Here is a 55,394-nt window from a genome sequence, read left to right as displayed (position 1 = left end):
CATCTCGCCGCAGGACCTGACGACCATCGTGGTGCTCGGCGCGGCGATCCTGGTCACGATGCTGACCCTGCGGCCGGCGCTGTTCGCCGTGTGCCACGACGAGGAGTACGCCCGGGTCGCCGGCCTGCCGGTGCGGGCGCTCAACCTGCTGCTCGCCGTCGGCACCGCGGTGACCGTCACGATCGCCATGCGGGCCGTCGGGGTGCTGCTGATCAGCGCGCTGATGGTGGTCCCGGTGGCCACGGCCCAGCAGGTCACCCGCGGCTTCCGCGCCACGATGACCGCCGCGATGGCGCTCGGCCTGTTCGCCGCCGGCTCGGGGGTCTGGGTGGCCGCCAACGCCGACACCGCCCCGGGCGCGTCCGTGGTGCTGCTCGCGATCGCCTCGTTCCTCGTCGTCGCGGTCGCCGCCGCCGGGTGGCGGGCGCTGCGGCGGCGCCGCACCCGGGCCGGCGCGCCGACCCCCGAGCCGCACGAGCACGAGGTGGTGCTGAGTTGAGCCTGCGCCAGGACATGTCCGCGGTATTGGTTACCGTTACGAGGTGACCGGCGCATCAGGCTACGAGGCGTACGAGGGCGCGGGCGAGCTGCTGCGGGCCCTCGCGGCCCCCATCCGGCTGGCGATCGTGAGCGAGCTGGCGCAGGGCGAGCGGTGCGTGCACGAGCTGGTGGAGAAGCTCGGAGCCGCGCAGCCACTGGTGTCGCAGCATCTGCGGGTGCTGCGCGGGGCCGGCGTGGTCCGTGGCTCCCGGCGCGGGCGCGAGATCGCGTACGCGCTGGTCGACGAGCACGTCGCGCACATCGTCGCCGACGCGGTAAGCCATGCCGGGGAGACGTCATGAACGCAGGGGGCGTCGTGAGCGAGGGCGGCGCCGTCCGCAACACCCGGCAGCGCTCGGCGGTGAGCGCCCTGCTCGCCGAGCTGGACGGATTCCACAGCGCGCAGGACCTGTACGCCATGCTCCGCGAGCGCGGCGAGCGGGTGGGGCTGACCACCGTCTACCGGACGCTGCAGGGGCTGGCCGACGCGGGTGAGGTCGACGTCATGCGCCCGCCGGGCGGCGAGCACCTCTACCGGCGGTGCAGCGAGGGTCACCACCACCACCTGGTGTGCCGGGCCTGCGGCCGCACGGTGGAGGTGGCCGGGCCGACCGTGGAGACCTGGGCGGAGCGGGTCGCCGCCCAGAACGGCTACACCGACGTCAGCCACACCCTGGAGATCTTCGGCACCTGCCCGTCCTGCGCCGGCTGACGTCGGCCGGTTTCCGGGCCGTGCCCGGCCGCCGCGGGCATGGCAGGCTGTCCGGCGTGAAGATCTACGCCGATCGTTTCCCGACCGCCGCCCGCCAGTTCCTCACCGACCTACTCGTCGTCGTCTGGGTGTACGCCGCCGTCCGGTTCGCGCTGTGGGTGCACGACCTGGTGCAGAAGCTCGCCGTACCCGGGCGGAAGCTGGAGGGGGCCGGCGGCGGTCTGGCCGACAACCTCGCCGAGGCGGGCGGCAAGGTGCGCCGCGTGCCGCTGGTGGGCGACGAGCTGACCGCCCCCTTCAGCAAGGCGGCCGACGCCGCGCGGGCGGTTGCCGACGCGGGCCGGGACCAGCAGGAGCTGGTCGGCCAACTCGCCCTGGCGCTCAGCATCGCCGTCCTGGTCTTCCCGCTCGGCGTGGTGCTGCTCGGCTGGCTGCCGCTGCGGCTGCGCTGGATGCGCCGGGCCGCCTCTGCGAAGGCGCTGGCCGCGGCCCCGGCCGGGCGGGACCTGTTGGCCCTGCGGGCGCTGGCCGGGCAGCCGCTGGGCCGGCTGACCCGGATCGCCCCGGACGTGGCCGAGGCGTGGCGCCGCGGCGACGACGCCACCGTCGACGCGCTCGCCGCGCTGGAGCTGCGCCGACTCGGCCTCCGGGCAGACCGTTAGGGTGGGGCGTGTTCTACTTCCTGATCGTCATCGCCGTGCTGCTGCTGGCGTACGCCGGCGTCCTGGTCAGCTTCGTCCGCCGGGGCCGCAAGGTCCCACCGGCGGCCTACCTGGTGCTGGCGGTGCTCAACGGGCTGATCCTGGCCGGCGTGCTGGCCTGGGGGATCTCCCGCTGAGCCCTCCCGAGGCGCGGGCGTGAGCGGGTCCCCTGCTGCGCCACAGGCGTCGACAGGGGCCCTTCCTTTCACTCCGGGCGGGGGATGCGGCGGCGAACGTCAGGGGCAGTCGACGGGCCGGGGGTCCAGCGGGCCACCCAGGGCCGATCGGCCGGCGGGGTGACCACCCCGTCCTCCAGCGCGGCGTACCGGCCGTCGAGGATGTGCCTCGCCGCCGCCACGTCGACCGGGTCGGTGTTGTCCCACAGGGCGGTGAACAGCGCGTCGACCCGCAGCCGGGCCTGCCGGCAGAACAGGTCGGCCAGCTCGACGTTCTCGGGGCGCGAGTCCTTCTCCGCGTACGCGCGGACGCAGACGGCGGACATCGCGAACAGCTCCGCGCCGATGTCCACCACCCGGCCGAGGAACGCCTGCTTGCGCTCCATCTTCCCCTGCCACCGGGACATCGCGTAGAACGTCGACCGGGCCAGCTTGCGGCAGGCCCGCTCGACGTGCCGCAGGTGCCCGGCCAACGGCCCGAACCTGCCGTACGCCGTCGGGGACTGGCCCCGGCCGACCGCGAGGGCCGGCAGCCACCGCGCGTAGAAGGCCCCGGCCCGCGCGCCGGCCCGCGCCTTGCGGCCGAGCCCGGCGTCCGGGTCGATGATGTCCCCGGCGACGGAGAGGTGGGCGTCCACCGCCTCGCGGGCGATGAGCAGATGCATGATCTCGGTGGAGCCCTCGAAGATCCGGTTGATCCGCAGGTCCCGCAGCAACTGCTCCACGGCGATCGGGCGCTCGCCCCGGGCGGCCAGCGAGTCGGCCGTCTCGTAGCCGCGTCCGCCCCGGATCTGGACCAGCTCGTCGCCGATCTTCCACGCCATCTCGCTCGCGTAGAGCTTGACCAGCGCCGCCTCGATCCGGATGTCGTTGCGGTCGTCGTCGGCGAGCAGGCAGCACAGGTCCAGCATGGTCTCCATGCCGTACGTCGTCGCGGCGATGAAGGCCAGCTTCTGGGCGACGGCCTCGTGCTCGCCGACCGGCCGGCCCCACTGGACCCGCTCGGCGGCCCACTCCCGGGACACGTTCAGCGACCACTTGCCCGCGCCGACGCACATCGCCGGCAGCGAGAGCCGGCCGGTGTTCAGGGTGCTCAGGGCGATCTTCAGCCCCTTGCCCTCGCCGCCGATGACGTTCTCCTTCGGCACGAAGACGTCGTGGAACCGGGTGAGGCTGTTCTCCAGCCCGCGCAGCCCGACGAAGGCGTTGCGCCGCTCCACGGTGATGCCCTCGGCGTCGCCGTCGACCACGAACGCCGTGATCCCGCCCCGCCGGCCCGCGCCGGCCGGCACCCGGGCCATCACCACCAGCAGCGTGGCGACCGTGCCGTTGGTGGCCCAGAGCTTCACGCCGTTGAGCCGGTACCCGGTGCCGTCCGCGGTGGGCTCGGCGGTGGTGGCCAGCCGCGCCGGGTCGGAACCGACGTCCGGCTCGGTGAGCAGGAACGCCGACACCTCGCCAGCGGCGAGCCGGGGCAGGAAGCGGCGTTTCTGCTCGGCGGTGCCGAACATCTTCAGCGGCTGCGGCACGCCGATCGACTGGTGGGCCGACAGCAGCGCGCTGATCGCCGGGCTGACCGAGCCGGCCAGCATCAGCGCCCGGCAGTAGTGCAGGTTGCTCAGCCCGAGGCCGCCGTACGAGCGGTCGATCTTCATGCCGAACGCGCCGAGCCGGGCGAGCCCGTGGAACACCTCGTCGGGGATCCGCGCGTCCCGCTCGATCGCCGCGCCGTCCACCTCGGACTCCAGGTACGCCCGCAGTTCGGCCAGGAACTCCTCGGCCCGGGCGTCCTCGGCCGGGTCGCTGCGCGGCCACGGGTCGATCAGGTCGAGCCGGAACCGGCCGAGGAACAGCTCCTTGCCGAAGCTGGGCCGGTCCCAGGTGGACTCGCGGGCCGCCTCGGCGACCTGCCGGGCCTCCTTCTCCGACACCTGTCCCGCCTCGGCGGGCAGGGGGCCGACCCCGTCGCCGCCCGCCGCGACCGGGCCCGCGGCGCCACGGCCGTCGGGGTCACCGGCCGGCGCGGCCCGCCCGACGGGTTTCGTGTCGTCGGCGGGGGCGACCCGCCCGGTGGGTTTCGTGTCGTCGGCGGGGGCGACCCGGCCGGTGGGACCCGCCGCCGCACCGGGGCCCGTCGCGCCCCCGCCCGTCGGGTCGGGCGCGGGTCGGTTGTTCTGCGTCGTGGTCACGGCTGCCCCCTCGAACCTCGGGCCCGGATGACGTCGACATGCTCGACACGAGCCACGCTACTCCCGGGTGTTACCCAGGGGTAGGGCTTCGGCAACGTCCGATTTTCAGGGGCGTTTCCGCTGATCCCGACCGGTTCCACGGACGCGTCGGCCCGCCCGGCGGGTCAGTTCCCGGGAAGCGTGTGCGGGTCGTCGTCCTCGTCGTCGATGTCGTCGTCGCCCCAGTTGCGCCGGGCGAACGGCAGGAACACCCAGAAGACCAGGAACCACACCCCGGTGAGCACGGTCAGCACGACGGCGATCGGCCGGGACAGGACGAAGTCGGTGATCAGCAGGACGGCGCTGACCATCGAGAGCAGCATGAACGCCAGGCCGCCGCTGGCCATCCGGTGGGCGAAGCGCACCAGCTCCGGCTTTCGTCCCTGCCGGAACAGCGCCCGGTGGAAGGCGACCGGGGAAATGATCATGGCAGTAGCGGCGGCGGCCGACAGCAGCGAGACGATGTAGACGTCCTTCTGGAACGCCGTGGCCCGAGGGAACCCGTTGCTGAACGGCAGGGTCAGCAGGAACGCGAAGAGGATCTGCACGCCGGTCTGGGCGACCCGCAATTCCTGGAGCAGGTCGGCGAAGTTGCGCTCCCAGCGCTGCTTCTCGGTCTCCTTCGACACGTGCCATACCTTTCGCAAGACGTACTGCCGGCGAGGCCAACCCCGCCGGCAGCAACGCATTGCCCCGCCAGGCCCCCGACGAAACCGGACCGGAGTGGGGCCCGCCGTGACCGGCGCAGGGATCAAGCCTGACCGCCCGGAGCCGGGCACGGCGGGCCCCACTCCCCGCCGCGCCTTTAGGAACCACGGCGAACACGCCCGACGGGCCCCACCACGAACAAGCGCCTCAGGAACCACGGTGAAAACCCCGGCGGCCCCCACCCCGGACACGCGCCTCAGGAACCGCGGCGAATACGCCCGGCGTACCGGTCCTCCAGGGCCTTGTTGTGCTCGTCCCCGCCGGCGATGTTGGCCGACAGGTAGACCGGGGGTTGCTCCCCCGCCGCCAGCAGCCGGGCCACCACCTCGACGGTGATCTGCTGGGCGAGCAGGGCGGCGGTGATGGACGAGATCGCGCCGACGGCACCGCCGCCGGGCAGGGGCAGGGTCGCGTCGCCATACGGGGCGCCGTTGTCCAGCACCACGTCGGCGAAGTCGGCCAGCTTCCGCCCCGAGGGGTGGCGGGAGGTCATCCGCGCCGAGTGCGCCGCGGAGGTGATCGCCACCAGCCCGTGGCCGCGTTCCTTCACCAGCCCGGCGAACTCGACGATGGCGCCGTTGACCCCCGAGTTCGAGGCGACCACGAAGACGTCCGACGGGTGGACCGGGGCCAGCTCGTACAGCCGGTGGGCCACCGAGGGGTCCCGCTCCAGCAGCGGGCCGAGGATGTCGGCCGGCGCCCCGCCGAGCAGCACCAGGTCGCGCAGCGCGATCCGGTTGGTCGGCACCAGCCCGCCGGCCCGACCGGCGATCTCCATCGCCAGCGCCTCGGAGTGCCCGGTGCCGAACGCGTGGACCACGCCGTCGGCCCGCAGCGCGTCGGCGATGAGATCGGCCGCCCGGCACACCGCCTCCCGCTGGCTGGCGGACACCCGCCCGATCGTCTCCGTCACCACCGCGAGATAGTCGTCAGCGTTCACCGTCATACGTCCTGCTTCCTACTAGTTGCTCATCGCCGCCGCGCCGTTGCTCACCGAGTCCCGCCCACCCGGGCGAGGATCGCCTCGGCCAGTGGGCCGGGCGCGACGTCGGGGATCCAGTGCGACACCCCGGGCAGCTCGACGAGGCGGTAGTCCCCCGTGACGTAGGCGGCGCACGCCTCCGCCGCAGCCCGGCCGATCGCGAAGTCCCGGTCGCTCCAGACGAACGCCGTCGGCACCCGAACCGACGCCACGGCCGCGAGGTCCGCGCGGGACATCGCCCGGTACCAGTTCAGGGCGGCGGTCAACGCTCCCGGCTCGCGCATCGGCTCGGCGTACCGGGCGACCCGGTCGGACCCGCCGACCCCGCCGAGCATCCGGCGCAGGGCGGCGGCGTCGAGCGCCAGCAGCGTCTTCTCCGCCGTGCCGGGCTGGCGGAACAGCGCGACGTACGACGAGCGGGCCTTCTGCTCCGCGCTCGTGGCCAGCGCGTGGGCCATCGCGGCCGGGTGCGGCACCGACACGGCGGTCAGCGTGCGCACCCGGTCGGGGTGGCCGGCCGCGAGGGCCCAGGCCACGATCGCGCCCCAGTCGTGCCCGACGACGTGCGCCGCGTCGACGCCCAGCGCGTCGAGCAGGGCCACGGCGTCGGCGACGAGTTCCGGGAGGCGGTACGCCGCCACCTCCGCCGGGCGGGCGCCGGCCGAGTATCCCCGCTGGTCCGGCGCGTACGTGCGCAGGCCCGCCGCGTGCAGCGCCGGCACCACCTCGTCCCACTCGCCGCCGTGCTGTGGGAAGCCGTGCAGCAGGAGGACCGCCTCGCCGTCGGCCGGCCCGCCCGCGCGCACCTCGAACGTCAACCCTCGCGCATCGATCCGCATGATCGGCAGCCTACCGAGGTCGCTCACTCGTACGGGTTCCGCGGAGCGGGCACCCGCCGCCACGACTCCACGGCCAGGTACGGGATCTCGGCGTCGTCGACCGGGTCCCGGCCGACCCGGTCGGTGTACCGGCCGATCACCTCGACCCAGGTGTCGTCCGCGAGGCCCACCGGCACGTCGCCGGTGAGCCCGAGCTTGACGGGACGGCCGTCGGCGGCGCAGCAGGAGAGCACCATCCGGGCCAGGATCGGCCGGCCGTCGGGGCCCGGGGCGATGAAGCCGGTGAGCCGGACCCGCCGGTCGCCGATCGAGACGCCCTTCTCGAACAGGGCCCGGGAGGCGTAGTCGAGCACGGTGACCGGGGCCGGGTCGCCGGGCGGCAGCGGCGGATAGTCCGACTGGCGAGAACCGGCGAGGGCGCTGCCCGCCTGGCCCACGGAGTACGAGCCCAGGGCCGGCGGTGCGACCAGCAGCAGGCCGAGCACCGGCAGCAGGAGCAGCCAGCCGATCCGCGGCCCGTGGTGGTCGTGGTCGTGGTCGTGCCCGTCCCCGCCCTCGGCGTGCTCTGCGGTCGGGCCGGCGTGCTCCCCGGTCGGGCCGGCGTGCTCCCCGGTCGGGCCGGCGAGGTCCCCGGTCGGGCCGGTGTGCTCCGTCGAGGGGCGGGCGGGGCGCAGCTCGTGCCAGAGGGTCAGAACCGCGGCGGCGATCAGCACCAGCCCGGCGGCGATCAGGAAGGGGCGCAGCCCCTCCTTGACGTAGCGCAGGTAGAGATCCGTGACGCTCGCCCGGACGACCGCCCCGCCGAGCAGCAGCAGCACGACCGCCTGCGCCTGCCGGTTCACCTGATCCTCCTAAGGATGCCCCGACCTTCAGGCGGGGGAGGAATCTGGGCTCCGTCAGGAGCCGCCCGGTGGATCCAGGACGGCTCCAAGAACGAAGCTCGCTGACCCACACGGCCCGCCTTCTTACCCGGCTTAGTCCACTGTGTAAGGTCGCTTTTGTGCGGACGGCGTACAAGTGTCGGGCGTACCCGACGCCCGAACAGGCGGCAGTGTTCAACCGCACGTTCGGTTGCGTACGCCTGGTCTGGAACCGGACTCTCGCCGAACGTCACGCCGCCTATTACGAGCGGGGCGAGAGAACCTCGTACCGGCAGACCGACGCCGCGCTCACCGCGTGGAAGAAGACCACCGAACTGGCGTTCCTGTCGGAGGTGTCGTCGGTGCCGTTGCAGCAGGCCCTGCGGCACCAGCACACCGCGTTCGCGAACTTCTTCGCCGGTCGCGCCCGATACCCGCGCTACAAGAGCCGCAACGGTCGCCAGTCGGCGCACTACACCCGCTCGGCGTTCCGCATGAGAAACGGTGTCCTGCACGTGGCGAAGACGCACGCGCCACTGGCGTTCGTGTGGTCGTTCGACGACGTCGACCTCACCACACTCGACCCGACCATGCTCGTGATCTCCCGGGAGCCGGACGGCCGCTGGTACGTGACGTTCGCCGTCGACACCGACGACCTTGAACCGCGCGAGCCGACCGGGCACGAGATCGGCGTTGACCTCGGCATCACCGATTTCGCCGTAACCAGCGACGGGCAGCGCATCGCCAACCCCCGCCATCTGGAACGCAGGGCCCGCAACCTTGCCCGCTACCAGCGGCGCATGGTGCGATGCCAGCGCGGCAGCGCCAACCGGCGCAAAGCCAAGGCCAAGATCGCCCGCGCACATCGCAAAGTCCGCAACGCTCGTGCGGACTTCCTCCACCGCACCAGCACCCACCTGGTCCGGGCTGCGGACACGATCGTGATCGAAGACCTCGCGGTCGCCAACATGGTCCGTAACCGCAGCCTCGCCAAGGCGATTTCCGACTGCGGCTGGGCTGAATTCCGCCGCCAACTGGAGTACAAGGCCGCACGCGCCGGCCGTACCCTCGTGGTGATCGGCCGCTGGTACCCCAGCAGCAAGACCTGCTCGGCGTGCGGGCATCTGCTCGCCGCCCTCAGTCTTTCCACCCGGCACTGGACGTGCCCGACCTGCCGCACCCGCCATGACCGGGACGTGAACGCGGCGAAGAACATCCTTGCGGCTGGTCGAGCCGTAGCCAGGCACACCCCTGGCGATGCCTGTGGAGCTGATGTCAGACGGCAAGGGTCCTCCCTTCCGCAATCGGCCGTGAAACAGGAACCCCGCGCCGCGAGGCGCCCGGCTTAAACCGGACCGGCCGCAAGGCCGATGGGAATTTTCCCTCCTCCAGGAAGAGGAAGGAAGTCAAAGCAGCACCGCCCCGACTCCGACGGCCACCGCGACGGCGACCACGAACGTCGCCGGGGCGAACCGGACCGCGAAGCGTCGACCGAAGACGCCGGCCTGCATGGAGATCAGTTTGAGGTCGACCATCGGCCCGACCACCAGGAAGACGAGGCGGGAGGTGAGGGAGAACTGCGACAGCGAGGCGGCGACGAAGGCGTCCGCCTCGGAGCAGATGGACAGCAGCACGGCCAGCCCGGCCAGGGCGAGCACGGAGAGCACCGGCTCGTCGGCGAGGGCCCGCAGCCACCGCTCCGGGACCAGCACGTTGATGCTGGCGGCAGCCAGCGCGCCGACGACGAGGAAACCGCCGGCGTGGACCACGTCGTGCCGGACCGCCGCCCAGAACGCCACGCCCCGCGACGCGCCGTCCAGCTCCGGTCGGCGCGGCAGCCGGATCCAGTCGGCGCGCCCGAGCCGCAGCCACAGCCACCCCATCACCGCGGCGACGACCAGGCTGGCGACCGCCCGCCCGAGGACCATCTCCGGCCGGCCGGGGAAGGCGACCGCGGTGGCCGCGAGCACGATCGGGTTGACCGCCGGGGCTGCGAGCAGGAACGCCAGGGCCGCCGCCGGGGTGACGCCGCGCCGGATCAGCGAGCCGGCGATCGGCACCGAGCCGCACTCGCAGCCCGGCAGGACCACCCCGGCAACGCTCGCGACCGGCACGGCGAGGGCCGGGTGCCGGGGTAACGCGCGGGCCCAGAACGAGCGTGGCACGAACACCGCAATCACCGCCGAGAGCAGCACCCCGAACACCAGGAACGGCACGGCCTGGACCAGCACCGACACGAAGACCGTGGTCCAGGTCTGCAACCGGGGTGCGGACAACGCGCGGGCCAGCGGCTCGCGGAAGACCACCAGCAGGACCAGCAGGGCGGCCAGCACCTCGACCGAGCCGACCCGCGGTGCCCGTCGCGGCCCGCGCCCGGCCGGCTCCCCCGCCGGTGCGTCCGGCGCGGCCACGCCGACCGCCCCCGCCCCCGGGACCCCACGGTCGGGCCCGGCGGGCGGCTCGGCGCTGCCGGTCGGTGACGTCACGGGCTCGCCTCCTTCGGCGCTCGACGATCTACGGCGCGACACTATCGTTCCCCGCGGACCGCGTCGACGGACTCCGGCCAGATGGCGGTAACGACCGGCGCGGAGTCGTTTCACCCACCTGGCGCACGTCACTTTGCCACGTGATCTTCGGAGGTGTTAGCGTCGGCGGGACAACTTCATTTCCGACAGGGGAGCGCACAGCGCTGAGAGTGCGGGCAAACCGTCCGCAGACCCTCGAACCTGATCTGGGTAATGCCAGCGCAGGGAGTTCGGTCATTCTCCAGCCGCGCCGCCGTCCGGTCCCACCGGACGCGGCGTGCGTCTTCTCCTGGTTCTTCCACTGAACTGGGAGCCATCGCATGAACCACACGGACAGCCACCGCTGGCGCACGATCGACATCGTGGTCGCCTCGGTGATCGCGGTCGCCTTCGGCGTCATCTTCTGGGCCTGGGGCCTGGTCTGGAGCGCCACCGAGGGGGCCTTCGCGTTCTTCCCGCCCGCGCAGACCCTGCTGTACGGCGTCTGGCTGATGCCGGCCGTGCTCGGCGGCCTCGTCATCCGCAAGCCCGGCGCCGCGCTGTACTGCGAGACGGTCGCGGCGGTCCTCTCCGCCCTGCTCGGCAGCCAGTGGGCCGGCACCGTGATCCCGCAGGGCATGGTCCAGGGCGCGGGCGCCGAGCTGGTCTTCGCGGCGTTCCGCTACCGCTCGTTCCGGCTGCCGACCGCCCTGCTCGCCGGGGCGCTCACCGGCGTCGGCGCCGCCCTGTTCGACTTCCTCGTGTGGAACGTCAAGTACGACCTGACGAGCTACAGCATCCCGTACGCGCTGCTCACGATCGTCAGCGCCGCGCTCGTCGCCGGCGCCGGCGGCTGGTCCCTGACCCGCGCCCTGGCGACCACGGGCGCCCTGGACCGCTTCCCCGCGGCCCGCGACCGCGCCCCGATCTGACCCCCACCGAACTCGTGTCGATCATGGAGTTGACGGCTGTGTCGATCTCCGGAAACGCCGTCAACTCCATGATCACCGGGGCGGGGCCGGGCCTGGCCGGCGGGAGGGGGTGACGGGCGTGGGGGGCGTCAGGCTGCGGGGGTTCGGGTGGCGGCACGCCGGGCGGAAGGCCTGGGCGGTGCGCGGGCTGGACCTGGACGTCGAGGCGGGCGAGCGGGTGCTGCTGCTCGGCCCCTCGGGCGCCGGGAAGAGCACCCTGCTCGCCGCGCTCGCCGGGCTGCTGCCGGCGGACTCCGGCGAGCAGGAGGGGACCGTCGAGATCGACGGGGTCGACCCCCGGCAGGCCCGTGAGCGGGTCGGGATCGTCTTCCAGGACCCGGAGACCCAGTTGGTCATGGCCCGCTGCGCCGACGACGTCGCGTTCGGGCTGGAGAACCGGGGCGTACCGGCCGGCGAGATCTGGCCCCGGGTCGACGAGGCGCTGCGGCGGGTCGGCTTCCCGTACCACCGGGACCGGCCCACGGCCGCGCTCTCCGGCGGCGAGCAGCAGCGCCTGGCGCTGGCCGGCGCGCTCGCCCTGCGGCCCCGGCTGCTGCTGCTCGACGAGCCGACCGCGAACCTCGACCCCGCCGGCGCGACGCTGGTCCGGCAGGCGGTGGCCGACGCCCTGGACGCCGGCACCACCATGATCCTCGTCGAGCACCGGGTCGCCGAGGCGCTGCCGCTGGTCGACCGGGTGGTGGTACCGGAGCCGGGCGGCGGGGTCCGCGCCGACGGGCCGCCCGGGGCGGTCTTCGCCGCGCACGGCGACGCGCTCGCCGCCGAGGGGGTCTGGGTGCCCGGCCGGACCGTGCCGCCCCGGCGCGCCGCCGCGCCCGCCGGCGACCTGCTGCTCACCGCCGACCGGGTCGGCCTGCCGCCGCGCCTCGCCGCCACCGATGTTCGGGTACGCGCCGGCGAGGCGCTCGCCGTGCTCGGCCCGAACGGGGCGGGCAAGTCCACCCTGGCGCTGCTGCTCGGCGGCCTGCTGCGGCCCGGTACGGGTCGGGTGGCCGCGACCGGCGAGCTGGCCGGCCCGGACGCGGGCACTCCCCCGCACCGCTGGCGCGCCCCTGCCCTGGCCCGCCGGATCGGCTCGGTGTTCCAGGACCCGGAGCACCAGTTCGTCACCGGCACCGTCTTCGACGAGCTGGCCCTCGGCCCACGCCGCACCGGCCAGCCCGAGGCGGCGGTACGGGCCACCGTGGACGGGCTGCTCGACCGGCTGCGGCTGACGGCGCTCGCGCGCGCCAACCCGTACACCCTCTCCGGTGGCGAGGCGCGGCGGCTGAGCGTGGCGACGGCCCTGGCCACCGCGCCCCGGCTGCTGATCTGCGACGAACCCACCTTCGGCCAGGACCGGCGCACCTGGCGGGAGCTGGTCGACCTGCTCGCCGAGCTGCGCGACGCCGGGCACGGCGTCGTCGCCGTCACCCACGACACGGACTTCGTCGCCGCGCTCGCCGACCGCACCGTCACCCTGGACCGCCCATGACCCACGCGGACCTTGCCGGCCGCGCCGCCACGCCGCAGCGGCCAGGAACCACTGCGGGGCGGCCGTGATCAGCATCGAGCCCGTCGCGGCGCCCGGGGCACCGCTGGCGCGGCGGAACCCGGTGGCGAAGGTCGCCGCGGCGCTGCTCTTCTCGTTCACCCTGCTCGCCACCCTGGACCCGGTCGCCCCGGCGCTCGCCCTCGCCGTCGAGCTGGCCGTGCTGCCGCTGTTCGGCATCCGCTACCGGGTGCTCGCCCGGCGGGCCGCGCCGCTGCTGGCCAGCGCCGTCGGGATCGTGGTCACCCTGGTCCTGTTCGCCGCCGACCGCTCGGGCCGGGTGCTGGTGGAGGCGGGGCCGCTGCTGGTCACGACCGGGGTGCTGGCGACCGCGCTCGGCCTGGCGCTGCGGATGCTGGCGGTCGCGCTGCCCGGCATCATCGTCTTCGCCACGACCGACCCGACCGATTTGGCCGACGCGCTGATCCAGAACGCGAAGGCCCCGGCCCGTTTCGCGATCGGCGCGCTGGCCGCGTTCCGGCTGGTGCCGCTGCTCGGGCAGGAGTGGCAGATGATCAGCATGGCGCGGCGGGCGCGCGGCGTCGACGCCGGGCGCAACCCGGTGGCGAAGCTGCGGCTGTTCGTCTCCACCGCCTTCGCGCTGCTGGTGGGCGCGATCCGGCGGGGCACCCGGCTGGCCGTCGCGATGGACGCGCGGGGGTTCGACGCCGGCACCCCGCGCACCGTCGCGCGGCGGCAGCGCTTCGGCGCCGCCGACACCGTGCTGGTCGCGGGCGCCGCGGCCCTGGCGGGGGCGGCGCTGGCGGTCAGCGTCGCGCTCGGTACGTTCCGCCCGCTGATCGGCTGACCCGGCGAGGCTTTTACGGCGGTACGGGGTGCCCCGGCGGGCCCGACCACGAAGGACGCCGCGCGACGGCGGCGGTGTGGGAATGCGGACGCCCGGGACGCGGTCCGCGTCGACAACGGCGGACCGGCTTCGGATGAAGGGGCGTCAGTTACGCATGACCTCACCGTAGCCGCGCGGCCGGAACGGCGCAGCCGAATTTGCGGCACGTGCCGCCGAAGGCCGACGTACGGCTCGGGCGGCACAGACCCGCTCGCCGGGGAGGTCGCGCGCGTCGAGGCCCGCCTCGCCGAGGGTTGACGCCATTGCGGCGAGGCGGGCGGGGAAGCCTGCTATACCGAAGGCGTCGACAGGAGGCGTCGACAGGGACCCTCGAGAGGCGGGGTACGCATGGCGCAGCGCGCGACGGCGCAGATCGGCGTGACCGGACTGGCGGTGATGGGCCGGAACCTGGCCCGCAACCTGGCCCGCAACGGGTTCGCCGTGGCGGTGCACAACCGGTCGCCGGAGCGCACCCGCAGCCTGGTGGCCGAGCACGGCGGCGAGGGTACGTTCGTGCCCTCCGAGTCCATGCGGGATTTCGTCGCCTCTCTGGAGCGGCCCCGCGCGATCGTCGTCATGGTGAAGGCGGGCGGCCCCACCGACGCGGTGATCGGGGAGCTGGTGCCGCTGCTGGAGCCGGGCGACATCGTCGTCGACTGCGGCAACGCGCACTTCGCCGACACCCGGCGGCGGGAGGAGGCGCTGCGCGGGCACGGGCTGCACTTCGTGGGCACCGGCGTATCCGGCGGCGAGGAGGGCGCGCTGCACGGGCCGAGCATCATGCCCGGCGGCTCGGCCGAGTCGTACCGGAAGCTCGGCCCGATCTTCGAGCGGATCGCCGCCCAGGTGGACGGCGTCCCGTGCTGCCGGCACATCGGCCCGGACGGCGCCGGGCACTTCGTGAAGATGGTCCACAACGGCATCGAGTACGCCGACATGCAGCTCATCGCCGAGGCGTACGACCTGCTGCGGGCCGGTCTGTCGGCGGGCCCGGCGGAGATCGCGGAGATCTTCCGGGGATGGAACACGGGCGACCTGGAGTCGTTCCTGATCGAGATCACCGCCGACGTGCTCACGCATCCCGACGCGGCCACCGGCCGCCCGTTCGTCGACGTGGTGCGCGACGAGGCGGAGCAGAAGGGCACCGGCCGGTGGACGGTGCAGAACGCCCTCGACCTGGGCATCCCGATCACCGGCATCGCCGAGGCGACGTTCGCCCGGTCGCTGTCCGGGCACGCCGAGCAGCGCGCCGCGGCCCGCCATGCCTTCGCCGACGCCGGGCAGCCGTGGTGGGTGGAGAACGGGAGCACCTTCGTCGAGGACGTCCGGCGCGCGCTGCGGGCCAGCAAGATCATCGCGTACGCGCAGGGCTTCGACCACATCCGCGCCGGCAGCCGGGAGTACGACTGGGGCATCGACCTCGGCGGCACCGCCACGATCTGGCGGGGCGGCTGTATCATCCGCGCCCGCTTCCTCGACCGCATCCGCCAGGCGTACGACGAGCGGCCGGACCTGCCGACGCTGCTGGTGGCGCCGTGGTTCGCCGACCGGGTCTCCGACGGGGTGCCGAGCTGGCGGCGGGTGGTGGCGGACGCGGCCCGGGCCGGGGTGCCGGCGCCGGCGTTCGCCTCGTCGCTGGCGTACTTCGACGCGCTGCGCGCCGAGCGGCTGCCCGCCGCGCTGATCCAGGGCCTGCGGGACAACTTCGGCGCGCACACCTACCACCGGGTCGACCGGGAGGGCACGTTCCACACGCTCTGGGCCGGCGACCGGTCCGAGGTGTCGGCGTAGCCGCCCGGCCAGCGGCCGTGCCGGCGTAGCCGCCCGGTCAGCCGGCCCGCGGGCTGCGCTGCGGCTCGGTCGGGGACCAGGTCATGGCCGGTTCGCCGGTGGACAGCTCGGCGATCTCGCCGGAGCGGACCGCGGGGACGTGCCCCGCCTCGGCGCAGTGCCGCTCGGCGACGCCGGCGCACAGCTCCACCACGCGCTCGCGCAGCGGACCGTCCAGGTCGGTCGCCGCCAGGGCCACCGTCATCTCGTACCGGAGATCCCGCATCCCCACCCCCGTGGCGGACGCGACCGGGCGGCGCGCCCGCGCCGATCGTACGTCCGTAGGGGACGGCGACCGGCCGGAACGGGTCAGCGCCGCCCCCCGGAGGGAACGGCGCTGACCGGCGTCACCAGAACCGGCGACGCTTCGCCTTGCGCGGGCGCAGCATGTCCGCGCCCCTGGCGAGCAGGCGGCTCACCCCGGTCGGACCGCGGCGGGCCTCCAGCGTGTGGCTGAGCCGGCGCGCGCCGGCCGCCGCCAGCGGCACCGCGACCGCCATGGCCGCCCACTGGGCAATGCGCTTCTGGATCATCGTGGCTCACCTCCGTAGCTGGCTGCCACAGGTGGTACCCAGAGTGACGAGGCGCTAAGCGCGGGCGTCAGCTCGACGGGGCCACCGGGTTGGGCAACGCGCCGCCGAACCGGCGGTCCCGCTGGGCGTACAGCTCGCAGGCGTACCAGAGGTGGCGGCGGTCGAAGTCCGGCCAGAGGGTGTCGAGGTACACCAGCTCCGCGTACGCGCTCTGCCAGAGCAGGAAGTTGGAGGTGCGCTGCTCGCCGGAGGGACGCAGGAAGAGGTCCACCTCGGGGACCTCCGGGTGGTAGAGGTACTTCGCCACCGTCTTCTCGGTGACCTTGGCCGGGTCGAGTTTGCCGGCGGCGACGTCCCGGGCGATCGCGGCGGCGGCGTCGGCGATCTCGGCCTGGCCGCCGTAGTTCACGCAGAACTGCAGCGTCAGCGTCGAGTTGCCCCGGGACATCTCCTCGGCCGTCTGCAGCTCGGAGATGACGCTCTTCCACAGCCGCCCGGCCCGCCCGGACCAGACGACGCGCACACCGAGGTCGACGAGCTGGTCGCGGCGGCGGCGGATGACGTCCCGGTTGAAGCCCATCAGGAAGCGGACCTCCTCCGGCGAGCGCCGCCAGTTCTCCGTGGAGAACGCGTACGCCGACAGGTAGGGGATGCCCAGCTCGATGGCGCCCTCGATGGTGTCGAAGAGGCTGTGCTCCCCCGCCTCGTGGCCCTTGGTCCGGGGCAGCCCCCGCGCCTTGGCCCACCGGCCGTTGCCGTCCATGACCACGGCGACGTGCCGGGGCACCGCCGCGGGGGGCAGGGCGGGCGGACGGGCGCCCGACGGGTGCGGCGTCGGCGGCACCGGCTCGCGGCGGCCGCCCCTCATCGATCGGATCACTCGGGTCTCTCTCCGTTCAGATCGGTGCCGCGCCCCGCGGCGGCGCCCTGCGGCGGCGGGGCCGGAACGGCGCCGGGGGCGCCCCGGTCGACCAGCGGCAGCGAGCGTAGCGCGCGCTCCAGGTGCCACTGCAGGTGCGCCGCGACCAGGCCGCTGCACTCCCGCCGTACGCCGGTCTCGGTGGCGTCGGCGAGCACCCAGTCGCCGGTGGTGAGGGCGGACATCAGGTCGATGGTGGCCGGCGCGGGGTGGGCGGCGCCGGGCGGGCGGCAGTCCGGGCAGACGGCGCCGCCGGCGGGCACCGAGAACGCCCGGTGCCGGCCGGGCGTGCCGCAGACGGCGCAGGCGGTCAGCGCCGGGGCCCAGCCGGCCAGGACCATGCCGCGCAGCAGGTACGCGTCGAGCACCAGCGTGGTGGCGTGCTCGCCCCGCGCGAGGGACTTCAGCGCGCCGAGGGTGAGCTGGAACAGCCGCAGCGCGGGCTCCCGCTCGACCGGGGTGAGCCGCTCGGCGGTCTCGGCGATCGCGCTGGCCGCCGTGTAGCGGGGATAGTCGCCGAGGAACCGCTTGCCGTACAGGTCGATGCCCTCGACCTGGCTGACGGTGTGCAGCGAACTGCCCTGGTTGCCCTTCGGGTCGCCGGCGAGCTGGAGGTCGACGTGGCCGAACGGCTCCAGCCGGGCGCCGAACCTGCTGCTGGTGCGGCGCACCCCCCGGGCCACCGCGCGGATCCGGCCGTGCCGGCGGGTCAGCAGGGTGATGATCCGGTCGGACTCGCCGAGCTTCTGCACACGAAGCACCACCGCGTCGTCGCGGTAGAGCTGTCGGCGGTACCCGGCCACCCGCCCATTCTCTCTCGGGGTGGGAAATCAGGGTCGGCTCGGGGTGGACCGGCGGCGATCCCCGATGCGCGCCGGGTCGGGCCGGCCGTAGCGTGCTCGCCATGGCCCCGCACCGCACCCTGCCCGCCGGCCCCCTCGCCGCCGGAGTCGCCGTCCTGATGCTGCTCTCCGGGTGCGGCACCCTGTCGTTCCGGCGGCTCGACTTCAACGACACCGAGTCGGCGACGATCAGGCGGGTCACCCTGCTGCCCGGCGGCGCCGGGGACGTGACGGTCCACGGCATCGGCCCGGCCGGCGAGGTACGGATCAGGCGGGTGGTGCGGTACCAGGGCAACCAGCCTCCCGCCCGGTACGAGATCCGCGGCGACGAGCTGGTGCTGGACAGCGACTGCGGCCCCCGCTGCACCGTCTCGTACGACGTGACCGTCCCCGAGGGGGTGACGGTGCGGGGCGAGAGCGGCTCGGGGAACGTGAACCTGAGCCGCGTCGGGACGGTGGACGTCCGCCTCGGGTCCGGCGACGTCCGGCTCACCGGTGCCACCGGCGCGGTCCGCGTCGAGACGGGCTCCGGCAACATGGAGGTGGACGACCTGCGCGGTGCGGCCACCCTGCGGACCGGCTCCGGCGACGTCACCGGCCGGCGGCTCGCCGGCCAGGTCGACGCCGAGGCGCGCTCAGGCAACGTCACCGTCGAACTGTCCGCCCCCGCCTCGGCCCGCGCGCACGCGTCCAGCGGGGACGTGCGGCTCACCGTGCCGGCCGGCCGGTACCGGGTACGGGCCGACAGCGGCTCCGGCCACACGCAGTTGGGGATCCCCGACGACCCGACGGCGACGTTGGTGATCGACGTGGGCGCGGGCAGCGGCAACGTGACCGTCACCGCGCGCTGAGCTTCAGGGCCAGCTCCTCCGAGGCGCGCGGCGGGGGCACGGTGGCGTAACCGGCCGGGGCGGGGCTCACCGGCACGCCGGGGTCGCCCGGAGCAGGGCTGACCGGTGCCGCCGAGGCCACGCCGGCCGGGACGGGCCCGCCGGTCGTCGTCCGGCGCCGGCCGCCCGGCAGCAGCCGCGGAGGCCGGCGGGCGGCCAGGTCCTCCACCCAGCCGAGCAGCGCGGTGACCACCCCGACCAGGGCGAAGACCAGCACGACCCGGATCGCCAGGCCGACCGGGTCCTGGTGGGACCAGCCGACCACGTCGACCATCGGGGTGAGCGCCACCACGAACGGCATGTGCCAGAGATAGACGGTCAGCGCCCGCCGGTTCAGCACGGTCACCGCCCGGCCGAACAGGGCGCTGCGGTCCACCCAGGCGGCGCTCGTCGGGGCCCGTCCGAGCACCACCAGGATGAACGCGGCCGACCAGAGCGCGTTGCCGAGGTGGTTGTCGTTCAGGTCGTACCCGCGCGGGCCGGGGTGGGCGGCGATCCAGGCCCCGCCGGCGGCACCGAGGACGAGCGCGACCGGGACCAGCACCCGGTTCGCCAGCCGCCGCAGCAGGCCGTCGTGGTGGGCGAAGCCGAGCAGCCAGGCGCCGAAGTAGAGGCCGAACTCGCGCAGCGCCACCGGCGCGGCGGGCAGCAGGCCGGACTCGATCGCGGCGAGCAGCGCGTACGGGGCGAGCAGGGTCGGCACGGGCGCGCGGCGGAACAGCCACAGGGCGACCGGCGAGGCGAACACGAACCACAGGTAGTCGCGCAGGTACCAGATCACGCTGAGCGCAAGCGCGCCCCAGTGGTTGGCCGGCGGATCGGCGACCGGAAACGCCCAGAGCAGCACCTTCGGCGTGAGCGGCAACCCGGTGAGCAGCATGGCCGGGACGAACACCGCGGCCAGCACCCACAGCGACGGCAGCAGCCGACGCAGCCGACGGCCCACCGCCGCCGCCCCACCCCGGTCCAGCGACGCGGCCATGAGCGAACCGGCGAGGGCGAACATCACCGACATGGCCGGGAAGAGCACGGTGAGCGCCGCCCAACCGGTGACGTGGTAGACGACGACTCGGACGATCGCGAGGAAGCGGAGTAGGTCCAGGTATCGGTTTCGCATCAGCCTACATCTATGTCTGGGGCGGAGGGGTCAACCGCTCCCTACCCTCCGACCCGACGCCGGCAAACAACCAGAGCCCTCAGCGAAAAGTGAAAGATGCCATAAATGCGCCCGCTCCGGGACAAGGCTCGTCCCCCAACCGCCGATCACATCGCGTGACGGCCGCGTGGCGGGGCGGCCCGGCGACCAGGGGTGTGGCCACTGTGGAGCTGCCCCACCCGTGCTACCGGCGGCCGGATCGGGCCGGGCGAAAGCGGACGGAACGGGCCGGTGACCGGAACGGCACGGTGCAGGACGGGATGGGACGGGAGCGGAACGGCACGACACCGAACGAGGCGGGCGGAAGCGGAACGGCACGACACCGAACGAGGCGGGCGGAAGCGGAACCGCACGACACCGAACGGGACACGCGGGGGGCGGAGGCGGGACGGAAACGGGAGCACGGACGGGGCAGCTCCACAGCGGCGGAGAACAAACCCAGTCACCCTCGGGACCCCAGCTCCGCGCGTGAGGCGACCGCACTTGAGGCGCCGCGCTTGACGCACTTGGCGCCCCGCGCTTGGGGCGCCGCGCCGACCCGCCGTCGGGCAGGCCGGCGCGGCGCTCAGAAGCCCAGCTTGCGCAACTGCTTCGGGTCGCGCTGCCAGTCCTTCGCCACCCGCACGTGCAGGTCCAGGTAGACGCGGGTGCCGAGCAGTTCCTCGATCTGCCGGCGGGCCGTGGTGCCGACCGCCTTGAGCCGGCTGCCTCGGTGACCGATCATGATCGCCTTCTGGCTGGGCCGCTCGACGTACACGTCGGCGTAGATCTTGGTGACCTGGCCCTCGGGGATCATCTCCTCCACCACCACGGCGATCGAGTGCGGCAGCTCGTCGCGGACCCCCTCCAGCGCCGCCTCGCGGACCAGCTCGGCGACCAGCACCTGCTCGGGGTCGTCGGTGAGCATGTCGTCCGGGTAGAGCTGCGGCGACTCGGGCAGGTAGCCGGTCATCACGTCGACCAGCGTGTCGACCTGGTGCCCGGAGACCGCGCTGACCGGGACCACCTCGGCGAACTCGCCCAGCTCGCCGACCGCGAGCAGCTGCTCGGCCAGCCGCGCCCGGTCCACCAGGTCGGTCTTGGTCACCACGGCGATGACGGTGGCCTTGAGCCCCGACAGTTCCCCGGTGATGAACCGGTCGCCCCGGCCGACCGGCTCGTCCGCCGGGATGCAGAGGCCGATCACGTCGACCTCGCTCCAGGTCTGCCGGACGAGGTCGTTGAGGCGCTCGCCGAGCAGCGTACGGGGGCGGTGCAGGCCCGGGGTGTCGACGAGGACGAGCTGCGAGTCGGGCCGGTGCAGCACCGCCCGGATCACGTGCCGGGTGGTCTGCGGCTTGTTCGAGGTGATCGCGATCTTCTGGCCGACGATGGCGTTGGTCAGCGTCGACTTGCCGGCGTTCGGCCGGCCCACGAAGCAGGCGAACCCGGCCCGGTAGGGGCGCTCCCCCGGATCGACCGGCCCGCCCGCGCGACCGCCGCCCGCGGGGCGGCCGGTCACTCGACCACCGTGCCCAGCACCGTGCCGTCCGGAGCCGCCAGGTGGATCGGCGCGTCCGCGGTGAGGTCGCGGACGACGGCGTACCCGGCCCCGTCCAGCGTGGAGGCCTCGGTCACCACGACCGCCGCCTCCAGCTTGGTGGCGCCGGCCGCCACGGCGGAGGCGACCGCGAGCTGGAGGGCCGTCAGGGCCAGCGAGGGCAGCGCGACGCTCGCCGCCGCGTACGTGCGGCCGTCCTGGTCGCGTACCGCCGCTCCCTCCACGGCGCCCACCCGGCCGCGGGCCCCGCGGGCCAGGATGACCAGCTTGTTGTCCTCGGCGCTCAGCTCGGCCGGCGCGGACGGGGTGGGGCGGGCGGCGGCGGGGGCGGGTGACTCAGGCATCGGCGGGCTGCCTCTCCTCGGATCGGTTCTGGGCGCCCCGGGCCTCGGCGGGCTCGCCGCGCCCCGGGGTGGTGTCACTGGTGTCCGTCGGCTCGACCCGGCTGACCAGCACCGTGTCGATCCGGTTGCGTCGGCCGGTGGTGCCCTCGGCGACCAGCCGGAGCCCGGCCAGCCCGGCCTCGGCGCCCGGGATCGGCACCCGGCCCAGGGCCTGGGCGAGCAGACCGCCGACCGTCTCCACCTCGTCGGCGGGCAGCTCGACGTCGAACAGCTCGCCCAGGGTCTCGACCGGCAGCCGGGCGGTGACCCGCACCGAACCGTCCTCCAGCCGCTCCACCGGCGGGCGCTCGACATCGTACTCGTCGGTGATCTCCCCGACGATCTCCTCCAGGATGTCCTCGATGGTGACCAGGCCGCCCGTGCCGCCGTACTCGTCCACGACGATCACCAGGTGGTTGCGGGCCGCCTGCATCTCCGACAGCAGGTCGTCCACCGGCTTCGACTCGGGGACGAAGGTGGCCGGGCGCATCAGCTCCGCCACCGGGAGCTGGGCCGCGGCGAGGTCGCCGCCGCGGGTGTGCCGGATGAGGTCCTTGAGATAGAGCACGCCGAGCACGTCGTCGACGTTCTCCCCGATCACCGGAATGCGGGAGAAGCCGGAGCGCAGGAACAGGGCCAGGGCCTGGGCGAGCGTCTTGTGCTCCTCGATCCACACCATCTCGGTGCGGGGCACCATCACCTCCCGGGCGATGGTGTCGCCGAGCGCGAAAACCGAGTGGATCATCTGCCGCTCGCCGTGCTCGACCACGCCCCGCTGCTCGGCGAGGTCGACCAGCTCGCGCAGCTCCACCTGGGTGGCGAACGGGCCCTCCCGGAAGCCGCGCCCCGGGGTGACCGCGTTGCCGATCAGGATCAGCAGCGACGCGAGGGGGTTGAGCGCCCGCCCCAGCCAGCGCACCAGCGGCGCGACCGCCCGGCCCACCGCGTACGCGTGCTGCCGGCCCAGCGTGCGCGGGCCGACCCCGACGACCACGAAGCTGACCACGGTCATCGCGCCGGCGGTGACCAGCGCCGCCCGCCAGCCCGCGCCGAACGTGTCGACGGCGACCAGGGCGACCAGCGTGGTGGCCGTCAGCTCGGCCAGCAGCCGCAGCAGCAGCAGCAGGTTGAGGTGCCGGACCACGTCGCCGGCGACCGCCTGGAGGGTACGCGCGCCCCGGACGCCGTCGCGCGCCAGCTCGGCGGCCCGGGCCGGGGAGACCGCGGCGAGCGCGGCCTCGGTCATCGCGATCAGGCCGGCCAGCACCACCAGCCCGGCGGCGAAGACGATCAGTTGGAGGTCGGGCAGGCCGGCCGTGGTGGCACCGGCCGCCGACACCGGGCCAGCCATGATCGGGGCGGACATCACCGGGACCGGGTCGACCGCCAGCCGGCGAGCAGCCGGGCCTGGAGCTCGAACATCTCCCGTTCCTCCTCCGGCTCGGCGTGGTCGTACCCGAGCAGGTGCAGCACGCCGTGCACGGTGAGCAGGTGCAGCTCGTCCGCGGCCGAGTGGCCTGCGGTGGCGGCCTGTTTGGCGGCCACCTCCGGGCAGAGCACGATGTCGCCGAGCAGGGCCGGCTCGCCGCCGGCCGCGCTGGACTCACCCGGCCCGTGGTCGACGCTGCCCTCGTCCATGGGGAAGGCGAGCACGTCGGTCGGGCCGTCACCGCCCATCCAGCGGTGGTTCAGCTCGCTCATGTAGTCGATGTCGACCAGCAGCACGGACAGCTCGGCGAGTGGGTTGACCCCCATCTCGTCGAGGGCGTAGCGGGCGACGGCGAGCACGGCGTCGGTGTCGACGGTGACACCCGACTCGTTGGCGATCTCGATGGACAAGTGGTTTCCCTAGGTCTGGCGGCGCCGGCCGGCCCGGCCGCCCTGGGCGGTCCGCCCCGGCACGGCGTGCACGCCCTGCGCCTGCTGGTTCTCCCGCTCGGCGTCCCAGCGGGCGTACGCGTCGACGATCTCCCCGACCAGCCGGTGGCGCACCACGTCGGAGCTGGACAGCTGCGCGAAGTGGACGTCCTCGACGCTCTCCAGGATCTCCCGGACCACCCGCAGGCCGCTGGTCGTCCCGCCGGGAAGGTCCACCTGGGTGACGTCGCCGGTCACCACGATCTTGGAGCCGAAGCCCAGCCGGGTGAGGAACATCTTCATCTGCTCGGGCGTGGTGTTCTGGGCCTCGTCGAGGATGATGAACGCGTCGTTGAGGGTGTTGTGCGTCACCAGGAAGTGATCGGTGACATACAGCGAGTCCTCTGCCGCCACCTGGATGCACATCGTCTCCTGCACACCGGCGGGGAGGATCGAGTCGATGAAACGCATCGGTCGGCCACCGCCGTGCTCCTCGTACCGCTGGCGCTTGCGTGACAGGCGGAACGGCGGGACACTCTCGGGCAGCCGGATGTCCAGGACATAGGCGTCGGCACGGTAGGGAACCGGACGACCGTTCGCCCAGCCGGGCTCCCGCCCCTCGGCCTCCCGAACCCGCCACGACGCGACGCCACCGAGCGACTGGACCAGGTAGACGACGTCGTCCCGCAGGCGAGCGGACGTGGTCGTGAACTGCACCCGGCAGGTGCGTCCTGCCTGGACGACCGGCCCCCCGTCGGTGTCCAGCAACCCTTGCAGGAGGGCCAGCCGGGCGTCGATGCTGTTCTGCTTGTAGACGTCGGGCACGAACTTGGTCCCCGATGTGGCCCCGGCCAGACCCAGCGCGCGGATTGCGACCGTCACCGGGTTCGCGACGATCACCCCGCCCCGGTGCCCGTTGACGTGCCGGAGGACAAAGTCGTAGTCACTCTTGCGGACGAGCTCGATGTCGGCGAGCGCGTCCTCGATCGCGCGAGCGAGTTCCGGGTCCGCCGTGCTGAATCCTGGCGTCGTCTGACACGAGATCGAGCCGTCCCCGAGCAGCAGACCGAGCACGTACGGATCGAGCGGAACGTCCTTCGACTCCATCTGGACGGGCGCCACGACCGGGAGCTCGTACCGGCGGATGTGGCCTCGCCGCTCCTGGCCGATCATCTCCCGCGTCTCGAGAGTGCGCCGACGTCCGTGCCGCTTGTCCTCCGGCGTCGCGACCGTCCAGAGGTGCTCACCGCAGCAGACGGTGGACGCGCCGTCCTGGGTCGTGACCCGGTAGACCTGCTTGGGCCCTTGCGGGTAGATGCCGATCACCGGCGTAGGCTTCCCGTCCGAGCCGATAACCAGGTCGCCGACCTGGAGCGACCCGAATGGCTTGAATCCCTCCGGCGTCAGGACCCGAGCGTCGTAGGGCTGCGCACGCCCCCGCATGTACGCCAGCGGCGCGACCTCGATCGTCCCGGCGGCCATCAGCTTGGGGATCGTCTCCGGGTCGAGCATGTCGTGCAGCGCGTCGTAGAGCGGGCGCAGGTAGGGGTCGATCTTCTCGTTCAGCGTGCCGGGCAGGAAGCCCAGCCGCTCGCCCGCCTCGACCGCCGGCCGGGTGAGGATGATCCGGTTGACCTGCTTGGCCTGGAGCGCCTGGACGGCCTTGGCCATCGCCAGGTAGGTCTTGCCGGTGCCGGCGGGGCCGATGCCGAAGACGATCGTGTTGGCGTCGATCGCGTCGACGTAGCGCTTCTGCCCAAGGGTCTTGGGGCGGATGGTGCGCCCGCGCCGGGAAAGGATGTTGAGGGTCAGGACCTCGGCGGGCCGCTCGGTGCCACCCTGCTCGAGCATGCCGACGGTACGCCGGACGGCGTCAGTGGTCAGGGTCTCACCTTTCTCGATGAGTTCGAGCAGTTCGGTGAACAGGCGCTCGGCGAGGGCGTTGTCCGCAGGCGCGCCGGTGATGGTGATCTCGTTGCCGCGAACGTGCACGTCGCTGTTGACCGAACGCTCGACGAGTCGCAGGATCTCGTCGCCCGCGCCGAGCAGGTTGACCATGATCTTCGAGTCCGGGACCGTGATCCTGGTCTGCACCCGGGGCGGGCCGGGAGGTGGGGTGCCGGTCATAGGTCGGGCCGCGGGCCCTGAGCCACCTGCTCTCGATCTCGGCGCCGCGCCCTGCTGGCACGGCGGTCGGTTGCCCCATTCTATCGCTACCCCCGCCGCCGCACCTCGCCCATTTCCCGCCGCCGACCTGCCCGCCAGGGGAGCCCATCCCGGGGGGTCAGCGGCGGAAGTCGTAGCCGTCGAAGGTCTCCTGGGTACGGGTGAAGCGGTACGTCGCCCAGTGCAGGCGGGTCACCGTGCCGTGCTCGTCGCGGGTGAGTCGGAGCAGCTCGCCGGCCTCCCGCCCCGAGACGGTCCGGAACACGTCCGGCCGGTCCGGCAGCGGGGCGAACACCGCCGGCGGCTTCCCCGCCGGGTCGTCGGCGCCCCGGGCCCGCAGCGTCCCGTCGTGCCAGCTGAAGACGTACTCGAAGCCCTCGCCCCACCAGCGGCCCAGCATGCCCCGCAGGTGCGCCGGGGCCGGCTCCCCCGGCCGCCACGGCGCGATGTCGGCCGGGTCGTGCTCGGCGGACGCGGCCAGCAGTTCGTGCGTCAGCTCCAGCACCCGCACCCCGGTCCCCGACGAGCCGAGCACGGCGCAGCCCATCGCCCCGGGGGTGCCGGGGCCGCCGCGCCGGCCGTAGACGGCGGCCAGGAAGCCGGGCATCGCCCCGTCGTGCCCGACGTGCATCACCCGGTCCCCCTGCGGCACCAGGATCAGGCCCAGCCCGAACCCCGCCCCCCAGGACGTCTCGTCGGTGACGGTCAGCGGCCAGCGCATCTCGTCGAGCGTGGCCGGGGCGAGCACCGCACCGGACGGGTCCAGCGCGGCCGGGTCGGCCAGGAACGCCGCCCAGCGGGCCATGTCCGAGGCGGTGCTCCACAGCTGGCCGGCCGGCCCGACCGCGCCGAAGTCGGTCGGCGGCTCCGGGTGCGCCTCGTCGGAGTACGCGTCGACCAGGAACCCGGTGGCCGCCGTCGGGCCCGGCCGGTCGCTCGTGTCGGTCAGGCCGAGCGGGGCGAGCACCCGCTCGGCGAGCACCTCGGCCCAGGTGCCGCCGCGCAGCCGGGCCACCAGCTGCCCGAGCAGCGCCAGGCCGAGGTTCGAGTAGTGGTAGCGGCGGGCCGGGGGCAGCACCCGCTCGGCCCTGGCCAGGTCGGCCAGGAGCCGCTCGACGTCGGGGGCGACCAGGGTGTCCCAGACGTCGCCGTACGGCTCCCGCTGCAGGCCCGCGGTGTGGGACAGCAGCCGGCGCACGGTCAGCTCGCCGTGCGCCGGGACGTCGAGGTGCCGGGCGACCGGGTCGTCCAGGTCGAGCAGGCCGGCGTCGCGGCACTGCATGACCAGTACGGCGGTGAAGGTCTTGGTGACCGAGCCGATCCGGAACCGCGTCCGCGGCCCGAGTGGGTGGTCGTTGCCCGTGCCGCCGACCGTGCAGGTCCACAGCGGCCGGTCGGCCCGGTGCAGGGCGGCCGACACGGCCGGCACCCGCCCCTCGGCCTGGGCACGCCGCACCGTCCGCTCCAGGCGCCCGTCGATCGCAGTCATGGGCGTGGAGTCTAGGCAGGAGCCCGTGCCTCCGGCCCGCGAGGTACGGACGGTGAGGCGAGCGCGGCGCGGGTCGTCGGACGCCGTCGGGACGCTCAGCGGCAGACCATCGGCCCGAGCGGCGCGCCGCCGAGCACGTGCGCGTGGACGTGGAAGACCTCCTGGCCGCCGTACTCGCCCGTGTTGAACATCAGCCGGAAGCCGTCGCCGAGCAGCCCCTCGTCCTCGGCCACGGTGGCGGCCGCCGCCAGCAGCTCGCCGGCCAGCGCCGGGTTGCCCTGGCTCAGGGTGGCCACGTCGGCGTAGTGCTCCTTGGGGACGACGAGCACGTGCACCGGGGCCTTCGGGTCGATGTCCCGGAACGCCAGGGTGGTGTCGGTCTCCCGGACGACGGTCGCCGGGATCTCCCCGGCGACGATGCGGCAGAACAGGCAGTCGGATCCCATCGGGGCATGGTAAGCGCTGGCGAGCGGCGGGGGCATGATGTGCCCCGTGAAGTCACGGGCGGTACTGGTGACGGGGCCTCGCGCGGCATCGGACGCGAGGTGGCGCGGCGGTTCGCGGAGGCCGGGGACCGGGTGGCGATCCACCACCGGGACTCGGCGGAGTGGGCCTCCGGCACGATCGTCGACCTCAACGGGGCGTCCTACCTGCGTACGTGAGAATCGGCGGCAGCAGAACTCACCAGCGGGCGAGGCGGGTTGCCAGGACGCTGAGCGCGGCGACGCCCGCCGTGGACGTGCGCAGGACCGCGGGGCCGAGGCGGACGGTGCGGGCGCCGGCGGCGCGGAACGCGTCCAGCTCGGCCGGGGCGATGCCGCCCTCCGGGCCGACCACAAGCACGATCTCGCCGACGGCGGGCAGCTCGGCGGTGGTGAGCCGCTCGTCGGCCTCCTCGTGCAGGACGAACGCGGCGGCGGCCCCGCCGATGCGGCGGGCCACGGTCGCGGTCGACTCGTCGGGGGCGCCGGCCACCACGGGCAGCCACGGGCGGCGGGCCTGCTTCGCCGCCTCCCGGGCGGTCGCCACCCACTTCTCCCGGGCCCGGACGCCCCGCTCCCCCCGCCACAGCGTGACCGAGCGGGACGCCGCCCACGGGACGATCTCGTCCACCCCGACCTCGGTCATCGCCTGCACGGCCAGCTCGCCCCGGTCGCCCTTGGCGATGCCCTGTACCACGGCGACCCGGGGTACGGGCGCGTCGACGTACCCCCGGGAGGTGACGTCGAGCTCCAGGCTGCCGCGGCCGACGGCCCGGACCACGGCGGCGGCGGTGCCGCCACGGCCGTCGGCCAGCAGCAGCTCCTCGCCCACGCGCAGCCGCTGCACGGTGGCGGCGTGGTGCCCCTCGGGGCCGTCGAGCGTCAGCTGGTCGGCGGTGGGCAGGGACTCGACCAGGAACAGCGGCGCGGACACGAGCAAAGGCTAACCGCCCCGGCCGGTGCCGGGGCGGCTGGCCGCCACGACTCAGGCGTGGCCGTTGAAGGCGTCGCGCATCCGGGAGAAGAAGCCGCCCTGCTTGGTCAGCTCGGCGACCTCCTCGCCCCGGGTCTTGGCGAAATCGCGCAGCATCCGCTCCTGGTCGGCGTCGAGCTTCGTCGGGGTCCGCACGTCGAGGTGGACGTACAGGTCGCCCCGGCCGGTGCCGCGCAGGTGCGGCACGCCCCGGGCGCGCAGCCGCAGCGTGCTGCCCGGCTGGGTGCCCGCCTTGACGTCGACCGTCTCCTCGCTGTCCAGCGTCTTGATGGTCAGCCGGGTGCCGAGGGCGGCGGCCGTCATCGGGACGGTGACCCGGCAGTGCAGGTCGTCGCCCTTGCGCGAGTACACGTCGTGCGGCCGCTCGTGGATCTCCACGTACAGGTCGCCGGCCGTGCCGCCGCCCGGACCGACCTCGCCCTGCTGGGCCAGCCGGATCCGCATGCCGTCCTCGACGCCGGCCGGGATCTTGACGGTCAGCGAGCGGCGGGTGCGCACCCGGCCGTCGCCGGCGCAGGTCGGGCAGGGGTGCGGGATCGTGGTGCCGTAGCCCTGGCAGACGGTGCACGGCCGGGCCGAGACCACCTGGCCGAGGAAGGTGCGCTGCACCGACTGCACCTCGCCTCGGCCGCCGCACGCCTCACAGGTGGCGAGGTGGGTGCCGGCGGCGGTGCCGGCGCCGGAGCAGGTGGTGCAGAGCACGGCCGTGTCGACGGTGATCGGCGCCTCGACGCCGAACGCCGTCTCGTGCAGGTCGAGCTCCAGCCGCAGGATCGCGTCCGCCCCCGGCCGGGTACGCGGCCGCGGGCCGCGGGAGGCGCCGGCCGCGCCGCCGAAGAAGGCGTCCATGATGTCCTGGAAGCCCACGAACGGGCCGGCCCCGCCGGGGCCACCCGGACCCGCGCCCCCGCCGCCGGGCGCGAGCGGGTCGCCACCCAGGTCGACGATCTGCCGTTTCCGGTCGTCCGAGAGGACCTCGTACGCGGCGTTGATGTCCTTGAACTTCTCCTGGGCCTCCGGGTCCGGATTCACGTCCGGGTGGAACTGCCGCGCCAGCTTTCGGTAGGCGCGCTTGATTTCGTCGTCGGAGGCGTCCCGGCTCACGCCGAGGATGCCGTAGTAGTCCCTGGCCACTGCGTTCGGTGTCCTCATGTTCGTCTCGCGTTGCGCCCGGTCGTCGGTCGGAATCCGGCCGTGTCGGCCCTGACTGGTCAGTTCTGGGCCAGCAGCTCGCCCACGTAGCGTGCCACGGCCCTCACGGTGGCGATGGTGCCGGGGTAGTCCATCCGGGTGGGGCCCAGCACTCCCAGGCCGCCCACGATGGTCGCGCCGGGGCCGTACCCGGTGCTGACCACGGAGGCGGCGCGCAGGTTGTCGATCTCGTTCTCGTCGCCGATGCGGATCCGCGTCGTGCTCGGCTCCGCCTCGCCGATGAGCTTGAGCAGGACGACCTCCTCCTCCAGCGCCTCCAGGATCGGCCGCAGCGAGCCCTGGAAGTCGAGCAGGCCGCCCCGGGTCAGGTTGGCGGTGCCGGCCAGCGCGATCCGCTCCTCGTGCCGCTCCACCAGCGTCTCCAGCAGCACGCTGGAGAGGGTGGTCATGGCCGGGCGCAGGTGCGACGGCGACTCCTCGACCACCGCCTGCACCAGCGGCGGGGTGTCGGACAGCCGGGTGCCGACCAGCTTCTCGTTGAGCAGCCGGCGCATGTCGGTGACGTCGTCGGCGGGGGTCGGCGCGGGCAGCTCGACCAGCCGCTGCTCGACCCGGCCGGTGTCGGCGATCATCACGAGCATCAGCCGGGTGGTGGAGATCGGCACCAGCTCCAGGTGGCGTACGGAGGAGCGGGCCAGGCTCGGGTACTGCACCACGGCGACCTGCCGGGTCAGCTGGGCGAGCAGCCGGACGGTGCGGTGCACCACGTCGTCGAGGTCGACCGCGCCGACCAGGAAGCGCTCGATCGCCCGGCGCTCGGCCGGGCTCAGCGGCTTGACCCGGGAGAGCCGGTCGACGAAGAGACGGTAGCCACGGTCGGTGGGGACCCGGCCGGCGCTGGTGTGCGGCTGCCGGATGTAGCCCTCCTCCTCCAGCACCGCCATGTCGTTGCGGACGGTCGCCGGGGAGACCCCGAGCTGGTGCCGCTCGACCAGGGCCTTGCTGCCGACCGGCTCCTGCGTGGCGACGTAGTCCTCGACGATGGCGCGGAGCACGGCGAGCTTACGGTCGTCGAGACCCACTTCTCCCCACCTCCTGTCGCACGTCGGCGCCGGCGCCGCGCGTCCGCTCGCCCGACCGGCACCCGGGCCGGAGGGCGCGCCTGGCACTCGACTGTAACGAGTGCCAGTCTACGTCGGCGGGGCCGCCAGCGAGAAGATCAACGACGGACCCCGTGTGCGCCGGCCGCACCGCCCGCGGGCTGCGCCGGTGCGTTCCTGCCCGATCGTCCGGCCGGACCCGACCAGTGTCGCTCTGGTGTCCCCTTGCCGGCAGCCCCTACCGTGATGTACATGACTGAACCACCTCGCCCTCCCGGAGCGGGCGACCCCGGCGGCTGGCCGCCGGAGCCGACCCCGCCGTCGGCGCCGTACGGCTCGTCGGACGAGCCCCCCACCGCACCACTGTCCGGGGCGCCGGGCGGGGCCGGCCATCCCCCGCCCGGTGGCTATCCGCCGCCGCAGGGCGGCCAGCCGCCGTCGGGTGGCTACCCTCCGCCGGGTGGCTACCCGCCGGGTGGCGGATATCCGACGGGCGGCGCGTACGGCGCGCCGTCCGGCGGCTACGCGAACAACGAGGACAAGACGTGGGTGCTGGTCGCCCACTTCGGCGGCGCCGCGGGGATGTTCCTCGGCGGGGGCGTGCTCGGCTGGCTCGCGCCGCTGATCGCGCTGCTGGCCCGGGGCAACCAGTCGCCGACCGTCCGCGCGCACGCGGTCGCCGCGCTGAACTTCCAGCTCCTCTGGTCGGTCATCGCGCTGGTGGGCTGGATCCTCACCTGCATCCTGATCGGCGTCCTGATCGGCCTCGCCGCCATGGCCGTCGGCATCATCTTCGGCATCGTCGCCGGGCTGCGGGCCAACGAGGGGCAGCTGTACCGCTACCCGATGTCCGTCAGCTTCATCAAGTGACCCCGGCCGGCCGCTCCCCCGGCCGGTCGGGCACCACGGTCAGGGCAGCAGGTCGCGCACGACCGCGTCGGCCAGCAGCCGCCCGCGCAGGGTCAGCACGGCCCGGCCCGCCGCGTACCGGGCCGGGTCGAGCAGGCCGCCGTCGAGGGCCCGCCGCGCGCCGGCCCGCCCGGCGTCGTCCAGCACCTCCAGCGGCAGCCCCGAGGCCAGGCGCAGCCGCAGCATGACGTCCTCCATGTGCGCCTCGCCGGGCGTGAGCACCTCCCGGGCCAGGCCGGGCGACTCCCCCGCGGCGAGGCGCTTCGCGTACGCGCTCGGGTGCTTGACGTTCCACCAGCGCACCCCGCCGACGTGGCTGTGCGCCCCCGGACCGAGGCCCCACCAGTCCGCCCCGCTCCAGTAGAGCAGGTTGTGCCGGCACCGGCCGGCCGGCGTCCGGGCCCAGTTCGACACCTCGTACCAGGAGAAACCGGCCGCGCCGAGGGCGGCCTCCGCGGCCAGGTAGCGGTCCGCCGCCACGTCGTCCGACGGGTACGGCAGCTCGCCGCGCCGCATCCGCGCGGCCAGCCGGGTGCCGTCCTCCACGATCAGGGCGTACGCGCTGACGTGGTCCACCCCCGCGGCCACCACCTGCTCCAGCGAGCCGGCGAAGTCCTCGGCGCTCTCCCCCGGCGTGCCGTAGATCAGGTCGAGGTTGACGTGGTCGAAGCCGGCGTCGCGGGCCTCGGCGGCGGCGACCGTGGCCCGGCCGGCGGTGTGCCGGCGGTCGAGGATCGCCAGCACGCCCGGCGCGGCGGACTGCATGCCCAGCGAGATCCGGGTGTACCCGGCCGCGCGCAGGGTCTTCAGCGACTCCGGCGTCACCGACTCGGGGTTGGCCTCGGTGGTCACCTCGACGTCGGCGGCCAGGCTCCAGGTGCGGTCGATGCCGTCCAGGATGCGGGCCAGGTCGTCGGCGGCGAGCAGGGTGGGGGTGCCGCCGCCGACGAAGACGGTGTCGACCCGCGGCGGCGGGGCGTCGGCCAGCACCCGACGGGCGAGCGCCAGCTCCGCCAGCACCGTGTCGGCGTACGACTCGCGGTCGGCCCCGCCGCCCAACTCGTCGGCTGTGTAGGTGTTGAAGTCGCAGTAGCCGCAGCGGCTGGCGCAGAACGGCACGTGGACGTACACGCCGAAGCCGCGCGCGCCGACGGCGCGGGTGGCGGTGGCGGGCAGCGAGCCGTCGGCGGGGACGGATTCGCCTTCTGGAAGGGCGCCGGGCATGGCCACTAGTGTGCCCGGCATGACCTCCTCCGACGCGCTCGTGCGGGTCGCCACGGCCCACGGGGTGACGACCCTCACCCTGGACAGCCCGCACAACCGCAACGCGCTCTCCACGCCGCTGATGACCGAGCTGCTGGCCGGGCTGGCCGCCGCGGTGGCCGACGACGCCGTCCGGGTGGTCGTGCTCGACCACACCGGGCCGGTGTTCTGCTCCGGGGCGGACCTGAAGGAGACCGCCGCCGCGTACGCCAGCGGGACCGTGCCGGCCGGGATGCTCGGCGACGTGCTCGCGGCGGTGCGGGAGTGCCCGAAGCCGGTGGTGGCGCGGGTGGCCGGGCCGGCCCGGGCCGGCGGGCTGGGCCTGATCGCGGCGGCCGACCTGGCGCTGTGCGCCCAGGAGGCCACCTTCGCCTTCACCGAGGTGCGGATCGGGGTGATCCCGGCGGTGATCTCGGCGACCGTGCTGCCCCGGCTGCACCCCCGGGCCGCCGCCGAGCTGTACCTCACCGGCGACACCTTCGACGGCCGGCGGGCCGCCGAGATCGGGCTGGTCACCCTCGCCGTGCCGGCGGACGGGCTGGACGCGGCGGTCCAGCGGGCGTGCGCCTCGCTGGTCCGCGGCGCGCCGAGGGCGCTGGCCGGGGCGAAGGCGCTGCTGCGCCGCCCGCCGGCGGTCGACCTGCGGGCCGAGATCGCCGAGCTGGCCGCCCTGTCGACCGGGTACTTCCTCTCCGACGAGGGGCGGGAGGGCGTGGCCGCGTTCCGCGAGAAGCGCGACGCCGCCTGGGTGCCCACGACCTGAGCAGCCTCCCGGCGCTGTGCCGCTACCCGGACGGGGCGGTTTGCGGCCCGGGCCGGCGTTTCGCGGCCGAGCCGGCGTTTCCCGGCCCGGGGGCGGGGAAGCCCGGCCGGGCCGAGGCCGTCCGGGTCCCGCCGGGCGGTCCGCCTCCGCGCGGAAACCGCGAAAGGTCGCCGACCGGCTACGCAACGGAGCGAACCGGTCGGACGAGCCGGTCGGCGGCAGGAGGGACGTACTCTTGTCGGACGCCGTCGAACAGGGGGTGCGGGTGCGAAGTCGGGCAGTCGTCGCGGCCGGAGTCGTCGTCGCGGTCCTCGCCGTCGTCGGGATCTGGCTCGTCGTCCGGCAGGTCGGGCAGCAGCTGCGGCTTCCGCTGGCCAGCCGCACCTGCACCGTCCAGGCCGACGGCGAGGTACGCCTGGACGCCGACCAGATGGCCAACGCCGCCACCATCGCCGCGATCGGCATCCAGCGGCAGATGCCGGAGCGGGCCGTGGTGGTGGCGCTCGCGACGGCGTACCAGGAGTCCGGGCTGCGCAACCTCTCCGGCGGCGACCGGGACTCGGTGGGCCTGTTCCAGCAGCGGCCGAGCCAGGGCTGGGGCACCGAGGAGCAGATCCGCGACACCCGGTACGCGACGAAGCGGTTCTACGCCGCCCTGAAGCGGGTGCGCGGCTGGGAGAAGATGCGGGTCACCGAGGCGGCGCAGAAGGTGCAGCGGTCGGCCTATCCCGAGGCGTACCAGAAGTGGGCCGACGAGTCGCAGGTGCTGACCCGGGCGCTGTTGGGCGACGCCACCGGGGCGGTGGCCTGCACGGTGGGCTCGACGCCGGTGATGCGCGGCGAGGCCGCCGCGGCCGCCCTGGCCCGGGGCCTGCGGCTGGACTGGGGGCTGCCGGAGACGCCCCCGGCGGCCGACCCGACGGGGCTGGCCGTGCCCGCCGACGACCAGCGCGCCGGCTGGCGGTACGCGCACTGGCTGGTCTCGCACGCCTCCGACCACGGCGTGAAGCGGGTGCGCTTCGGCAGCCTGGAGTGGACGGCCCGGGGCGGAACGTGGAGCCGGGCCGCCGACACCCCCGCCGCCACCGGCCAGGTGCTGGCGGAGGTCTTCGCCGACGCCTGAGCCGCCGTCGGGCCGCGGTTTGGTCACCGCACAATCCGGCAGGTACGGCAATACCCGCAAATCACCACCCGATCGCCACCGTGCGTGACCAATCGACTGCAGTTGGTCCGACATGCCCCGATACGGGCGTGCCTCATCCGGAGCCTGGGCCGCCGGCGCAGTACGATCGGCTGCTGTGCCAGAGATGGCTTCTCATCGGGAGGGGTACCACGCGGTGTTCGATTACCAGGGCCGGACCGGCTACGAGCCGATCAGCGACACCGACCGCAAGGAGTTCCACGAGCAGGGCTTCCTCCTGCTGCGCAACGTGCTGACGGAGGACCACCGGGCCGCCCTGGAGGAGGCCGTCGACCGCGTCTACGCGGAGGAGAAGGCCAAGGGCAACACCACCAAGGACGGCACCCTGCACCTGCTGGGCTTCGTGGAGCGGGACGAGCTCTTCGGCGACCTGCTGACCCACCCGATCGCCTTCCCGTACATGTGGGGTCTGGCCGGGTGGAACATCTACACCCACCACAACCACCTGGACGTCACCCCGCCGGCCCTGGAGCCGGAGAAGCCGTACTGGGGCTGGCACCAGGACGGGTACCGGCAGAACTCCGACCCGGAGACGATGGACCCGAACCTCCCCCGGCCGATGTTCTCGCTGAAGGTGGCGTACGTGCTCTCCGACCTGTCGGAGACCGGCCGCGGGGCCACCAAGGTGATCCCCGGCAGCCACCTGTGGAACTCGCTGCCCCGGCCGGACGACCTGACGGTGCACAACCCGGACCCGGAGGGCACGGTGGAGATCACCGCGAACCCGGGCGACGCGTTCATCTTCGACCGCCGCCAGTGGCACTCCCGGTCGACGAACCTGTCCAACATCACCCGCAAGATGCTCTTCATCGGGTACACGTACCGCTGGATCCGTCCGCTGGACGAGCTGCACATCAACAAGGACGGCGAGTGGTGGGCCAACCGCACGCCGGTGCAGCGCCAGCTCTGCGGCGAGGGCACCCACACCGCGAACTACTGGGGCATCAACTGGAACGGGTACATCGACGACGAGATCCCGCTGCGTAAGGAGCTGAAGGAGCGCGGCCTGCTGGACCGCAGCATCCCCTGGCTCCGCTGAGCTGTGCGAGGAAGGGCCTCCTGCCAACCGGCAGGGGGCCCTTCTCGGCATCCCGGGAGAGCTTCCGAGCGGTCAGCCCGCGCGGCCGGCGACCCGGCGGGCGGCCTTCTCCCGCATCCACTCGGGCAGGTCGGGGACGTCGAGCAGCCGGGGCAGCAGCTCCGGCTCCAGGGTGGTCGCCCGGAACACCTCGCCGATCGTCACCCCGTGCGCCGGGCGCTCCACCACCTCCACCGGGTCGCCCGCGCCGGCCTCCCCGGCGCGCAGCACCCGCAGGTACGCCCCGGGCGCGGCCCGCGCCGTGAACCGCTTGATCAGGTCGGGCACCCCCCAGAACCCGGCGAACGTGGTGCACGGCGTCCGCGGCTTGGTCACCTGGAGCAACGCCGAGCCGACCAGCCACTGCTCGCCGATCACCGTCCCGGTCACGTCCACCGCGTACGTCGTCAGGTTCTCGCCGAAGGCGCCCGGCCGCAGCTCGCGGCCCAGCTCGGCCGCCCACCACGCCGCGTCCTCCTCGGCGTACGCGTACACCGCCTGGTCGGGGCCGCCGTGGTGGGCCCGCTCGCCGATGAAGTCCCCGGCCACGCCGTCCGCCCCGAGCAGCACCGGCCCGTCCACCGGTCGCTTGTCGATCCCGCTGCGGCCGCTCGCGTCGCCGGCCCACTCCGCCTCGGTCACCACGCCGAGGTTCACCGCCACCAGTCTGCCCGTCATGGCGTACCAGCCTACGGGCTGTCCGGCCGCTCGGCCGGGGCCGGCAGGAGTTGTGCGAAGGGGTCCCTTCTCGACGCCAGGCGCCGAGAAGGGACCCCTCCCTGCACCTCAGCCCTTGACGGCGCCCGCCACCAGGCCGGAGACCATCCGGCGCTGCACGAGCAGGAAGAAGATGATGACCGGCAGGGTGAACAGCGTCGAGGCGGCCATCACGGGCCCCCACGCGGTGTCGTCCCGGCCGAAGAAGAACGTCATCGCCACCGGCAGGGTGTACCGGTCCTGGTCGTTGACGAAGGTCAGCGCGAAGATCAGCTCGTTCCAGGCCGTGATGAACGAGAAGATGCTGGTCGCCACCAGGCCGGGCGCGACCAGCGGGAAGAGGATCCGGCGGAACGTCTGCGCCCGGCTGGCCCCGTCGATCGCGGCTGCCTCCTCCAGTTCCTTGGGCACGGCGGCCACGAAGCCGCGCAGCATCCAGACCGCGAACGGCAGCGAGAAGCCGAGGTACGTCAGGATCAGGCTGGGCAGCGTGTTGTACAGGCCGAGCCGCTGGATCATCAGGAACAGCGGGATGACCAGCGCCTCCAGCGGGATCATCTGCACCACCAGCAGCATGATCAGGAAGCTGGTCCGCAGCTTGAACCGGAACCGCGCCACCGCGGTCGCCGCCAGCAGCGCGACCAGGCCGCTGAGCACCACGGTGGACACCGCCACGATGGCGCTGTTGAGGAAGAAATCCGCGAACGTGACGCCGGGGATCAGGTTGCCGGTGAGGATCTCCCGGTAGTGCTCCAGCGTCGGCTCGGCCGGCACGGGCCGGGGCGTGGCCGAGAAGATCTCCCGGTTGGGCTTGAGCGACGTCGCGATCATCCAGTAGACCGGGAACGCCGCGAAGAGCGCCACCAGCAGGCCGGCGCCGTTGAGGGCGACCCGCTTCACCACCGCGCCGCGCCTCACGACTCATCCTCCTGCTTGAGCACCATGCGTACGTAGACCCCGGTCACCACCAGCAGGATCAGCGTCAGGACAACCGCGATCGCCGCGCCCAGGCCGTACTTGGGCGGTGGCGAGAACGCCTCGGCGTACGAGTAGATCGAGAGCATGAACGTCGGCCGGTCCTGGGTGCCGCCGGCCAGCACGAACTGCTGGGTGAACACCTTGAAGTCCCAGATGGTGGAGAGCACCACCAGGATCCCGAAGACGGGGCGCAGCAGCGGGAAGGTGACCTTCCAGAAGACCTTCCACGGCCCGGCGCCGTCGACCCGGGCGGCCTCGTGCAACTCGCTCGGCACGCTCTTCAGCCCGGCCAGCACGCTGACGGCGATGAACGGGAACGAGTGCCAGACCACCACCAGCGTGAGGATGATGAAGAACAGCAGCGGCGAGTTGAACCAGCCGTACCCCGTCCAGTCGCTGCGCCCGAACAGGGCTTCGGACAGCCCGTCCGGCAGGGCGTTGAACAGCCACGTGACCAGGCCGGAGGTGTCGTCGAACAGCCACTTCCAGACGATCGTGCCGGTCAGCGCCGGGGTGGCCCAGGCCAGCATGACGCAGCTCGCCACGAAGGTGGCCATCCGCCTGCCGAGCCGGTTGAGCAGCAACCCGACCAGGGTGCCCAGGATCATCGTCAGCGCCACGTTGGCCACGGCGAACAGCACCGTGTTGCGCAGCACCGTGAGAAAGAACGGGTCACCCAGGATCTCGGCGTAGTTGCCGAGTCCGACCCACGGCCACTCGCGGTCGCCGCGTAGCTGCCGGACGTTGTTGAGCCGGTAGAACGACATCACCACGACCTGGCCGAGCGGCCACAGCAGCAGCACGCCGATGATCACCAGGCAGGGCAGGAGCAACAGGTACGGCAGGCGGTCCACCCGGCGACGCCGCCGCGCGGGGGTCTCCCGCGCGGCGGTCGTCTCCGGCGCCTGGGTCAGCGTCGTCACTTCGCGTTGAGGATGCTTTCCATCTCGGCGGCCGCGTCGGCGGTGGCCTTCTCGACCGTCTTCTGACCCTTGATGACCGAGCTGTTCATGGCCTGGGTCACCGTCTTGGTCCGGCTCACCTCGACCCACTTGGGGGTGAGCGGGGTCAGCTTGGTGTTCTGCATGGTGGTGGCGAACGCCGCCATCACCTTGTCGCTGGCGTACTCGCCGCCGGCGACCAGGTCCTGGTAGACGGGGAAGAAGCCGAGGCTGCTGGCGAACTCCTTGTCCTTCTGCTTGCTCAGCAGCACGGTCATGTAGTCCCAGGCGAGGTCCTGCTTCTTGCTGTCCTTCCACAGGGCGATGTCCGAGCCGCCGGCGAACGCCGGGGCCGGCTTGCCGTCCGGGCCGGGGATGGGGAAGGTGCCCCAGACCTTCTCGATGTCGGGGTTGTCCTTCTTGATGGCGCCGCCCTGCCAGCTGCCGGCGAAGGCCATGGCCGCCTTGCCGGTGGCGAACTGGGTCCGGGCGTCGATCTCGTTCCAGCCGGCGGCGGCCGGCGGGGCCACCTTGTGCACGGTGACCAGGTCGGTCCAGAACTTGACCGCCTTCTGGGCCTCCGGCGTGTTGTAGCCGGACTTCCAGGTGTCCCCCTGCTTCGTGGCGATCTCGGCGCCGGCGGCCCAGAGGAAGGAGTAGAACGGCAGCTCCGAGTTGCCGGGCAGCGCGATGCCGTACGTGTCGGGCTTCTTGGCCTGCACGGCCTTGGCGGCGGCGACCAGCTCGTCCCAGTTCGTCGGCGGCTTCACGCCCGCCTCGGCGAACCAGTCGGTGCGGTAGAACATCGCGCGGACGCCGGCGTACCACGGGATCCCGTACTGCTTGCCGTCGAGCTGGGCGTTCTTCACGAGGTCGGGCAGGATGTCCTTGCCCTCCGACCAGCCGGCGAACTTGTCGGTGACGTCCGCCAGCGCCTCCTGGGCGGCCCAGCCCTGCGTCTCGGTGTTGCCCAGCTCGGTGACGTCCGGGCCCTCACCGCCGGCGAGCGCCGCCTGGAACTTCTTCGGCGCCTCCAGCCAGGGGATGTACTGGACGACCACGTCGCTGTCCGGGTGCTTCTTCTTGAACTCGGTCTCGACGCCGTCGAGGAACGCGGTCTGGGCCTCGCTGCCCTCGCCCATCATCCAGACCGTCAGCTTGCTGTTGTCGGCGGCCTCGTCGTCCCCGGAGCCGCCGCAGCCGGCGAGCACCATCGCGGCCGACGCCACCACGGCGGTGACCGGAGCCAGCCGTTTCCACCTGTTCACGCCATATCTCCCTCGCGCCGTCCTGGCACTAACCTTCTCCGCCGCACCTTAGTAGGAAGAATTCCTTTACGACAGAGGGGCGCGCGCAAGCGAGGCGACCGTACCCCAGGCAGGGGGCGCGGGGGCAGCCCGCCGACGGGACGATCCGGGGCGTACCCATGCGAAAGGGCGCCCGGCCTGCGGCCGGGCGCCCGTCGCGGGGAGGTCGATTACCGGTGCGTGACGCTGCGCCGGCCACCGATGCTCGCCACGATCGCGACCGCGATGGCGGCGACGACCACCTGGACCAGCAGCTCGCCCCAGTCGACACCGGAGGTGTTCGTGGAGATGCCGATCGCCTGGGCCAGCACGGTGCCGAGCAGGGCGGCGCCGACGCCGACGAGCATGTGCAGCCAGATCGGCATGTCCTGCCGGCCCGGGACGGCCAGGCGACCGAGCGCGCCCACGATCAGACCGACGATGAGCGCGGTGATGATTCCGGTAACGGTCATTGTCGTTCTCCTCAGAAAGCTTCACGGTCAATCACTGTCGTGACCGCTAAGTTCCCGGGCGGCGGAAAGTCCAAACCGGCCGATCCGGACAGCCAGCCCGACGAGCATCAGGAGGCGACGTTTTCCCAGGTAGGCACCACCGCCGGCCGGCGGCGGACCCACCGCGCTCCCGGGCGGCCAGCACACGGGCGGCCAGCACACAGGCGGCCAGCACACAGGCGGCCAGCGCACAGGCGGGCGCCCGACCGGAATGGTCGGGCGCCCGCCGCAGTCGCGCTGGCGTCATGGCCTAATAACGGGTGACGCTCCGGCGCCGGCCCACGCCGGCGACCAGGGCCACGGCGATGGCGGCCAGCACGACCTGGACCAGCAGTTCCGCCCAGTCGATCCCGGCGGTCTCCGTGGCGATGCCCATGGCGCGGGCGAGCACGGTGCCGAGCAGCGCGGCGCCCACGCCGATCAGCATGTGCAGCCACATCGGCATGTTCTGCCGGCCCGGGACGGCCAGGCGGCCCAGCGCGCCGACGATGAGACCGACGACGAGCGCGGTGATGATGCCCCAGACGGTGAGCTCCACGGTCACCCTCCTCAAAATCCGTCGCAACGATGTGTCGTTGCTGTCGTTGACCACCAAAGTTCCCGAGCGTCCGGAAATCCAAACCGGAGCCCATTCCCTGCGCAGCCGGTGATTGGGGCGCGGCGGAGCAGGCTCGACACGGTCTTGCCGGAGCGGAGGCTGCCCTGCCAGATGTCGAGGCGGGCGGTGGACCCGACCACCGACCGAAGGTGGACCGGGGGCAGCGTGGGGCCGGCCACCGCCAGGTCGAGCGCCCGGGGGGCCACTTCGCCCATCAGCGATTCGGACGCCACCAGCGACCAATGCGGACTGTTAGCGTCGAGATACGCTCAGGCGTCAGGGGTGACCATGCGCGTCTCGCTAGTGACTAGTCGGATACGTCTTGATCCTCGTTCTCTTCTTCGCGGCCCTGCTCGCGTTCGCGGCCCTGGTTCACCGTCGCGAGCAGCGGAAGCAATGGATCCACATCCCGCAGCCGTCACGCGCCCCCGAGGAGCCTCGTCCGCAGCATGTCGACTATGACCCAGATGATCCGAATGATCCCTATAACTATTCTGGGCCTCTGACCGGGTTCTGACCACGCAACCTGGCTGACGGGCCTTGGATACACGACCGCCCGGGAGTGAGGGGCCAAACCGGCCCGATCTCGCCGGACGACGGATCACGCCGACGGTGATCCGTACGCCGAGGGGTCCGGCGAGCGGCGGGCGGTACGCAGACGGCCGGCACCCGGGCGTACGCCGTGGGTGCCGGCCGTGCGGCGGAGGGTAGCCGGCGCGTGCCGGCCCAAGCTCACTTCTTGCCGGGGGCCTTCCCGTCGCCGCTGTCGGACGAGAGCGCCGCGATGAAGGCCTCCTGGGGAACCTCGACCCGGCCCACCATCTTCATCCGCTTCTTGCCTTCCTTCTGCTTCTCCAGCAGCTTGCGCTTGCGGCTGATGTCACCGCCGTAGCACTTGGCGAGCACGTCCTTGCGGATCGCCCGGATGGTCTCGCGGGCGATCACCCGGCTGCCGATGGCGGCCTGGATGGGCACCTCGAACTGCTGCCGGGGGATCAGGTTGCGCAGCTTCGCGGCGATGTTGACGCCGTAGTTGTACGCCTTGTCCTTGTGCACGATCGCGCTGAACGCGTCCACGGGCTCGCCGTGCAGCAGGATGTCCACCTTCACCAGGTCGGACGCCTGCTCGCCGGAGGGCTCGTAGTCCAGCGAGGCGTAGCCCTTGGTGCGGCTCTTGAGCTGGTCGAAGAAGTCGAAGATGATCTCGGCGAGGGGCAGGGTGTAGCGCAGCTCCACCCGGTCGGCCGAGAGGTAGTCCATGCCGAGCAGGCTGCCGCGGCGGCCCTGGCACAGCTCCATGACCGCCCCGACGTAGTCGTTGGGGGTGAGTACGGTGGCCCGCACGGTCGGCTCGTACACCTCGGCGATCTTGCCGGTGGGGTACTCGCTCGGGTTGGTGACCACGGCCTCCTGGCCGTCCTCCTGGATGGCCCGGTACACCACGTTCGGGGCGGTCGAGATGAGGTCGAGGTTGAACTCCCGCTCCAGCCGCTCCCGGATGATCTCCAGGTGGAGCAGGCCGAGGAAGCCGCAGCGGAAGCCGAAGCCGAGCGCGCCGGACGTCTCCGGCTCGTAGACGAGCGCGGCGTCGTTGAGCTTGAGCTTGTCGAGCGCGTCCCGCAGGTTCGGGTAGTCGGACCCGTCGATCGGGTAGAGGCCGGAGTAGACCATCGGCTTCGGGTCCTTGTAGCCGCCGAGCGGTTCGGTCGCCGGGCTGGCGTTGATGGTGACCGTGTCGCCGACCCGGGACTGCCGGACGTCCTTCACGCCGGTGATCAGGTAACCCACCTCGCCGACGCCGAGCGCGTCGGCCTTCTGCATCTCCGGGGAGATGACGCCGATCTCCAGCAGCTCGTGGGTGGCGCCGGTCGACATCATCTTGATCCGGTCGCGGGCGCTGATCCGGCCGTCGACGACCCGGACGTACGTGACCACGCCCCGGTAGACGTCGTACACCGAGTCGAAGATCATCGCCCGGGCGGACGAGGCGGCCTCGCCCACCGGCGGGACGAACTGCCGGACGATCTCGTCGAGCAGGTACGGCACGCCCTCGCCGGTCTTGCCCGAGACCCTGATGCAGTCGGCCGGGTCGCCGCCGATCAGGTGGGCCAGCTCCTCGGCGTACTTCTCCGGCTGCGCGGCCGGCAGGTCGATCTTGTTGAGCACCGGGATGATGTGCAGATCGTTCTCGAGCGCGAGGTAGAGGTTGGCCAGGGTCTGCGCCTCGATGCCCTGCGCGGCGTCGACCAGCAGGATCGCGCCCTCGCACGCGGCGAGGGACCGGGACACCTCGTACGTGAAGTCGACGTGGCCCGGGGTGTCGATCATGTTGAGGACGGCCTGCTCGCCGGCGCGGTCGCCCTCCCGGATCGTCCACGGCATCCGCACGGCCTGGCTCTTGATGGTGATGCCGCGCTCACGCTCGATGTCCATCCGGTCGAGGTACTGCGCGCGCATCTGCCGGGGGTCGACCACGCCGGTGAGCTGCAACATCCGGTCGGCCAGGGTCGACTTCCCGTGGTCGATGTGGGCGATGATGCAGAAGTTCCGGATGCGCGCCGGGTCGGTGGCACCAGGAGCGTTCGCGCCGGAATCGAGCGTCGGTGGCACAGCGGTCCGTTCTGGTCGGCTGACGTGAGCAGGCCGGCGCGACGCCGGCCCCCTCTATGCTCCCACGTCGCCCGCCGAGCGGTCCGATCACTCCACCGCCGCCGGGACGGCCACCGCCGAACCCGGGCCGGCTCGCTCCCCCGGCGGCGCGGCGAAGTCGAACTCGGGCCGGCTCACTCTTCGAGCCGGCTCACTCCTCCGGTCGGCTTCACTCCTCCGGTCGGCTTCACTCCTCCGGTCGGCTTCACTCCTCCGGTCGGCTTCACTCCTCCGGCGGCGCGGCGAAGAGGGCGGCGAGCCGCGGCAGCCGCCGGCCGGCCTCCTCCTCGTCGTCGAAGTCCCAGAAGTCGTTCAGGTCGGGCACGGGCACCGGGTCACGGTCCGCCGGCAGGTCGGCCGCGGCCGCCTTCCGGTACGCCTCCCAGGGCACCGCCAGCATGTCCTCGCACTCGAACTCGGCGCCGCTGAGCGCGGCGGCCCGGACCTGCGGCAGCTCGGCGAGGGAGTCTGGGTCGGCCACCGCTCGGGCGAACACCGCCCGGCCCAGGGTCATCAGCCAGCCGCGGAAGTACTCGAAGCCGTCGTCGGAGGCACCCCCGTTGATCAGGTACGCCGCGCCCCACAGGTCGACCTTGTAGGAGGCGGCGAGCACCCGCCGCTGGTGGTGGGTGTACCCAACGATCTCCTCCGGGGCCCGCTCGGCCAGCAGGGCGACCGCGCGGGCGGCGACCGCGTCCGCCGACGCCCCGGCGCCGGCTCGGGCGCGGTCGATCAGCTGCCAGAAGTCGTCGGTCCTCATGGCTCGCCAGTCTGGCAGAGCGGGCCGACGCCCCGGCCGCGCACCGCGCCGTGGTGGCGCCGGTGGGGCAGCATGGGCAGGGTGCGCGCCATCTCGCTGCCCCCGGTGCCGTACGACGCGACCGCACTGCGCCCGGCCTGGGCGGACCTGCCGCCCGCGCTGCGGGCGGCCGTGACCGGGCGGCTGGGCGCGCCGGTGGCGGCGGCCCGGGTCGCGGGCGCGGGATTCACCCGGGGCTTCGCCGCCGTGCTGGAGACCGCCGACGGCCGGCGCGCGTTCGTCAAGGCGGCGTCGCTGGCGGACCAGCGGCACCTCGTCGACTGGTACGTCCGGGAGGCCGCCGTCCTCGACCGCCTCCCCACCGGCCTGCCGGTCCCCCGCCCGAGATGGACGGTCAGCGCGGCCGGCTGGTTCGCACTCGGCCTCGACGCCGTCGACGGCCGGACGCCCGCGCTGCCCTGGACGGCGGCCGACCTCGACGCGACGCTGACCGGGTACGCCGAGGTGGCCGCCGCGCTGGCCGGGTCGCCGCCCGAACTGGTCGCGCTCGGCCTGCCCCGGCTCGCCGACCTGGCCCGCGACGACATCCTGTGGTGGGACGAGGTCGCCGCCGGCCGGGAGCCCGCCCCGGACCTGCCGCCGGCGGCGCGGGGTCGGACGGCCGAGCTGGTCGCGCTGGAGTCGCGCCTGCCCGGGTACGCCGAGCGCGGCGGCCTGGCCCACGGCGACCTGCGGCTGGACAACGTGCTCGTCGACCAGGCCGGGCGGGCCTGGTTCTGCGACTGGAACTGGCTGTGCCACGGCCCGGCCTGGTTCGACCTGGTCAGCCTGCTGATCACCGCCCACGCCAGTGGCCTCGACGCCGACACGCTCTTCGCCCGGCACCCGGCGGCCGCCGGCGCACCCCCGGACGCCCTCGACGTGACCCTCGCCGCACTCGCCGGGTACCTGCTCACGTCGGCTGCCGCCGGCCCGACCAGCGCCTCCCCGCACATCCGCGCCCACCAACGGTGGAGCGGTGAGCAGGCGCTCGACTGGCTGGCCGGCCGGCAGCGGTGGCGATGAACAGCCACCCGACCGGCTCGCCGGCCGCCAGCGGTGGCGATGAACAGCCACCCGACCGGCTCGCCGGCCGCCAGCGGTGGCGATGAACAGCCACCCGACCGGCTCGCCGGCCGCCAGCGGTGGCGGTGGGCGGGGCCTGAGAGGGCCGGGTCGGTGCGGGCCGGCCTATGCGGTTTTGGCTCGTCGCGGCGGACCTGGTAACCTGGCTTTTCGCGCGGCGATGACCCATGCTCGTCGGGCGCACAAGCAGACCAACCCGAGCTATAGGACGAGGCTGTCGCGTGGCGAACATCAAGTCCCAGATCAAGCGCAACCGGCAGAACGAGAAGCGCCGGCTGCGTAACAAGTCGGTCAAGTCGTCGCTGAAGACCGCCATCCGGAAGTTCCACGAGGCCGCCGAGGCCGGCGACACCGAGAAGGCGACCGTCCTCATGCGAGACGCCGCCCGCAAGCTGGACAAGGCGGCCAGCAAGGGCGTCATCCACGCGAACCAGGCGGCGAACCGCAAGTCGGCGATCGCCAAGCGCGTGGCCTCGTTCTCTGCCTGACGCGGCGACCGCAGACCTGACCGGAAGCCCCGGGGGGTACCCCGGGGCTTCCGGTTTTCGCGTCTCCACCCCGCCATCCCGCCGACATGGCGGAACCTCGGCCACGGCGACCACCCCACACCGCCGACATGGCGGGGATCCGGCCACGGCGACCACCCCACACCGCCGACATGGCGGAGATCCGGCCGCCACGACCCCGCCACATCGCCGGCGTGGCGGGAACCCGAGCGGCGGGTCAAGCCGCCCGACTTGGCGCGGTCAGGAGTCGGGGCGGTCAGGAGTCGGGGCGGTCAGGAGTCGGGGCGGTCAGGAGTCGGGGCCGCCGACGCGCCCCCGGCCCGTCAGACCGGGCGCCTCGGGGACGCCGTATCCGCCCGTCCCCCGCACCCGGGCCCGGCCGACCACCGGCTCGATCTGGCGCCGGAACCGGTCCCGTTCCTGCTCGGGCACCAGCGCGGCGGCCCGGACCACCACCTCGGCCACCATGTCGTTGAGCTTGACCATCGCCGCCACGGCTGCGGGCAGGATCAGCACCGCCCACCAGGTGACCAGTTCGGCCAGGGCGAGCAGGACGGCGAGCGCGACGCTGCCCTCGAAGAAGAGGAAGCAGAGCACCCCGCCGGGGTTGACGAACCGCAGTCCGAGGGCCCGGGCGTAGAGGGGGCGGTAGCGCTCCTCCTCGGTGGGCACGGTCGCCCACGACGCCCGGACCGGGCGGTTCACCGGGTGCCCTGCCTAGCGGCCGCGACGGCGAAGACGGCGCGCTCCAAGGCGTACGCCCGGTCGTCCGAGCCGCCCTTGACCGCCGCGTTGCACTCGGCGGCGGCTCTCATCGCCTCCACCAGGCCATCGGGCGTCCAGCCCCGGGCCCGCTGCTGGGCGCTCTTGATCTTCCAGGCGGGCATGCCCAGGGTGCTCGCCAGCTGGTACGGGTCGCCCCGCCCGGCAGCGGCGACCCGGGCGACCGTGCGGACCCCGTCGGCCAGGGCGTCGGCGATCGGAACCGGGTCGACGCCGACGTGCAGCGCCCAGCGCAGAGCCTCCAGCGCCGCCGGCACGTCTCCGACCATGGTCGCGTCGGCGACGGTGAAGCCGCTGACCTCCACCCGCCCCTTGTAGTAGCGGGCCACCGTGTCGGCCCCGATCCGCCCGTCGGTGTCGGCGATCAACTGGGAGCAGGCAGCGCTCAGCTCCCGCAGGTCGGTGCCGACCGCCGCGATGAGCGCCTCGGCCGCGTCCTCGGTGCACTTGCCGCCGGCCCGGCGGATCTCGTCCCGCACGAAGGCCACCCGCTCGCGGTGGCCCTTGAGCTTGGCCGCCGGGACGACCGTCGCACCCGCCGCCCGCAGCCCGTCGGCGAACGCCTTGCCCTTCGCGCCGCCGAGGTGCAGGACGACCAACTGGACGTCGGGGTCGGGGTTCTTCGCGTACGCCAGCAGGGCCGTGACCAGGTCCTTGCGGGCGTCCTGGCCGGAGCGGAGCACGAGCACCCGCCTGCCGCCGAACAGCGACGGGCTGAGCATCTCGGCGATCTCGCCGACCGTCAACGTGCCGGCCTGGTACTCGCGGACGTCAGCGTCGGGGTCGACGGCGCGGGCCCGCGCCACGGCTTCGGTCACCGCGCGCGTGGCGAGCAGCTCCTCGTCGCCGAGGACGAGCAGAATGGGAGCGAGGTCGGCCGAGGTCACGTCGCCCATATTCGCACGCCCGGGTGCGGCTTCGTGCCTGCTCGTCGGGCCCTCCGGTGGGAGAGCCCGCACTCAGCGCAAATCCAGACATTTACCTCGACTCCACCTCAATGCCGTCACAACCCTCGATCCTCAGGGCTGTCTGCCCGGCGGCGCCCCCCGGGTCACCACGGCCAGCCCGTCCCGGTGCCGGACCACGGCGAGGTCGCCGTCGGTGTCCGTACGCAGCACCCGGGCTCCGGCTCTGGCGAGCCGGGCGAGGACGGCCGGGTTCGGATGCCCGTACGAGTTGCCCACGCCCACCGGCACCAGCGCCACCCTGGGCCGGACCGCGTCCAGGAACGCCGGCTCCTGGTATGCCGACCCGTGGTGGGCGACCTTCAACACGTCGGCCCGCATCCCGCCGGGCGGCGCGCGATCGAGCAGGGCTCGCTGTTCCTCGGTCTCGGCGTCCCCGGCGAGCAGGACGCGCACCCCGGCCACCGTGGCGAGCAGCACCAACGAGTTGTTGTTCGCGTCGGACCGCGTGCCCCGCAGCGGATAGGGCGGCCCGAGCACCACCAACTCCACCGCCCCGTCGCGGTGCGTCCACCCCGCCGTCGCCGGGACCAGTTCCGCCCCGCCCGCCGCGGCAGCGCCCCGGACCAGGTCCCGCCCGGCGGCCGGCTCGGGCCACTGCGGCGTACGCACGGCGGCCACCCGGCGACCCCGGAAGACCCCGGCTACCCCGCCGGTGTGGTCGACGTGGAAGTGGCTGAACAGCAGCAGCGACACCTCGCGTACGCCGAGCCGGCGCAGGCAGCCGTCCACCGCCGCCGGGTCGGGGCCCGCGTCGACCACCACCGCACGGCCGGCGGCCACCGGCAGCACCAGGGCGTCCCCCTGCCCCACCGCGCACGTCACGGCCACCCACCGGGAGGGCGGCCAGCCGCCGGCGACGAGCCGCACCGGCAGGGTGCCGACGATCACCGCGACGGCGACCACCGCCACCAGCCGACGCACGACCGGCCGGCGGGCGGCGACCAGCAGCGCCACGGTCAGCCCCGCCAGCAGCAGGGCGCCCGTCAGCCCACCCGGCCACGGCAGCGTGCCCGCCGGCAGCCGGGCCCCGTACCGGGCCACCGTCACCAGCCACCATGCCGGCCAGCTCGCCAGCCAGGCCGCGAACTCCGCGCCCGCGGGCCACACGGGGGAGAGCACCGCCGCGGCCACACCCAGCACCGTGGCGGGCGCGATCGCCGGCACCGCGAGCAGGTTCGCCGGCACGGCCACCAGGCTCACCGTCCCGGAGATCCCGGCGACCACCGGGCCGCAGGCGAGCTGCGCGGCGGCCGGCACGGCGAGCGCCTCGGCCAGCCCGGGCGGCACGCCCCGCCGGCGCAGCCCGTCCCGCCAGGCCGGGGCGAGCAGCAGCAGGCCCGCGGTGGCCAGCACGGACAGCGCGAAGCCCGGGTCGCCGGCCAGGTCCGGATCTACCAGCACCAGCGCAGCCACCGCCGCGGCGAGCGCCGGCAGGGCAGCCCGCGGACGACCGGCCGCGAGAGCCGCGAGGCCGATCGCGCCCATCGTGGCGGCGCGCACCACGCTCGGTGAGGGGCGAACCAGGATGACGAAGCCGACCAGGGCGACCGCGCACAACCCGGCGGCCAGCCAGGGGCCGGCCCGGCTCCAGCGGGCCAGCAGCAGGACCGCCCCGACGACGATGGCCACGTTGGAGCCGGAGACCGCGTTCAGGTGCGTCATCCCGGTCGCCCGGAAGTCCTCCTCCACCGTCGGCGCCAACCGGCTGGTGTCCCCCACGACGAGGCCGGGCAGCAGGCCGCCCTGCTCGTCGGGCAGCGGTTCGCAGGCCCGTTGCAGGCCGACGCGGAGCGTGCCGGCCCCGCGCTGCGACCACGGCGGTGGCCCGTGCAGCGTCGGCGCGGCGCGGACGGTGAGCACGGCAGCGGTGAGGTCGCCGCCGCGCGGCGCAGCGAGCCGCCCCTCGGTGGTGAGCCGCTGCCCGGGCAGCAGGCCCCGCCAGGCGGGATCGGTGGCGAGCACCAGGACGCGCAGCGGCGCGGAGACCCGCCGCCCGTCGGGAGCGGCCAGGGTGACGAGTTCGGCGCGGACCAGCAGGGTGGCCGGTCCGCCGGTGGCACCCCGCACCGGGCGGGGGTCGTCCCGCACGACCAGCTCGGCGTCGACCGGGGAGCGTTCCTCGACGAGGGCTCGGACGGCGGGGGCGTCCCGGACCGCGAGCCGGGCGGCGGTCGCCGCTGCCCCGCACACGATGCCGAGCAGCACCGCCACCGCGATCCACCCGTACCGGCGGACGGCCGGGGCAGGGCGCCCGAGCAGGCCGAGCAGGTGTGTCGAGGCGAGCGCGGCGAGCGCGGCCGCAGCGGCGGCGAGCACCGCGGCCGTGCGGGCGGTCAGGTGCAGGCAGGCCAGGGCGGCCAGCCAGGCGGCCACCGCGAGCCCGGCCAGTCGTAGGTCGGGTGGCGTGCTCGCGCCGCCGGCGCCCGGTGCGTCGGGACCGGTGGCCGGCGCGGCCCGGGCGTCCTCGGGCCGGGGCTCGCGCCGGACGGGCCGAGCGGGGCCGTTCACACCGTCACCAGGTCCTTGAGCTGCTCGTACCGGGCGTCGCCGATGCCCTCGACCTGGCGCAGGTCACCCACCGAGCGGAAACCGCCGTGCTGGTCGCGGTGGGTCAGGATTCGCTGGGCCAGCACCGGCCCCACCCCGGGCAGCGCGTCGAGCTGCGCCAGGGTGGCCGTGTTCAGGTTGACCAGGCCGCCGGGCTGGCCCGCCCCGGCGGGCGCGCCGGGCTGCGCCGCGCCGGCGGGGGCGGGCTGGCCCGGCGGGGCGGCGACGCCGACCAGGATCAGCTCGCCGTCGGCGACCTTGCGGGCCGGGTTCAGCAGGGCGACGTCCACGCCGGGCAGCGCACCGCCGGCCGCTTCCACGGCGTCGGCGACCCGCGCGCCCGCCGGCACCCGGACCAGCCCGGGGCGGCGTACCTTGCCGGCGACCGCCACCACCAGCTCACCGCCCGCCGACGGGTGGGGAGCCTGGGGGACGGCGGAGGCTCCCGGCGTGGACGCCTCCGAACCGGCGGCGGGCGCGGCGGCCCGGACCGGCTCGGCCTGCGGGCGGGCCCGCCACGCCCAGAAGCCGGCTACAAGCACCACCACGGCGGCGACGGCGGCCAGCGCCCGGACGCCCCTGCGGCCGGGGTCGAACGCGCCGGGCCCCGGCAACCGGGACAGCCGCCGCCCGGGCGTCGGCTCGGCGTCGGGTGACGATCCGCCGGCCCAGGCCGCCTCGTCACCGCCCGGTACGTCCTCGGCACCCGCCGCGTCCTCCGCGCCCGGCGCGTCGTCGTTCCACGGCGGACAGGGCCGGCCCCGCACGTCCTCTCCCCACGGCAGGGTGTCCCCGTCCGGCGACGACGCCGAGCGGGTCCCCACCCGGGCGCGCGACCGCGCACGACGGATGCGACGGCCTTGTTCTTCTTGGCCGCGGAGGCCGGACGCGCCGGCACCCTCGCCCGGCCACGGCGTGGGCCGCTCGTCCGGCTCGACGGCGGCCGGCGCCCACCGTTCCTCCGGCGGGACGACAACAGGCAACTGCTTCGGCAGAACGACGGCAGGCATCTGCTCCGGCGGGACGACGGCAGGCATCGGAGCCGCGCCGACCGGCCCGGCTGCGGGATCGCGGCGCTCTCCTGCCGTCCGCGCGCCCGCTGGCCCGACCGGTGCGCCCGGCCACTCATTCGCCGGCCCGACCGTTGGGTCGCCGCCTTCCCCCACCGGCCCGATCCCGGGCCCCGGCACCCGTGCCGGCACGTCCCCCGCGGCCCGGGACGCGGGCGGGGCCGCGGGCGGAAGCGGGGCCGAGACGGCGGGTGGGCCCGGAGCGGCGGGCGGAGCGGAGTACTCGGCCGGCGGCTGGCCGGGCAGCAGCCACCGCAGACGTCGCCGTACGGTCGTCTCCTCATCGTCTGACACGGCGCGAGGCTAGGTCGCCGGCCCTGCCGTACGAGGCCCGCCAGGTCTCAGCTGTGGACAGTGGGCCGGCCTGTGGACAACCGCCTGATCATGCACCTGGTGTGCTAGGGACGGCCAGCGCATGTCGTCCGCCCGGCAGTGGTGTTGGCGCAGCTCAGTAACCTTGCCGCGTGCTTCGCCTTCCCTCGTATCCGTCGCCGGCCGACCTGCCACCGCAGGCCGCGAACGCAATTTCGCCGAGCGGCGTACCGGTCCTGGGCCTGGTCCTCGTCCTGATCGGCGGGTTCCTGCTCTGGCGTGCCGCCCAGCCCTCGAATGTCTCCCGGCGCGAGGAACGCCGGGGCGGCGTCGCGTTCCTCGTCCTCGGCTGCCTGATCGGCGTGGCGGGACTCGTCATCTGGCTGGACTGATCATCCGCTCGGTCCGGGCCAGCCGCGTACGGCAGCTCAGGCGGCCTCTGCCGGGCGGGGGCGGCGGTAGACGACGACGCTGGCCAGTCCCGGGCCGGCGTGCGCGGCGACCACGGCGCCGGCCTCGGTGACGTACGTGGTGTGCAGCCGGTCGCCGAGCCGGTCGGCCAGCGCGGCGACGAGTTGCTCGGCGCGCTGCGGGGCGGCCAGGTGGTGCACGGCGAGGTCGACGTCGACGTCGCCGGCCGCCTCGACGGCCAGGTCGACGAGCCGCGCCAACCCCCGGGTGGCGGTGCGGACCTTGTCCAGCAGCACGATCGCCCCGTCCGGCATGTGCATGATCGGCTTCACCGACAGGGCGGTGCCGAGCAGCGCCTCGGCCGCGTTGATCCGCCCGCCTCGGCGCAGGAAGTCCAGCGTGTCGACGTAGAAGAAGATGGTGGTCCTGGCCACCGCGTCGAGCGCCGCGCGGCGTACCCGGGAAAGGTCCGCGCCTCCCGCGGCGGCCTCGGCGGCGGCGAGCGCCGGGAAGCCGAGGCCCATCCCGGTGGACCGGCTGTCGACCACCGCGACCCGGTCCCCCAGCTCGGCGGCGGCCAGCCGGGCCGCCTCCACCGTGCCGGAGAGCCCGGCCGACAGGTGCACCGACACCACCCCGTCGGCCCCGGTGTCCAGCAGCCGCCGGTACGTCCCGGCGAACTGCTCGGGCGCCGGTCGGGAGGTGCTGACGGACACCCGGCGCCCGCCCAACGCCCGGGCCGCGTCGGCCGGGAGGACGTTCACCCCCTCCAGCCCTTCCGTGCCGTCGAGCACGACGGTCAGCGGTACGAGGGTGATCCGGTGCGCCCGCACCAGCTCGGGCGGAAGGTAGGCGGTGGAGTCGGTGACGACCGCGACGGGCATGTTCGGCACGCTAGCCGATGTCGCCGCCGGCCGCCGGCCGGCGAACGGCCGAGACGGCGCACCGACCTCCGCCCGCCCGACCAGACCGCCTCGGCCGCCAGGCCAGACCACCACGACCGCCAGGCCAGACCACCACGACCGCCGGGCCGGACCACCCACGACCGCCGGGTCGGACCGGCTCGGCCGCCGGGCCAGACCGCTTCGGCCGCGGTCAGACCGCCTCGGCCGCCGGGGCGGACGGGAGCGGGCCGACGTTGTGGGCGCGCAGGTGCCAGCCCTGCGGGCCGCCGTGGCGCAGCTCGGTCCAGTGGCAGTTGCTCAGCGAGCCGATGGTGCGCAGCACGGTGCGGTCCCAGCCGAGCAGGTATCCGCAGCCCTGTCGGGCGCCGCCGCCGTGGGTGGCGACCACGACGGTGCCGCCCGGTGCGGCATCCGCGGCGTCCTGCAGCGCCGTGCCGAGCCGTTTGCCGAGGTCGTCGAGGCTCTCGACGTCCGCGCCCGGGTCGGGGTCGCCGGCCCGCCAGCGGGCGTACTCCTCGGGGTGGCGCTCGGCCACCTCGGTCAGCAGCAGCCCCTGCCACCGCCCGAAGTGCCGCTCGCGCAGCCGAGCGTCGGTGCGCACGGGCAGCCCGGTCAGCGCGGCCAGCGCGGCGGCCGTGTCCGCGGCGCGACTCAGGTCGCTGGCCACGATCGCGTCCGGGCGCAGCGCGGCGAGCACCGACGCGGCGGCGGCGGCCTGCTCCCGGCCGAGGTCGTTGAGCGGTACGTCCGTCTGCCCCTGCACCCTGCCGGCCGCGTTCCAGTCGGTGTTGCCGTGCCGCCAGACGATCAGTCGGGTCATTCGGCGCTGGTGCTGCCGGCGTCCGCCTCGACCAGGTCCCGGTCGACGAACGGGATCTGCGGGCAGTCCTTCCACAGCTTGTCGAGGGCGTAGAACTCGCGTTCCTCGGCGTGCTGGACGTGCACCACGATGTCGACGTAGTCGAGCAGCACCCAGCGCCCGCCCCGCTCACCCTCGCGCCGGACCGGCTTGGCCTTCTCCGGCAGCTCGAGCAGGCGCTCCTCGATCGCGTCGACGATGGCCAGCACCTGGCGCTCGTTGGGCGCGGCGGCGAGCACGAACGCGTCGGTGATGGCGAGTTGGTCACCCACGTCGATGATGACGATGTCCTGCGCCTTCTTGTCGGCCGCAGCCTGGGCGGCGGCCATCGCCAGCTCGTGAGCGCGTTCGGAAACTGTCACCGTACTCCTTCGATCAACCGTGCGACCCTCCAAGCGTCTCACACCCGGGGGCGGGAGCACTTGTCCATTCCGGTCGATTACCCGGACAGAAGCTCACATATCGGGCAAGATCACTCACGATACAGCCCCCGCTTGGCGATGTACTGCACCACACCGTCGGGCACCAGGTACCAGACCGGCTCACCCCGGCGGACCCGGTCGCGGCAGTTCGTCGACGAGATGGCCATGGCCGGCACCTGCACCAGGCTCACCGTGTCGGCGGGCAGGTGCGCGTCGGTGAGCTCGAACCCGGGCCGGGTCACCCCGATGAAGTGGGCCAGCTCGAACATCTGGTCCAGATCCTTCCAGGACAGGATGCGCTCCAACGCGTCCGCCCCGGTGATGAAGTAGAGCTGCACCTTCGGGCCGTAGACGGCGTGCAGGTCACGCAGCGTGTCGACCGTGTAGGTGGGCCCACCCCGGTCGATGTCGACCCGGCTGACCTGGAACCGGGGGTTGGAGGCGGTGGCGATCACCGTCATCAGGTAGCGGTCCTCGGCGGGACTGACCGGCTCGTCCACCTTCTGCCACGGCTGGCCGGTCGGCACGAAGACCACCTCGTCCAGCCCGAACCGGTCCGCGACCTCGCTGGCCGCGACCAGGTGCCCGTGGTGGATCGGGTCGAACGTGCCGCCCATGATCCCGATCCGCCGGATGTCGTCCTCCACCCGTTGATCGTATGCCGCCTCCGGGAACGGCAGCCGGGCCCCCGCGCAGCGCCCGCCCCGCCGGGGTCGGCGGGGCGGGCGCGGAGGGCGGCGAGCCCCCGTCAGGCGGGGCGGGCGCGGAGGGCGGCGAGCCCCCGTCAGGCGGGGCGGGCGCGGAGGGCGGCGAGCCCCCGTCAGGCGGGGCGGGCGCGGAGGGCGGCGAGCCCCCGTCAGGCGGGGCGGGCGCGGAGG

Annotated in this window: 57 protein-coding genes, 2 pseudogenes and 1 riboswitch (1 of these 60 running past the window's edge); of the genes and pseudogenes, 19 read left to right on the top strand and 40 right to left on the bottom strand. The window is 73.9% G+C overall.

What is annotated here, in order from left to right; all coding sequences use genetic code 11:
- The 5 genes in view from ABGB16_RS19980 to ABGB16_RS19960 are tightly spaced (at most 56 nt apart) and all read left to right on the top strand, a layout consistent with a single transcriptional unit that may run on beyond the window.
- On the top strand, window positions 1-499 hold the 3' portion of the coding sequence (locus ABGB16_RS19980; RefSeq protein WP_347669600.1) for a metal ABC transporter permease. The gene continues 374 nt to the left of window position 1, outside the view; 499 of the gene's 873 nt are visible here — the last part of the coding sequence; its start codon lies off the left edge, out of view; the stop codon is at window positions 497-499.
- A 43-nt stretch (window positions 500-542) separates the two neighbouring features.
- A complete protein-coding gene (locus ABGB16_RS19975) occupies window positions 543-842 on the top strand; it encodes a metalloregulator ArsR/SmtB family transcription factor (RefSeq protein ID WP_347669599.1) in 300 nt (99 codons plus the stop codon).
- Window positions 839-1,252: a Fur family transcriptional regulator gene (locus tag ABGB16_RS19970; RefSeq protein ID WP_347669598.1), complete on the top strand. Its 414-nt coding sequence runs from the start codon at window positions 839-841 to the stop codon at window positions 1,250-1,252. The genes ABGB16_RS19975 and ABGB16_RS19970 overlap by 4 nt, the downstream gene beginning before the upstream one ends.
- Window positions 1,253-1,308: 56 nt before the next feature.
- A complete protein-coding gene (locus ABGB16_RS19965; RefSeq protein WP_347669597.1) occupies window positions 1,309-1,914 on the top strand; it encodes a hypothetical protein in 606 nt (201 codons plus the stop codon).
- An 8-nt stretch (window positions 1,915-1,922) separates the two neighbouring features.
- Complete coding sequence (locus tag ABGB16_RS19960; RefSeq protein WP_347669596.1) at window positions 1,923-2,090, top strand: hypothetical protein; 168 nt, start codon at window positions 1,923-1,925, stop codon at window positions 2,088-2,090.
- A gap of 68 nt (window positions 2,091-2,158) precedes the next feature.
- On the opposite strand, the gene ABGB16_RS19955 is transcribed toward ABGB16_RS19960, so the two are convergent.
- The 5 genes from ABGB16_RS19955 to ABGB16_RS19935 all read right to left on the bottom strand — a co-directional run bounded on the left by ABGB16_RS19955 (window position 2,159) and on the right by ABGB16_RS19935 (window position 7,728).
- Entirely contained in the window at window positions 2,159-4,081 is a 1,923-nt protein-coding gene (locus ABGB16_RS19955) for an acyl-CoA dehydrogenase family protein (protein ID WP_347669615.1), read from the bottom strand.
- A gap of 401 nt (window positions 4,082-4,482) precedes the next feature.
- Window positions 4,483-4,986 carry a DUF6328 family protein gene (locus ABGB16_RS19950; RefSeq protein ID WP_347669595.1) on the bottom strand — a complete coding sequence of 168 codons (504 nt, stop codon included), beginning with the start codon at window positions 4,984-4,986 and terminating at the stop codon, window positions 4,483-4,485.
- Between the two features lie 275 nt (window positions 4,987-5,261).
- Complete coding sequence (locus ABGB16_RS19945; RefSeq protein ID WP_347669594.1) at window positions 5,262-6,011, bottom strand: SIS domain-containing protein; 750 nt, start codon at window positions 6,009-6,011, stop codon at window positions 5,262-5,264.
- 44 nt (window positions 6,012-6,055) lie between these two features.
- Entirely contained in the window at window positions 6,056-6,886 is an 831-nt protein-coding gene (locus ABGB16_RS19940) for an alpha/beta fold hydrolase (protein ID WP_347669593.1), read from the bottom strand.
- A gap of 23 nt (window positions 6,887-6,909) precedes the next feature.
- Window positions 6,910-7,728, bottom strand: a complete 819-nt coding sequence (locus ABGB16_RS19935; protein ID WP_347669592.1) for a TIGR03943 family protein — start codon at window positions 7,726-7,728, stop codon at window positions 6,910-6,912.
- Window positions 7,729-7,886: 158 nt separating this feature from the next.
- Between ABGB16_RS19935 and ABGB16_RS19930 the strand changes: the two genes are divergently transcribed.
- Window positions 7,887-9,095, top strand: coding sequence for an RNA-guided endonuclease TnpB family protein (locus ABGB16_RS19930; protein ID WP_347669591.1), 1,209 nt, complete (start codon window positions 7,887-7,889; stop codon window positions 9,093-9,095).
- Between the two features lie 57 nt (window positions 9,096-9,152).
- On the opposite strand, the gene ABGB16_RS19925 is transcribed toward ABGB16_RS19930, so the two are convergent.
- Window positions 9,153-10,157 carry a permease gene (locus ABGB16_RS19925; RefSeq protein ID WP_347669614.1) on the bottom strand — a complete coding sequence of 335 codons (1,005 nt, stop codon included), beginning with the start codon at window positions 10,155-10,157 and terminating at the stop codon, window positions 9,153-9,155.
- Between the two features lie 252 nt (window positions 10,158-10,409).
- A riboswitch (TPP riboswitch) is annotated at window positions 10,410-10,517 on the top strand.
- A 74-nt stretch (window positions 10,518-10,591) separates the two neighbouring features.
- On the opposite strand from ABGB16_RS19925, the gene ABGB16_RS19920 reads away from it, so the two are divergent.
- The 4 genes from ABGB16_RS19920 to gndA all read left to right on the top strand — a co-directional run bounded on the left by ABGB16_RS19920 (window position 10,592) and on the right by gndA (window position 15,411).
- On the top strand, window positions 10,592-11,182 hold the full coding sequence (locus tag ABGB16_RS19920) for an ECF transporter S component (RefSeq protein WP_347669590.1): 591 nt from the start codon (window positions 10,592-10,594) through the stop codon (window positions 11,180-11,182).
- A gap of 118 nt (window positions 11,183-11,300) precedes the next feature.
- Complete coding sequence (locus ABGB16_RS19915) at window positions 11,301-12,716, top strand: ABC transporter ATP-binding protein (protein WP_347669589.1); 1,416 nt, start codon at window positions 11,301-11,303, stop codon at window positions 12,714-12,716.
- A 64-nt stretch (window positions 12,717-12,780) separates the two neighbouring features.
- Complete coding sequence (locus tag ABGB16_RS19910; protein ID WP_347669588.1) at window positions 12,781-13,581, top strand: energy-coupling factor transporter transmembrane component T; 801 nt, start codon at window positions 12,781-12,783, stop codon at window positions 13,579-13,581.
- 387 nt (window positions 13,582-13,968) lie between these two features.
- A complete protein-coding gene (gndA, locus tag ABGB16_RS19905) occupies window positions 13,969-15,411 on the top strand; it encodes an NADP-dependent phosphogluconate dehydrogenase (RefSeq protein WP_347669587.1) in 1,443 nt (480 codons plus the stop codon).
- Between the two features lie 37 nt (window positions 15,412-15,448).
- On the opposite strand, the gene ABGB16_RS19900 is transcribed toward gndA, so the two are convergent.
- From ABGB16_RS19900 to recO, 4 genes are all read right to left on the bottom strand, one after another.
- Complete coding sequence (locus ABGB16_RS19900) at window positions 15,449-15,676, bottom strand: thioredoxin reductase (RefSeq protein WP_347669586.1); 228 nt, start codon at window positions 15,674-15,676, stop codon at window positions 15,449-15,451.
- 121 nt (window positions 15,677-15,797) lie between these two features.
- Window positions 15,798-15,983 carry a hypothetical protein gene (locus ABGB16_RS19895; RefSeq protein ID WP_347669585.1) on the bottom strand — a complete coding sequence of 62 codons (186 nt, stop codon included), beginning with the start codon at window positions 15,981-15,983 and terminating at the stop codon, window positions 15,798-15,800.
- 67 nt (window positions 15,984-16,050) lie between these two features.
- On the bottom strand, window positions 16,051-16,851 hold the full coding sequence (locus ABGB16_RS19890) for an isoprenyl transferase (RefSeq protein ID WP_347669613.1): 801 nt from the start codon (window positions 16,849-16,851) through the stop codon (window positions 16,051-16,053).
- An 8-nt stretch (window positions 16,852-16,859) separates the two neighbouring features.
- Complete coding sequence (gene recO / locus ABGB16_RS19885; protein ID WP_347669584.1) at window positions 16,860-17,705, bottom strand: DNA repair protein RecO; 846 nt, start codon at window positions 17,703-17,705, stop codon at window positions 16,860-16,862.
- Between the two features lie 101 nt (window positions 17,706-17,806).
- Here recO and ABGB16_RS19880 point away from each other — a divergent pair, with 101 nt between their 5' ends.
- Window positions 17,807-18,595 (top strand): DUF4097 family beta strand repeat-containing protein, encoded by a 789-nt coding sequence (locus ABGB16_RS19880; RefSeq protein WP_347669583.1) that lies wholly within the window; start codon window positions 17,807-17,809, stop codon window positions 18,593-18,595.
- Here the strand turns inward: ABGB16_RS19880 and ABGB16_RS19875 are convergent.
- From ABGB16_RS19875 to hrcA, 13 genes and pseudogenes are all read right to left on the bottom strand, one after another.
- On the bottom strand, window positions 18,582-19,751 hold the full coding sequence (locus tag ABGB16_RS19875; protein ID WP_347669582.1) for an acyltransferase: 1,170 nt from the start codon (window positions 19,749-19,751) through the stop codon (window positions 18,582-18,584). The genes ABGB16_RS19880 and ABGB16_RS19875 overlap by 14 nt on opposite strands.
- A 604-nt stretch (window positions 19,752-20,355) precedes the next feature.
- Complete coding sequence (era, locus tag ABGB16_RS19870) at window positions 20,356-21,291, bottom strand: GTPase Era (RefSeq protein WP_347669581.1); 936 nt, start codon at window positions 21,289-21,291, stop codon at window positions 20,356-20,358.
- A complete protein-coding gene (locus ABGB16_RS19865) occupies window positions 21,288-21,674 on the bottom strand; it encodes a cytidine deaminase (RefSeq protein ID WP_347669580.1) in 387 nt (128 codons plus the stop codon). Before ABGB16_RS19865 ends, era begins: the two co-directional genes overlap by 4 nt.
- The gene (locus ABGB16_RS19860; protein WP_347669612.1) at window positions 21,667-23,103 is read right to left on the bottom strand and encodes a hemolysin family protein; all 1,437 of its coding nucleotides are present in this window, start codon (window positions 23,101-23,103) and stop codon (window positions 21,667-21,669) included. Before ABGB16_RS19860 ends, ABGB16_RS19865 begins: the two co-directional genes overlap by 8 nt.
- Window positions 23,079-23,552 (bottom strand): rRNA maturation RNase YbeY, encoded by a 474-nt coding sequence (gene ybeY, locus ABGB16_RS19855; RefSeq protein ID WP_347669579.1) that lies wholly within the window; start codon window positions 23,550-23,552, stop codon window positions 23,079-23,081. The genes ABGB16_RS19860 and ybeY overlap by 25 nt, the downstream gene beginning before the upstream one ends.
- Window positions 23,553-23,561: 9 nt before the next feature.
- Complete coding sequence (locus ABGB16_RS19850; protein ID WP_347669611.1) at window positions 23,562-23,996, bottom strand: PhoH family protein; 435 nt, start codon at window positions 23,994-23,996, stop codon at window positions 23,562-23,564.
- Window positions 23,997-24,191: 195 nt separating this feature from the next.
- A pseudogene (locus ABGB16_RS19845) lies at window positions 24,192-24,677 on the bottom strand (LAGLIDADG family homing endonuclease); the annotation flags it as partial.
- A gap of 324 nt (window positions 24,678-25,001) precedes the next feature.
- A pseudogene (locus tag ABGB16_RS19840) lies at window positions 25,002-25,697 on the bottom strand (PhoH family protein); the annotation flags it as partial.
- 157 nt (window positions 25,698-25,854) lie between these two features.
- Window positions 25,855-27,225: a serine hydrolase domain-containing protein gene (locus ABGB16_RS19835; protein ID WP_347669578.1), complete on the bottom strand. Its 1,371-nt coding sequence runs from the start codon at window positions 27,223-27,225 to the stop codon at window positions 25,855-25,857.
- 95 nt (window positions 27,226-27,320) lie between these two features.
- Complete coding sequence (locus tag ABGB16_RS19830; protein ID WP_347669577.1) at window positions 27,321-27,671, bottom strand: histidine triad nucleotide-binding protein; 351 nt, start codon at window positions 27,669-27,671, stop codon at window positions 27,321-27,323.
- Between the two features lie 235 nt (window positions 27,672-27,906).
- Window positions 27,907-28,641, bottom strand: coding sequence for a 16S rRNA (uracil(1498)-N(3))-methyltransferase (locus ABGB16_RS19825; RefSeq protein ID WP_347669576.1), 735 nt, complete (start codon window positions 28,639-28,641; stop codon window positions 27,907-27,909).
- Between the two features lie 51 nt (window positions 28,642-28,692).
- Complete coding sequence (dnaJ, locus tag ABGB16_RS19820; RefSeq protein ID WP_347669610.1) at window positions 28,693-29,835, bottom strand: molecular chaperone DnaJ; 1,143 nt, start codon at window positions 29,833-29,835, stop codon at window positions 28,693-28,695.
- 77 nt (window positions 29,836-29,912) lie between these two features.
- Complete coding sequence (gene hrcA, locus ABGB16_RS19815) at window positions 29,913-30,935, bottom strand: heat-inducible transcriptional repressor HrcA (protein ID WP_347669575.1); 1,023 nt, start codon at window positions 30,933-30,935, stop codon at window positions 29,913-29,915.
- 270 nt (window positions 30,936-31,205) lie between these two features.
- Between hrcA and ABGB16_RS19810 the strand changes: the two genes are divergently transcribed.
- Window positions 31,206-31,823, top strand: a complete 618-nt coding sequence (locus ABGB16_RS19810) for a DUF4870 domain-containing protein (protein ID WP_347669574.1) — start codon at window positions 31,206-31,208, stop codon at window positions 31,821-31,823.
- A gap of 39 nt (window positions 31,824-31,862) precedes the next feature.
- On the opposite strand, the gene hemW is transcribed toward ABGB16_RS19810, so the two are convergent.
- Window positions 31,863-33,086 carry a radical SAM family heme chaperone HemW gene (gene hemW / locus ABGB16_RS19805; RefSeq protein WP_347669609.1) on the bottom strand — a complete coding sequence of 408 codons (1,224 nt, stop codon included), beginning with the start codon at window positions 33,084-33,086 and terminating at the stop codon, window positions 31,863-31,865.
- Between the two features lie 19 nt (window positions 33,087-33,105).
- Here hemW and ABGB16_RS19800 point away from each other — a divergent pair, with 19 nt between their 5' ends.
- From ABGB16_RS19800 to ABGB16_RS19790, 3 genes are all read left to right on the top strand, one after another.
- Entirely contained in the window at window positions 33,106-33,888 is a 783-nt protein-coding gene (locus tag ABGB16_RS19800) for an enoyl-CoA hydratase-related protein (RefSeq protein WP_347669573.1), read from the top strand.
- A 259-nt stretch (window positions 33,889-34,147) separates the two neighbouring features.
- Window positions 34,148-35,011, top strand: coding sequence for a hypothetical protein (locus tag ABGB16_RS19795; RefSeq protein ID WP_347669608.1), 864 nt, complete (start codon window positions 34,148-34,150; stop codon window positions 35,009-35,011).
- A gap of 214 nt (window positions 35,012-35,225) precedes the next feature.
- Window positions 35,226-36,128 (top strand): phytanoyl-CoA dioxygenase family protein, encoded by a 903-nt coding sequence (locus ABGB16_RS19790; RefSeq protein WP_347669572.1) that lies wholly within the window; start codon window positions 35,226-35,228, stop codon window positions 36,126-36,128.
- A 72-nt stretch (window positions 36,129-36,200) separates the two neighbouring features.
- On the opposite strand, the gene ABGB16_RS19785 is transcribed toward ABGB16_RS19790, so the two are convergent.
- The 6 genes from ABGB16_RS19785 to ABGB16_RS19760 form a co-directional block, all read right to left on the bottom strand.
- Window positions 36,201-36,845, bottom strand: coding sequence for an MOSC domain-containing protein (locus ABGB16_RS19785; RefSeq protein WP_347669571.1), 645 nt, complete (start codon window positions 36,843-36,845; stop codon window positions 36,201-36,203).
- 108 nt (window positions 36,846-36,953) lie between these two features.
- A complete protein-coding gene (locus ABGB16_RS19780; protein ID WP_347669607.1) occupies window positions 36,954-37,787 on the bottom strand; it encodes a carbohydrate ABC transporter permease in 834 nt (277 codons plus the stop codon).
- An 11-nt stretch (window positions 37,788-37,798) separates the two neighbouring features.
- Window positions 37,799-38,785, bottom strand: coding sequence for a sugar ABC transporter permease (locus tag ABGB16_RS19775; RefSeq protein WP_347669570.1), 987 nt, complete (start codon window positions 38,783-38,785; stop codon window positions 37,799-37,801).
- On the bottom strand, window positions 38,782-40,071 hold the full coding sequence (locus ABGB16_RS19770) for a sugar ABC transporter substrate-binding protein (protein WP_347669569.1): 1,290 nt from the start codon (window positions 40,069-40,071) through the stop codon (window positions 38,782-38,784). The genes ABGB16_RS19775 and ABGB16_RS19770 overlap by 4 nt, the downstream gene beginning before the upstream one ends.
- Window positions 40,072-40,280: 209 nt before the next feature.
- Window positions 40,281-40,562, bottom strand: a complete 282-nt coding sequence (locus ABGB16_RS19765; protein WP_347669568.1) for a GlsB/YeaQ/YmgE family stress response membrane protein — start codon at window positions 40,560-40,562, stop codon at window positions 40,281-40,283.
- A gap of 289 nt (window positions 40,563-40,851) precedes the next feature.
- Window positions 40,852-41,139: a GlsB/YeaQ/YmgE family stress response membrane protein gene (locus ABGB16_RS19760; protein WP_347669567.1), complete on the bottom strand. Its 288-nt coding sequence runs from the start codon at window positions 41,137-41,139 to the stop codon at window positions 40,852-40,854.
- Between the two features lie 382 nt (window positions 41,140-41,521).
- Here ABGB16_RS19760 and ABGB16_RS19755 point away from each other — a divergent pair, with 382 nt between their 5' ends.
- Window positions 41,522-41,716 carry a hypothetical protein gene (locus ABGB16_RS19755; protein WP_347669566.1) on the top strand — a complete coding sequence of 65 codons (195 nt, stop codon included), beginning with the start codon at window positions 41,522-41,524 and terminating at the stop codon, window positions 41,714-41,716.
- 215 nt (window positions 41,717-41,931) lie between these two features.
- On the opposite strand, the gene lepA is transcribed toward ABGB16_RS19755, so the two are convergent.
- A complete protein-coding gene (gene lepA, locus ABGB16_RS19750; protein ID WP_347669565.1) occupies window positions 41,932-43,809 on the bottom strand; it encodes a translation elongation factor 4 in 1,878 nt (625 codons plus the stop codon).
- Window positions 43,810-44,071: 262 nt separating this feature from the next.
- Window positions 44,072-44,608 (bottom strand): DUF4240 domain-containing protein, encoded by a 537-nt coding sequence (locus ABGB16_RS19745; protein ID WP_347669564.1) that lies wholly within the window; start codon window positions 44,606-44,608, stop codon window positions 44,072-44,074.
- A gap of 72 nt (window positions 44,609-44,680) precedes the next feature.
- On the opposite strand from ABGB16_RS19745, the gene ABGB16_RS19740 reads away from it, so the two are divergent.
- The gene (locus ABGB16_RS19740) at window positions 44,681-45,673 is read left to right on the top strand and encodes an aminoglycoside phosphotransferase family protein (RefSeq protein WP_347669563.1); all 993 of its coding nucleotides are present in this window, start codon (window positions 44,681-44,683) and stop codon (window positions 45,671-45,673) included.
- A 281-nt stretch (window positions 45,674-45,954) separates the two neighbouring features.
- Window positions 45,955-46,221 (top strand): 30S ribosomal protein S20, encoded by a 267-nt coding sequence (gene rpsT / locus ABGB16_RS19735; RefSeq protein WP_347669562.1) that lies wholly within the window; start codon window positions 45,955-45,957, stop codon window positions 46,219-46,221.
- A 306-nt stretch (window positions 46,222-46,527) separates the two neighbouring features.
- Here rpsT and ABGB16_RS19730 read toward each other — a convergent pair whose 3' ends face one another.
- The 4 genes from ABGB16_RS19730 to ABGB16_RS19715 form a co-directional block, all read right to left on the bottom strand.
- The gene (locus ABGB16_RS19730; RefSeq protein WP_347669561.1) at window positions 46,528-46,944 is read right to left on the bottom strand and encodes a hypothetical protein; all 417 of its coding nucleotides are present in this window, start codon (window positions 46,942-46,944) and stop codon (window positions 46,528-46,530) included.
- A complete protein-coding gene (gene holA, locus ABGB16_RS19725) occupies window positions 46,941-47,918 on the bottom strand; it encodes a DNA polymerase III subunit delta (protein WP_347669560.1) in 978 nt (325 codons plus the stop codon). The genes ABGB16_RS19730 and holA overlap by 4 nt, the downstream gene beginning before the upstream one ends.
- 123 nt (window positions 47,919-48,041) lie before the next feature.
- Entirely contained in the window at window positions 48,042-50,498 is a 2,457-nt protein-coding gene (locus tag ABGB16_RS19720) for a ComEC/Rec2 family competence protein (protein ID WP_347669559.1), read from the bottom strand.
- Window positions 50,495-51,547, bottom strand: coding sequence for a ComEA family DNA-binding protein (locus ABGB16_RS19715; protein WP_347669558.1), 1,053 nt, complete (start codon window positions 51,545-51,547; stop codon window positions 50,495-50,497). The genes ABGB16_RS19720 and ABGB16_RS19715 overlap by 4 nt, the downstream gene beginning before the upstream one ends.
- 524 nt (window positions 51,548-52,071) lie before the next feature.
- Between ABGB16_RS19715 and ABGB16_RS19710 the strand changes: the two genes are divergently transcribed.
- Window positions 52,072-52,311 carry a hypothetical protein gene (locus ABGB16_RS19710; RefSeq protein ID WP_347669557.1) on the top strand — a complete coding sequence of 80 codons (240 nt, stop codon included), beginning with the start codon at window positions 52,072-52,074 and terminating at the stop codon, window positions 52,309-52,311.
- A gap of 36 nt (window positions 52,312-52,347) precedes the next feature.
- Here the strand turns inward: ABGB16_RS19710 and ABGB16_RS19705 are convergent, their stop codons facing one another.
- The 4 genes from ABGB16_RS19705 to nadD all read right to left on the bottom strand — a co-directional run bounded on the left by ABGB16_RS19705 (window position 52,348) and on the right by nadD (window position 55,163).
- On the bottom strand, window positions 52,348-53,214 hold the full coding sequence (locus ABGB16_RS19705) for a DegV family protein (protein ID WP_347669556.1): 867 nt from the start codon (window positions 53,212-53,214) through the stop codon (window positions 52,348-52,350).
- A gap of 211 nt (window positions 53,215-53,425) precedes the next feature.
- Window positions 53,426-54,055, bottom strand: coding sequence for a histidine phosphatase family protein (locus tag ABGB16_RS19700; RefSeq protein ID WP_347669555.1), 630 nt, complete (start codon window positions 54,053-54,055; stop codon window positions 53,426-53,428).
- Window positions 54,052-54,456, bottom strand: coding sequence for a ribosome silencing factor (gene rsfS / locus ABGB16_RS19695; protein WP_347669554.1), 405 nt, complete (start codon window positions 54,454-54,456; stop codon window positions 54,052-54,054). The genes ABGB16_RS19700 and rsfS overlap by 4 nt, the downstream gene beginning before the upstream one ends.
- A 110-nt stretch (window positions 54,457-54,566) precedes the next feature.
- Window positions 54,567-55,163, bottom strand: coding sequence for a nicotinate-nucleotide adenylyltransferase (nadD, locus tag ABGB16_RS19690; protein WP_347669553.1), 597 nt, complete (start codon window positions 55,161-55,163; stop codon window positions 54,567-54,569).
- Window positions 55,164-55,394 lie beyond the last annotated feature (231 nt).

It is taken from the genome of Micromonospora sp. B11E3, assembly GCF_039871625.1.
In the GTDB taxonomy this organism is placed as follows: domain Bacteria; phylum Actinomycetota; class Actinomycetes; order Mycobacteriales; family Micromonosporaceae; genus Micromonospora.
The sequence above is the reverse complement of the archived record's forward strand: the minus strand, read 5'-3'. Positions and strand labels throughout refer to the sequence as shown.

What these genes read in the sequence shown, in the direction of transcription:
- ABGB16_RS19830 (WP_347669577.1), bottom strand. Translation starts at nt 27,671, where the DNA reads ATGGGATCCGACTGCCTGTTCTGCCGCATCGTCGCCGGGGAGATCCCG.
- holA (WP_347669560.1), bottom strand. Translation starts at nt 47,918, where the DNA reads ATGGGCGACGTGACCTCGGCCGACCTCGCTCCCATTCTGCTCGTCCTC.
- ABGB16_RS19835 (WP_347669578.1), bottom strand. Translation starts at nt 27,225, where the DNA reads ATGACTGCGATCGACGGGCGCCTGGAGCGGACGGTGCGGCGTGCCCAG.
- ABGB16_RS19765 (WP_347669568.1), bottom strand. Translation starts at nt 40,562, where the DNA reads ATGACCGTTACCGGAATCATCACCGCGCTCATCGTCGGTCTGATCGTG.
- ABGB16_RS19895 (WP_347669585.1), bottom strand. Translation starts at nt 15,983, where the DNA reads ATGATCCAGAAGCGCATTGCCCAGTGGGCGGCCATGGCGGTCGCGGTG.
- ABGB16_RS19900 (WP_347669586.1), bottom strand. Translation starts at nt 15,676, where the DNA reads ATGCGGGATCTCCGGTACGAGATGACGGTGGCCCTGGCGGCGACCGAC.
- ABGB16_RS19740 (WP_347669563.1), top strand. Translation starts at nt 44,681, where the DNA reads ATGGGCAGGGTGCGCGCCATCTCGCTGCCCCCGGTGCCGTACGACGCG.
- ABGB16_RS19745 (WP_347669564.1), bottom strand. Translation starts at nt 44,608, where the DNA reads ATGAGGACCGACGACTTCTGGCAGCTGATCGACCGCGCCCGAGCCGGC.
- ABGB16_RS19705 (WP_347669556.1), bottom strand. Translation starts at nt 53,214, where the DNA reads ATGCCCGTCGCGGTCGTCACCGACTCCACCGCCTACCTTCCGCCCGAG.
- ABGB16_RS19800 (WP_347669573.1), top strand. Translation starts at nt 33,106, where the DNA reads ATGACCTCCTCCGACGCGCTCGTGCGGGTCGCCACGGCCCACGGGGTG.
- ABGB16_RS19785 (WP_347669571.1), bottom strand. Translation starts at nt 36,845, where the DNA reads ATGACGGGCAGACTGGTGGCGGTGAACCTCGGCGTGGTGACCGAGGCG.
- ABGB16_RS19940 (WP_347669593.1), bottom strand. Translation starts at nt 6,886, where the DNA reads ATGCGGATCGATGCGCGAGGGTTGACGTTCGAGGTGCGCGCGGGCGGG.
- gndA (WP_347669587.1), top strand. Translation starts at nt 13,969, where the DNA reads ATGGCGCAGCGCGCGACGGCGCAGATCGGCGTGACCGGACTGGCGGTG.
- ABGB16_RS19850 (WP_347669611.1), bottom strand. Translation starts at nt 23,996, where the DNA reads ATGTGCATCCAGGTGGCGGCAGAGGACTCGCTGTATGTCACCGATCAC.
- ABGB16_RS19875 (WP_347669582.1), bottom strand. Translation starts at nt 19,751, where the DNA reads ATGCGAAACCGATACCTGGACCTACTCCGCTTCCTCGCGATCGTCCGA.
- ABGB16_RS19715 (WP_347669558.1), bottom strand. Translation starts at nt 51,547, where the DNA reads ATGCCTGCCGTCGTTCTGCCGAAGCAGTTGCCTGTTGTCGTCCCGCCG.
- ABGB16_RS19920 (WP_347669590.1), top strand. Translation starts at nt 10,592, where the DNA reads ATGAACCACACGGACAGCCACCGCTGGCGCACGATCGACATCGTGGTC.
- ABGB16_RS19880 (WP_347669583.1), top strand. Translation starts at nt 17,807, where the DNA reads ATGGCCCCGCACCGCACCCTGCCCGCCGGCCCCCTCGCCGCCGGAGTC.
- ABGB16_RS19890 (WP_347669613.1), bottom strand. Translation starts at nt 16,851, where the DNA reads ATGAGGGGCGGCCGCCGCGAGCCGGTGCCGCCGACGCCGCACCCGTCG.
- ABGB16_RS19865 (WP_347669580.1), bottom strand. Translation starts at nt 21,674, where the DNA reads ATGCCTGAGTCACCCGCCCCCGCCGCCGCCCGCCCCACCCCGTCCGCG.
- ABGB16_RS19945 (WP_347669594.1), bottom strand. Translation starts at nt 6,011, where the DNA reads ATGACGGTGAACGCTGACGACTATCTCGCGGTGGTGACGGAGACGATC.
- ABGB16_RS19700 (WP_347669555.1), bottom strand. Translation starts at nt 54,055, where the DNA reads ATGACCCGACTGATCGTCTGGCGGCACGGCAACACCGACTGGAACGCG.
- ABGB16_RS19810 (WP_347669574.1), top strand. Translation starts at nt 31,206, where the DNA reads ATGACTGAACCACCTCGCCCTCCCGGAGCGGGCGACCCCGGCGGCTGG.
- ABGB16_RS19970 (WP_347669598.1), top strand. Translation starts at nt 839, where the DNA reads ATGAACGCAGGGGGCGTCGTGAGCGAGGGCGGCGCCGTCCGCAACACC.
- hemW (WP_347669609.1), bottom strand. Translation starts at nt 33,086, where the DNA reads ATGCCCGGCGCCCTTCCAGAAGGCGAATCCGTCCCCGCCGACGGCTCG.